Here is a 57,671-nt window from a genome sequence, read left to right as displayed (position 1 = left end):
TGCCGTCCCGGATCAGCGCCGGGCGCTGCCGGAGGTCGTTCACGACGGTGCGGACCGGGACCGCGACCGGGCGGCTGCCGACGGTGGTCGTCGACGCGCACACCACGGCGCGGTCACCGTGCTCGCCGATGACGTGGCCGTGCACCAGCTCCGGGGAGACCTGGGCGTACCGGGCGAGCAGGACCCGGTAGCGGACCGAGTCGAGGTTCGAGCCGATCCCGAAGACCCGGGAGCAGCCCGACACGTCGGCGAACCGGCGGGCCATCAGGTCGACCGGGTTCGTCACGACGAGGACGGTTCCGCCGTACCCGCGCAGCTCCCGCGCCAGCGCGCCGAGCGCGGGAGCGTTCGCCGCCGCCCCGCCGCGCCGGATGTCCCGCTGGGCCGTGTTCGTGAAGGCGGTTCGCAGGGCGATCACCACGGCGTCGCAGCCGTGGAGGTCGGCGACCTCACCGGCCTCGATCAGGGACCGCGACCGGGCGGTGTGCGCGAGGTCCTGGAGGTCGGCGCACAGGCCCTGCACCTGGCTGGGCCGCCGGGACACGACGATGAGCCGTTCGGACAGGCCGGCGGCCACCAGGCTCGTGGCGACGGTCTGTCCGACAGCACCCGCACCCACGATCCCCACCACCGGGCCGCTCATCGCGCGTTCCCCGCGGTGTGCTCCACCTCGGAGAACACCGCGTCCAGGAGCCGCGGGCCGGCCATCGACCCGACGAGGAGGGCGCTCACCCGGTCGACGACACCCGCGACCGTGCGGGCCTGGGCGACGAGGGCCTGCTGATGGGACGCCAGGGGGAGCCCCTGGGGCGCGCTGAGGCAGGTACTCAGGATGCTCACGGTGTCCATGAGCCACAGGACCAGGACTTCCCGGAGCCGGGCCGCCCGTTCCCGCTCGGGCAGCGCCGCGACGTGCCGGGCGAGCGTGGACGCGACGCCTTGCACGATCTGCCGTCCGGCCTGCGGCTGCGGGTGCCCGACCGCGAGGAGAAGCGCCCGGCCGGTGAGCTTCGCGACGTCTGGCTGAGGGCCGGCGGCCCACTGCACGGCCGGGTCGATGAAGTTGAGGCGCCGGCCGTCGAGGAAGACGTGCTCGGGCTTGAGGTCCCCGAAGACGACGGTGTCCCGGCGGGGCGAGATCGCACTCGCCATCCGCAGCAGCCGCCACACCGCGTTCTGTACCAGCTCGATGGTCTCGCGGCGCTCGCGCTCCGGGAGCCCGCTGTCCCGGCCGAGCGCCCGCAGATAGGCGGTGGTGCTCAGGCCGTCGAACTTGCGGCGGAAGACACCGGCTACGGACCGTTCGCCGATCGGTGCCGCTGTGCGCAGGCGCTCCGCGCCGGCCGGGCCGTGCAGGTCGCCGAGCGCGTCGAGCACGGCTTCGAGGAGCGCGCCCGTCTCCCACGGGCGGGCGGCCAACTCGTCGGCGAGCGGTCTACCCGCGGCGACGTGCGTGAGCAGCACCCCGCCGTGCAGACCGGCGGTCCCGCACACCCGGGGACGGCCGAGCCTGCGCAAAACCTCCAGGTTCTGCGCCTCTCGCGCGGTCAGCAGGTCGGTGCCGGCGGCGTAGGCGCGCTGCGCTTCCTGTACCTCGTCCCACGTCCCTCCAGCGCCCCGGAGGATCGACACCAAGGACATGCCGAGCCAGCTGTATTTGGCGATCACCTCCTCGCCGTCCACCGTGACCCGGCAGACGTATGACGTGACGCTCGGGCACTGCGGGCCGAGGACGACGTCCTTGTCCGGCCACAGCTCTGCAACCGCGCCGGTGATGATCTGCCGGCTGGTGGTGTGCAGCACCGCCGTGGACACCGTCGTGGTCTCGCTCGTGGTGAGGGTCACCGACCGCCTCCTTGTGGAATCGCGCGTCCTGCCGGTCGCGCGTTACGGGTGAGTCATAGGGCAGGGGCTGGACGAGAGCCGCCTTGGTCCGCCGTACGGTGCGCGCCGGGGTGGCCGGCGAAGGCGCTGCACGGGGCGAGGGCAGTAGGTGTGTGCGGTCTCACGAGCCGGAGGCGCTGGCCCCTCCCTCCGGCTAACAGGCAGCAGCACGAGGGGCGAAGCGGGCGGGCGGCCCGGTCCAGCGTCACGCCGTGCAGTTCGACGACCACCTGGGCGGCTACCACCCAACGGGCGCTCAGCGACTCGTACGCGACCTTCTTCTCGTCGCCGCCCATCGGCTGGAGGGTCGCCGGGTCGTGCACGATGCCGGTCACGCCCCAGGCCGACGCGCTGGCCACTGTGGCCGCCACATGGTGCCGCAGCAGGCGCGGGCAGAGCTGCACGGAGATCCCCGCGCACGGCACGCACACCGGCGGGCTCGCCGTCCGCTCCCCTTCCACGATCGGACTGTTCCCTCGCAGGAGAAACAGGAGCGGCGCGGCGGGGTCATCTGGGAGCAGCGCGCAGACCTGGCACAGCCCGTCCCGCATCGCCCGCCGCTGCCGGTACGGGTGCACCTCCCGTAGCCGCGGCTCTCCCCGACGGCTCTTCGGGAGCAGCGTCGGCCGTACCCACGACCACCAGAGTCCCGGTCGAGATGCGACTCATCCACGAACGCAACGCGGTCCGCGCGGGTCGTAAGCCGGGGAGTGACCAGCGTCTCCCTGCTCCACCCGGCGATGTACGGCACGATGCCCGGCAGTGCGGGCGGTAACACGAGGCTGTGGACAGCCATGTCGAGGTCCCTCTGTACGAGTTGGTCCGCCCGCCCCTCGGTCAGTGAGGTGGCACCCGGGAGGCGGGCGGGGTCTGTGGCGGCGTCTACGCCGCGGTGATGCCGATGATGAGCGCGCCGAGCACGAGGGCCAGGGCCAGCACGTAGAGCGCCTGACCGGCCGGGCTGTCGGGCCGTACGCTCGTTCTCGGGTGGCGTCCGCGACCGGCGTCCGCCGCCCGGTCCCCGGCCGTCGGCTTCACGTCTCGTCTTCGCCCGGGGCCGTCGCTTCCCGGCCCAGGCGGACCAGTTCCGCGACCCGGCTCGCGTCGCAGAGGGCACCGGGGGCCTTCATGGGCACGCACCAGTAGCAGCGCCCGCCCGGATCCCGCCGCGGGATCGGGGGCAGGCCCAGGTAATAGCTCGCGTCCAAGCACTCCGTGGAGTGCCGTCCGCTCGACGCCGGCCACTCCGTGCCCGGGGGAACGAGGGCGTAGTACATGTGCGACCGCTGGTCCATCGCCACGGCGCCGCGGGGGAAGAAGCCGCGGAGGACCGGGTCCACGGCCTCAGGGTTCTCGGCGCCCACTGCGGCCCACACCAGAGCGGCGGGGATGCGTACGGCAGAGAAGAGCCGGCCGCAAGGGAGGAGCGCGGTGTCCGTCCGTCTCCAGTCCTCCACGACCTGGTGCTGGTCCCTCACGGTGGACAGCAGCCAGTGGGCCACGGCGAGGTCCCGTAACCCGCGCGCTTCATCATCGTCGTAGACGGACAGGGAGCCGAGGCCGTCAAAGACCTCGGGCAGGGCGGTGTCCGGTGTGGCACGCATCGGGAGTCCTCAGGCGTAGGCGTCGGTTCGATGCCCAGGACCGTATGACCGCCATGTGTCGTCCACCACAGAGAGAACGTGGTAGTCCGCTGCACAAAGCGAGCGGACTACCACGCTGCGTAGCACCTGCTCAGGCGTGCACGTTCAGATGCTTCGCCATGTCCCGCATCTCCGTCGTGAGGGTCCGCTTCCGTTTCGTCAGGATGTCCTCCATGACGTACCGCGCCATCGGCTGGTGCCGCATCCACGTCCCCGACGTACGCCGGATGTGAGTCAGCTCGTCCATGGCGTCCTGCGTCGAGCCGAGCAGGACGTGCGCCCGCGCCACATCCAGCCGGTGGCGGGACCAATTGATCCGGGACGGCCGGCCGATCGACTCCAGCGACCGGCGGGAGAGAAGCCCTTCATCCGCCCGCCGCAGCACCCCGCGCGCGTCCCCCGCCAGCGACCGGTCCTCCAGCGCCTTCAACTCCGTCGTGACGGGCCCGAACCGGTTCGCCCAGTGCGTGCGGTAGTCCGAGTGCTCCACGCCGACCGCGGCAGCAGCCGTAGCCGCCATCCGCCGCGCCTCCTTCGCCTCGTCGGGCCGGTTGTTCCGCACCGCCGCCGCCGCGATCCGCAGGCACAGCTCCCCCCACGTCGCCAACTGCCCGGGGGACGCCATCGAGAACTTCGGCTCCATGGCGTCCGCGGTCGTCGCCGCCAGGCTCTCCGCCTCCGTGAAACGGTCCTGCCGCAGCAGAAGCCAGCAGAGACCCGTGACGCCCACCGCGGCGGTCAGCGAGTCGTCCAGCTCCCGCGCCCGCCGGATACCGTCCACGAGCGCCTGATACGCCAGGTCGTATTGGCGTACCTGCGTCAGGTGTTTCCCGGCCAGCAGCAGCGCGTGAATGTGCACGAGGGCTGCCTCCCGACTGTCTTCCTCCTCGGCGGTGGCGGCCGCCGCCCGAGTCGTACTCAGCAGCCCGGGGAGCGCCCTGGCGACGGAGGCATACCGATCCGTGTTGTGCAGGACCAGCGTGTCCTCCACCTGCTGCCGCAGCTCCGGGAGCCCGGCCGCCGGCGGCGCCGGGTCGGGCACGGGCTCCGCCGCGATACCCACCGGCGGCATGAGCACGCGCCGCAGCTCGACGAGGACCTGGCGGTTGGTACTGTCCTCCGTCACCGGCGCCGGTGACCCCGGGACGAAAAACGTGCTCGTCTCCACGCCGAGAGTGCGCGCGAGCAGGTGCAGGGTGTCCACGCGGGCCTGCCCGCCTTGCTCGATCTTCCGGATGGTGGAGACCGACAGCCCCGCCGCCTCCGCGAGTTGAGCCTGGCTCAGGCCAGCCGTGCGGCGACGCGAGCGAACTGCCGCCCCCAGGGTGGGGTACTCAGGAGTAGGTGACATACTGGCGCCTCCGTTTCGGCCTGGACACTCGAAACGGTACTCGTGACAGCGCCCCGTGTGACTCCCTTGAGCACACGGGGCGTTGGGTTGCCCGCCTCTCGGAGCGGACTCACGTTCCACCGCCGTCGGGCCACGCCTTCGCCTTCGGGGAGCCGATGCACGGGCCCGGCTGCGGGTGCGTCTTCGGCGGGCGCCTCCAGGCCCGCACCACGCGCAAGCCCGGCTCCGTACGGGCGTGCCGCTTCGCGAGCGCTGTCAGTTCCCCCCCTCCCCCAGCACATGCCGGTCCCGTTCGCGACGCGGACCAGGGGGTGGTCCTGCGGACGCTCAAGCAGGCGATGAGGCGACCGCCTCGTCCGCCTCGTTGACGCCTTCACAGGATGCCTTGGCCGCCTCCGCTCCCTCGTCGTCCCCGGGAACCGCCCGGCCTGCCACTCGCCGTCCCGGACGCCGCCCAGGCGCCACTTCACTCGGTTGCTGGTGATCCTGCCGTCACGGTTTCTCACCGCCTGCACGCATGCCATAGCGGCAGAATATGGACGCGTGCGCCAGATGTGCGCCAACGCGGAAAAAAGGGAAACGCCCCCACAGCGGTGTTCCGGCAGGTCGCGCCGCCCGTGGAGGTGGTGCCCGGAGCCGGACTTGAACCGGCACGCCCGCGAAGGGGCAGCGAGGTTTAAGCTCGCCGTGTCTGCATTCCACCATCCGGGCAGGCCATGGGCTCCGCGTCTCGTGCCTTGACCCTATCGGGACACCCCCGCCGAACAGCGGGCGGGAGGACCGATGTTGTCTTATTTTATTGGCGCCTGAGGGAGCATCAGCTTCGTGGGTAGGCCATCCGCACTTGCCAACAGCCTGGCGTGCGGTGACCGGGTGCGCACGCGGAATGACGGAATTTCACCGTCTCGACAAGGGCGCGCGCCCCGTTCTCACGTCGCGCGCCCCCCAGGGTGCCGTCAGGGGTGCCCGTCCTCCCCAGGTATGACACGGGCCCACGCCGTCCGACCGGAGTCGCCCCCGGGAACCGGAGCAGCGGTTGACGCCCCGGCCTCCCGGCGCCGGGACGATGGAGAACGTCCCCTCCACCGACCCCCCGTACCGCCCCCCGTACCGCCCCCCGTACCGACAGGAGCGCCCTTCCGTGACCACCGCATCCCTCGCCGACCGGTCCACCACCGTGGCCGCGCGCGCCACGGAGCTGTCCAAGACCTACGGCCAGGGCGAGACCCGGGTGGTCGCCCTGGACCGGGTCTCCGTCGACTTCCGGCAGGCCGAGTTCACCGCGATCATGGGGCCGTCCGGCTCCGGCAAGTCCACGCTGATGCACTGTGTCGCGGGGCTGGACACCTTCTCCTCCGGCTCCGTGCGCATCGGCGACACCGAGCTGGGCTCCCTGAAGGACAAGCAGCTCACCAGGTTGCGCCGGGACAAGATCGGTTTCATCTTCCAGGCGTTCAACCTGCTGCCGACGCTGACGGCGCTGGAGAACATCACCCTGCCGATGGACATCGCGGGCCGCAGGCCGGACCGGGAGTGGCTGGACTCGGTGATCGGCATGGTCGGGCTGGCCGACCGGCTCGGCCACCGCCCCTCCCAGCTCTCCGGCGGACAGCAGCAGCGCGTCGCCGTGGCCCGCGCGCTCGCCTCCCGGCCGGAGATCATCTTCGGGGACGAGCCGACCGGAAACCTGGACTCCCGTTCCGGCGCCGAGGTGCTGGGCTTCCTGCGCAACTCCGTGCGGCAGATGGGCCAGACGGTCGTCATGGTGACCCACGACCCGGTCGCCGCCGCCTACGCGGACCGGGTGGTCTTCCTCGCGGACGGACGGATCGTCGACGAGGTGCACGCGCCGACGGCCGACTCGGTGCTGGACCGCATGAAGCGGTTCGACGCCAAGGGCCGCACGAGCTGACGCCCCTCCGGGGACCCGCGCGCCGCCACCCGCGCCCGCCCCGCGCGCGGACCGGCGCCGGCGCCCCGCCCCCGGCGCGCGCTCGCGCCCGCTCCCCCTCCCGCACGTACCTCCGGACAGAGAAGACCCATGTTCCGTACCGCCTTGCGCAACGTGTTCGCGCACAAGGCCAGGCTGTTGATGACCGTGCTCGCCGTGATGCTCGGCGTGGCGTTCGTGTCGGGCAGCCTGGTCTTCACCAACACCCTCTCCGACGCCCTCCAGAACAGCTCGGCCAAGGGCTTCGCCCACGTCGACGTGGCCGTCCGCGCCTCCTACCAGGACGCCGAGGGCGACAAGGTCGGCAGGGTTTCCGAGCTGACGCAGGCCGTGCTCGACGACAGCGCCCGGGTGCCCGGCGCCGAGTCCGCCCTCGGGGTGGTCGGCGGCTTCACCGCCATCGCCGACCGGGACGGCAAGCTGATCGGCGACGGCTTCAGCACCCTCGGCGGCAACTACTGGGGCACCGAGGACCCCCGGTACCCGCTGGTCTCCGGCGAGGCCCCGCGCGGCGAGGGCGAGATCCTCATCGACTCCCGCACCGCCGAGCGCTCCGGGTACGCCGTCGGCGACACCGTGCGCCTCTCGGTCAACGGCCCCGTCCTCACCCCGAAGATCACCGGCATCTTCACCACCGACGACGGCACGGTCGCCGCCGGCGGCAGCCTCGCCCTGTTCGACACGCCGACCGCGCAGAAGCTGTTCGGCACGCCGGGCACCTTCGAGGAGATCGACGTCAAGGCCCGGCCCGGCGTCAGCGAGGCCACCCTCAAGAAGCAGCTCGACGAGGCGCTGCCCAAGGGCCTGGTGGAGACCACCACGGGCGGGCAACTCGCCGACGAGCAGGCCGAGCTGATCGCCGAGTCGATGAGCGGGATGAAGCAGGGCCTGCTGGTCTTCGCGGGCATCGCGCTGTTCGTCGGCACCTTCATCATCGCCAACACCTTCACCATGCTCGTCGCCCAGCGCACCAAGGAACTGGCCCTCATGCGGGCGGTGGGCGCCTCCCGACGGCAGGTCACCCGGTCGGTGCTGATCGAGGCGTTCGCGGTCGGCACGGTCGCCGCGGTGACCGGTCTGGCGGCCGGCGTCGGCATCGGCGCGCTGCTGCGCTCCCTGATGGACACGATGGGCGCCACCGTGCCCGCCGGCCCGCTGGTCGTCACCTGGCAGACGGTCGCCGCCGCCCTCGCCGTCGGCATCCTCATCACGATGCTGGCCGCGTGGCTGCCGGGCCGCCGCGCCGCGAAGATCCCGCCGGTCGCCGCGATGAGCAGCGTGCACGCAGCCGCCACGACCAAGTCGCTGGTGGTGCGCAACGTCCTGGGCGCCCTGTTCACCGGCGGCGGTGTCGCCGTGGTCCTCGCCGCGACCACCATGGGCGGTTCGGACGGGCAGGCCCCGATGGGCCTCGGCGCCGGGCTGCTGATCATCGGCGTCTTCATCCTGACGCCGCTGCTGTCCCGGCCGCTGATCGCCGCCGCCGGTCCGGTGCTGCGCGTCTTCGGCGTGGCCGGCAAGCTGGCCCGGCAGAACGCGGTACGCAACCCGCGCCGCACCGCCGCCACCGCCTCGGCGCTGATGATCGGCCTGACCCTGATCACCGGCATGACGGTGATGGCGAGCAGTCTGGCGACCTCCATCGACAAGATGGCGTCGGCGGCGATCAAGGCGGACTACGTGGTCTCCATGGCCAACGGCAACGCACTCTCCCCGGACGTCGGCGAGAAGCTGCGCGCCGCGGAGGGCGTCACCGCCGCCAGCCCCATGCGCGGCGGGATCTCCCGCGTCGACGAGCGCACCGAGTACCTCACCGGCGTCGACGGCCCGGCCTTCGGCGAGCTGACCGACCTCCGGGTGCGGGACGGCGCCTTCCGGATCGGCGGCACGGACGTGGTCGTCGACGGCGACACCGCCGGGAAGCACGACTGGCGGGCCGGCTCGTCCTTCACCGTCTCCTACGGCGACGGCGAGAAGCAGCGGCTGACGGTCGCCGGGGTGTACGAGGGCAACGACATGCTGCGCGGCATCCTCCTCGACAACGCCACCCTCTCCCCGCACCTGTCCGAGCCCTCCGACATGCTGGTGATGGTCAAGACCGCGGACGGCGCCTCGGACGCGGCCGAGGACGTGCTGCGCGAGGCCCTCGGCACCAACCCGGCGATCAAGATCCAGACCAAGCAGGATCTCTCCGAGGAGATCGCGTCGATGTTCACGCTGCTGCTGAACATGCTCTACGGACTGCTCGCCATGGCCGTGATCGTGGCGGTCCTCGGCGTCATCAACACCCTGGCCATGTCGGTCTTCGAGCGCTCGCAGGAGATCGGCATGCTGCGGGCGGTCGGCCTGGACCGGCGGGGCGTCAAGCGGATGGTGCGCCTGGAGTCCCTGGTGATCTCCCTGTTCGGCGGGGTGCTCGGCATCGGGCTCGGCGTCTTCTTCGGCTGGGCCGCGGGCGAACTGGTGGGCACCAGCATGCCGACGTACGAACTGGTCCTGCCGTGGGGCCGGATGGCCGTCTTCCTGCTGCTGGCCGCCGTGGTGGGCATCCTGGCGGCGCTGTGGCCGGCCCGGCGGGCCGCGCGGCTGAACATGCTGGAGGCGATCAAGGCGGAGTAGCCGGTGCGCCGGCCGCCGCGCGAGGCGGTGTGCGAGGGCCCCGCGGCCGTACCGACGGCGGCGGGGCCCTCGCGCGGGCGCGGTGCCGTTCAGTTCCAGGTGCGGGCGCGCAGCGGCAGGCCGGAGCGGCCCGACTCGGGGGTCTTCACGGCGAGGACCTGGTTGACGCCGATGCGGTTGCGTTCGAAGGCGAGCGCGGAGGCGGCCATGTAGAGGCGCCAGACGCGGGCCCGGCCGGGGCTGACCAGGCGGGTGGCCGCCGCCCACTCGGACTCCAGGTTGGCGACCCAGCGGCGCAGGGTCAGCGCGTAGTGCTCGCGGATCGACTCGACGTCGCGGACCTCGAATCCGGCCCGCTCCAACTGGGTGACGGTCGTGCCGACCGGGGCCAGTTCCCCGTCGGGGAAGACGTACGCGTCGATGAAGGCGTCGACGGTGTACGCGGACTCGTCGTTCTGGGGGCGCCGGGCGATCTGGTGGTTCAGCAGCCGCCCTCCCGGCCTGAGCAGCCGGAACAGGTCCCCGGCGTAGCGCAGGTACGGTTCGGCGCCGACGTGCTCGGCCATGCCGATGGAGGAGATGGCGTCGTAGGGGCCGTCGGCGACGTCCCGGTAGTCCTGGACGCGGATCTCCACCCGGTCGGTGAGCCCCTCCTCGGCGACGCGTTTGCGCGCGTACGCGGCCTGCTCCTGGGAGAGGGTGACGCCGACGACCCGCACGTCGTGCTCGCGGGCGGCGTGGATGGCCAGGGAGCCCCAGCCGCAGCCGACGTCCAGCAGCCGCCGGCCGGGGCTCAGGTCCAGCTTGCGGCAGACGAGTTCGAGCTTGTCGCGCTGGGCGTCCTCCAGGGTGCCGCCCTCGGTCTCGGGGGCGTTCCAGTAGGCGCAGGAGTAGACCATGGACGGGCCGAGGACCAGCTCGTAGAAGGCGTTGCCGACGTCGTAGTGGTGGCTGATGGCACGGCGGTCGGTGCGGCGGGTGTGCAGGTGGCCGCGGACCCGGCGGATCTCCTCCGGCGGCGGGGCGGGCGGCAGCGGCGGCCCGGCGAGCCGCACCAGTCCGCGGGCGGCGGCCCGCGCCCCGGGGTCGCGCAGCGAGGCCAGCAGGCCGGGGGCGTCCTCGCCGCGCTCCCAGACGAGGCCGGCGAGCGATTCGAGGGCGGTGTAGAGGTCCCCGTCGATGTCGAGGTCGCCGGCCACCCAGGCGCGGGCGAGGCCGAGTTCGCCCGGCTTGAAGAGGAGCCGGCGCAGGGCCCGGCGGTTGCGGACGACGAGCGCGGGCGCTCCCGGCGGCCCGGCCTCGGAACCGTCCCAGGCACGGATGCGCACCGAGAGGGGGGTTCCCAGCAACTGTTCGAAGAGGTTCTGCAGCCGCAGCGCGGCGTCAGCCATGGCGTACCTCCGTGATGAACGATCCCGGAATGTCCAACACCACGTAAACACCCCGGGACCCGCGGGACAGTCCCGCCACGAAGTCACGGCTGGGCAAAATGGGTGCCCATGTCACCCTTCCGGTACGCCCCGCCCACCGCGGACGCCCGCTCGGGCGCGGGGGCCGGGAAGGCTCTGCGGGGCCCGCTCGTACCCCGGCGGGCCGAGGCGCGCGCGGGTCGCGTCCTCGGCGTCGACGGACACCGGCAGTCCCCGGTGGGCGGTCGGGCGCCGGGCGGCCTCGACCGGACGGCTGCGGTGCTCCGGTGCGTACGCCGGGTGGCGCGCCCGGTCCCGCCCGGAGAGCGCGCCCGCCCGAGCGCGGCGAACGGCACGGCCCGGCGGCGCCGTTCCTCGTCGTCGGTGAGCGGGGCCGTCACCGGCCGGCGGCACCCGGACGTCGCGGAGCCCCCGCACCACGGCCGACTCCCTGGCCCCGGGTCCGCGCCGCGTGTGCCGTACCGGAACGGACGAAGGGGCCGCCCGCACCACGGATGGCGGGTGGCCCCTTCCGGGACTGCCGGTGACCGGAGGTCAGGAGGCGGCGGCCTTCTCCGACTCCGCGGGCTTCGGCGCGGTCTCGGCCTTCGGCGCGGCGGCCGGGGCCGGCTTGGCGGCCTCGTAGAACTCCTCGCGCGGCGTCTCGATCGCCCCGAGGGAGACGACCTCGCGCTTGAGGAACATGGCCAGCGTCCAGTCCGCGAAGACGCGGATCTTCCGGTTCCAGGTCGGCATGGCCAGGCCGTGGTAGGTGCGGTGCATGTACCAGGCGAGACGGCCCTTGAGCTTGATCTTCATCTTGCCCATGACGATCATCGCGACGCCCTTGTGCAGGCCGAGGCCCGCCACCGCGCCCTTGTTGGCGTGGCTGTACTCCTTCTGCGGGAAGCCCCGCATGCCGGAGATGACGTTGTCGCCGAGGGTCTTGGCCTGGCGCAGCGCGTGCTGGGCGTTCGGCGGGCACCAGGCGTTCTCGTTGCCCGCCTTGCGGCCGACGAGGTCGGGCACCTGGGCGTTGTCGCCCGCGGCCCAGATGTAGTCGGTGCCCTTGACCTGGAGGGTCGGGTCGACGTCGACGTGGCCGCGGGGGCCGAGCGGCAGGCCGAAGCGGGACAGTGCCGGGTTGGGCTTGACGCCCGCCGTCCACACGATCGTGCCGGAGTCGACCTCCAGGCCGTTCTTCAGCACCACGTGGCCGTCGACGCAGGAGTCCATGGAGGTGGACAGGTAGATCTCGACGCCGCGGCTCTCCAGGTGCTCCTTGCCGTACTGGCCGAGCTTGGGGCCCACCTCGGGGAGGATCTTGTCGGCCGCGTCGACGAGGATGAAGCGCATGTCGTCACGGGAGACGTTCTTGTAGTACTTGGCGGCGTCGCGGGCCATGTCCTCGACCTCGCCGATGGTCTCCGCGCCGGCGAAGCCGCCGCCCACGAAGACGAAGGTAAGCGCCTTGCGCCGGATGTCCTCGTCCGTGGTGGAGTCGGCCTTGTCGAGCTGCTCCAGGACGTGGTTGCGCAGTCCGATGGACTCCTCGATGCCCTTCATGCCGATGCCCTGCTCGGCGAGGCCGGGGATCGGGAAGGTGCGGGAGACCGCGCCCATGGCGATGACCAGGTAGTCGAACGGCAGCTCGTACGCGTCGCCGACCAGCGGGGCGATCGTGGCGACCTTGCGGTCCTGGTCGATGGTGGTGACCCGGCCGGTGAGGACCTCCGCCTTGGGGAGCACGCGCCGCAGGGGGACGACGACGTGCCGCGGGGAGATGTTGCCGGCGGCGGCTTCGGGGAGGAAGGGCTGGTAGGTCATGTACGACCGCGGGTCGACGACGGTGACGGTCGCCTCGCCGTAACGCATCTTCTTCTGGATGCGTCGAGCTGCGTACAGGCCTACGTACCCACCGCCTACTACGAGGATCCTGGGACGCTCCGTGGTGCTCATGCCATCGAGTATCCACCTGCCCGTGGGGGGTGGTTAGTGCGCCCCTTCACAAGCTTGGTCGTACCCTGTGTTACCATCCCCGCCCCCCGTGACGAAGATCATGACGGAGGGGGGAACCGAGGGTGGTCTGTCCCCTTGTCAACACCGCGTGAGCTGCGTCTCCGCACCTTCCGGCGGTCCGCACGACACCTTGGAAGGGGCTTTCCGCAGACCTCCGCGACACCGACCTGAACACGTTCAAACGGCAGTTGACCCCCCAAAAGGGTCAGCCCTCGCGGTTTCGGCCCCCATCGGGGGCCATTTCCTTGTGAAGAACTTCACGAAGTTTCTTCCGCGGAGTGCCCCCAAGGGCCCTTTCCCGGGCCCCAGGAGGGCCGCTCGGATGCCAACCGCCCTGCTCAGCGGGAGGCTACCGGCCAGTAGGAATCGCGGACCGGACGCCCTCCGAAAGCCCCTCCGGAGGGGCCGGACGCCTCGGCCAGGGACCAGGCGATGCCGTCGAGGATCGCTCACGAACGCGACTCCCGGCATCTGCCCGCGTGTACACGAGCGCGCGTACACTGGGCTCATGACTGAGAACACCGTGACCGTACGGGAAGCCCGCGCCCACCTCGCCGACCACATCAACCGGGCCGAGGAAGGCGTCCCGACCGTCATCACGCGCAACGGCGCCCCGGTGGCGGCCGTGGTTCCGATCTCGGACTTCGAAGCGCTGGAGGAAGCGGCCGACGTGATGCTGGCGCGCGAGGCCGAAGCGGTGCTGGCCGAGGGCGGCACCACCGTGACCATGGCGGAACTGCTGGCGGACCTGTTCACCGAGCGGGAAGGCGAGGCGGCGTGAAGTACGCCTTCCGGTTCACCACGGCGGCGCAGCGGCAACTGCGGTCCCTCAGCCGACCCGACGCCATGCGCATCCTGACCGCGCTGACCTCACTCGGTGACGACCCCTACCGTCAGGACGCCGACGTCAAGAAGCTCACCGGCCCGTCCGGGCTCTACCGGCTCCGGGTCGGAAGCTACCGGATCGCTTATCAGATCAACGACGGCGAACTCGTCGTCCTGGTCGTCAAGGTGGGCGACCGGCGGGACGTCTACCGCAACCTGTGACGCCCCGCCCGGCACCCATGTCGCCGGGCACCGCCCCTCAACGCGCCTCGCTCGCCGCGTAATGAGCGATGCCGTCGAGGATGTCGTGTTCGCTGACGACGACCTCCCCGGCGCCCGCGCGCTCCATGATCGAGAGCAGGACGAGGGCGCCCGCGCCGATCACGTCGACGCGGCCCGGGTGGAGCGAGGGGATGGCCGCGCGCTCGGCGTGGGTGGAGCGCAGCAGCCGGCCGGTGATCTCACGGACCCGGTCCACGGGGACGCGGGAGTGGTGGATGGCCGCCGAGTCGTACGCGGGCAGGTCCTGCGCGATCGCGGAGACCGTCGTCACCGACCCCGCGAGCCCCACCAGGGTGCGTGCCTCACGCAGCGGCACCGCTTGCTCGGCCGTGTCGAGCGCCGCCTCGATGTCGGCCCGCATCGCGGCGATCCGCTCCTCGGCGGGCGGGTCGCTCACCGCCCCGTCGCGCACCAGGTGACGTTCCGTCATCCGCACGCAGCCGATGTCGACGGAGCGGGCGGCGCGCACGCGGTCGTCGCCGACGACGAACTCGGTGGAACCGCCGCCGATGTCCACGACGAGGTACGGTGCGCCGGCCCGGTCCCCGGACGCGGTGGGCCCGGCGAGTTCGCGGGTGGCGCCGGCGAAGGAGAGCGCGGCTTCCTCGTCGCCGGTGACGACCTCCGGCTCCACGCCGAGGATGTCCCGCACGCCGCGCACGAAGTCGTCGCGGTTCTCGGCGTCCCGGGAGGCGGAGGTCGCCACGAAGCGCAGCCGGCCGGCGCCGTGCTCCTCGATGGCCCGCGCGTACTCCCGGCAGGCGGCGAACGTGCGCTCCAGCGCCTCGGGCGCCAGCCTGCCCGTGCGGTCGACGCCCTGGCCGAGCCGCACGATGGTCATGCGCCGGTCCAGGTCGGTCAGGACGCCGGTGGCGGGGTCGGCGTCGGCGATCAGCAGGCGGATGGAGTTCGTCCCGCAGTCGATGGCGGCGACGCGCGTCACCGGCCCTCCCCCTCGGTCCCACCGGTCCGGCCGGCCCCACCGGTGCCGGTGCCGGCTCCGGTGCCTGTTCCGGTTTCGGCGCCTGTCCCGGTTTCGGTGCCGGTGACGCAGGGGCCCTTGCGCCACCACTCGGGCAACAGGGCGAGGGCCTCGTCGCCCAGCGGGTTGACGCCGGGGCCGGCCGCCAGCGAGTGCGCGACCAGCACGTGCAGGCACTTGACGCGGTCGGGCATGCCGCCGGCGCTCGGGAAGCCGGTCAGCTCCTCGATCTCGTCGCGCCGCCGGATGTAGTCCTCGTGCGCGGCCCGGTAGGCGGCGGCCAGGACGGGGTCGGTGGCCAGCCGCTCGGTCATCTCCTTCATCACGCCGTCGGCCTCCAGCGTGCCGATGGCGGAGGCGGCCTTCGGGCACGTCAGGTAGTACAGCGTGGGGAAGGGAGTGCCGTCGGGCAGCCGGGGTGCCGTCTCCACGACGTCCGGCTGCCCGCAGGGGCAGCGGTGCGCGATGGCCCGCAGGCCGCGCGGGGGGCGTCCGAGCTGCTGCCGGAACGCCCGGACGTCCGCGTCGGTGGGTTCGGTGCGCGGGGTGGGCGGCGGAGGGGTCTGCATGACTGTCTTCCGGATGTCTCTCTGTCGGTTCACTGGTCGCGGGCGTCGGACTTGTCGACGCCGTCCCAGAGGTTGCTGTACCAGGGGCGGTCGTCGGCGCCGTCGGCGCCCCGGGAGGGCTCGGAGGCGTCGGGGCCGACCACGACGAAGCCCTTCTCCCCCGGCAGCACGTAGTGCAGCCGCTGCCGGATCTGCTGCTCGGCGTAGGCGTCGTCCTGCCAGCGGGCCTTCAGATCGCGCAGTTCCTCGACCCGGCCCCGGGCGCGCTGCTGCTCCTGGCGCAGGTCGGCGATCTCGGCGCGCTGGGCGACGTACTGCCGTATCGGGTAGGCGAGGGCCACCACCAGGGAGCACAGGACCATGGCGAGCAGCGCCGCGCGGCCGGTGAGCCGGGAGCGGCGGGCCTGGCGCTTGGTCTGCGAACGGTAGACCCGGGCCGCGGTCTGCTCGCCGAGCAGCCTGATCCTGGTCGCGGTGGAGAACCGGTCCCGTTCCTTCACCGCCATGTCCCGCGCCTCCCGTTCGGCTGGTGCGTCGTCCTACGTGCGTACGTCCCCGCACACGGTACGGGACCGGGTACGGGGACGTACGGACGTCGCTGCCTAGGCCGCGGCTGTCGCGGTGCTCACTGGCCCGCGGGACGGAACCGCGGGAAGGCGCTGCGGCCGGCGTAGACCGCGGCGTCGTCGAGGATCTCCTCGATGCGCAGGAGCTGGTTGTACTTGGCGACGCGCTCGGAGCGGGCCGGGGCGCCGGTCTTGATCTGGCCGCAGTTGGTGGCGACGGCGAGGTCGGCGATGGTGACGTCCTCGGTCTCGCCGGAGCGGTGGGACATCATGCACTTGAAGCCGTTGCGCTGGGCCAGCTCGACCGCGTCCAGGGTCTCGGTGAGCGAGCCGATCTGGTTCACCTTGACCAGCAGGGCGTTGGCGGCGCCGTCCTCGATGCCGCGGGCCAGCCGCTCGGGGTTGGTGACGAACAGGTCGTCACCGACGAGCTGGACCTTGTCGCCCAGGCGCTCGGTGATGGTCTGCCAGCCCTCCCAGTCGTCCTCGAAGAGCGGGTCCTCGATGGAGACCAGCGGGTACGCCTCGACCAGCTCGGCGTAGTAGTCGGTCATCTCGGCGGCGGTGCGCTCCTTGCCCTCGAAGACGTAGGAGCCGTCCTTGTAGAACTCGGACGCGGCGACGTCGAGCGCCAGGGCGATCTGCTCGCCGGGCGTGTAGCCGGCCTCCTTGACCGCCTCCAGGATGAGGTCGAGCGCCTCGCGGTTGGAGCCGAGGTCGGGGGCGAAGCCGCCCTCGTCGCCGAGGCCGGTGGCCAGGCCCTTGCTCTTCAGCACCTTCTTGAGGGTGTGGTAGACCTCGGTGCCCCAGCGCAGCGCCTCGGAGAAGGACTCCGCGCCGATCGGGGCGATCATGAACTCCTGGATGTCCACGTTGGAGTCGGCGTGCGAGCCGCCGTTCAGGATGTTCATCATCGGCACCGGCAGCAGGTGCGCGTTGGGACCGCCCAGGTAGCGGAAGAGCGGCAGGTCGGACGCCTCGGAGGCGGCGTGGGCGACGGCCAGGGAGACGCCGAGGATGGCGTTGGCGCCGAGGGAGCCCTTGTTGTCGGTGGCGTCCAGGTCGAACATGGCCTGGTCGATCAGGCGCTGCTCGGTGGCGTCGTAGCCGACCAGCTCCGGGCCGATCTGCTCGATGACGGCGAGGACGGCCTTCTCGACACCCTTGCCCTGATAGCGGTTGGGGTCGCCGTCACGAAGCTCGACGGCCTCGAAGGCGCCCGTGGAGGCACCGGACGGAACGGCGGCACGACCCGTGCTGCCGTCGTCGAGGCCGACCTCGACCTCGACCGTGGGATTGCCTCGGGAGTCCAGGATTTCCCGGGCTACGACGACGTCGATGGACGGCACGAGCATCTCCATTCTCGGGATGTGACGCGTTGTGGCGGGCCGCGGTGGCTCCGCGGCCCACACCTGTGGCTCTGCGGGATGAGCCTAACCGGCTCCGGACGATCGGCCAGCCGGTCGCCCACCCGTCGGACAGAACCGAGAGTAAATTGTTTCCGTACGGAACAAAACAGGGAGGCGAGGACACCGCCCGCCGGGCCGCCGCTCCCGCCGGTAACCCCGCCCCGGCACCCGGGCGCGGAAAAGGCCCCGCCCCGGCGCGTACGGGGGAACACGCGCCGGGGCGGGGGGTCCGGAAGGGACGGGACGGATCGCCCGCGGCCCTTACTTCAGGTGGAGCTGCTGACCCGGGTAGATGAGGTCGGCGTGCTCGACGATGTCCTTGTTGAGCTGGAAGAGCTTGTTCCAGCCGCCCTTGACGCCGTGCTCGGCGGCGATCGCGCTGAGGGTGTCGCCCTTGACGACCTTGTACTCGCCGTCGCCCTTCTTGACCTTCTTGCCGGTCGGGGTGGTGACGGTCTTCTTGGCGGCCGGGCGCTCGGTGGAGCGCGAGGACTGCTGCTCGCCGCGGCTCTGCGAGGAGCCGGTGGACTGCGACTTCGGCTTGGCCGGGGCCTGCGGCTTCGACTGGGCGGAGCCGGAGGACTGCGAGGAGCCGGTGGACTGCGAGGTGCCGGACTGCGAGGAGCCGGTGGAGCCGCCGCCGGTGTACGCGGCGCTCGACAGACCGCGGCCGCAGACCGGCCAGGCGCCCTTGCCCTGGCCCGCGAGGACCTTCTCGGCGACGGCTATCTGCTGGGCCTTGCTGGCCTGGTTGGCGGTCGCGGCGTACTGGGTGCCGCCGTAGGCGGCCCAGGTGGAGGCGGAGAACTGCAGACCGCCGTAGTAGCCGTTGCCGGTGTTGATGGACCAGTTGCCGCCCGACTCGCACTGGGCGACGGCGTCCCACTCGGCGGCGGTGGCGGCGGAGGCGTTGCCGGCCGCCATCAGCGGGGCGGCGACGGCGGCACCGGTGACGCCGGCGACGGCGATCACACGGGTGGCCTTGGACGGACGACGGTGCTTGCCCTTGCCGGAAAACAGCATGGTGGAATCCCCTCACCGACGCCTGCGAGGTGAGCTGTCGGGTTCGGGCCGGTTGAGAGTTGCCCGGCCGCGTCCCTCGCGGGACGCGGCTTCACCCCAAGCCGCTCCGGCTCAACTGCCCGGTGCGGCACTTACCTTGGGTCCCCCGCTCCTGCCTGCGGCGCTTGACGCGACGACTGTTCCCGGACCGCCGCTGGCAGGATTCGGCGTTGCGGCGGTCGGGGCCCGCGGTGGCGAGCGGTCATGACCGTAGCCACGCCGTCGGGGGAAAGACAAAGACGATCAGGGCTTCTGAGACCTATCTCTCACGGAGTTTAAACCGGGCATTCGGCCTGAACCATGACGCTAACTACCCCTGGTTATCGCCCGATTCGCCCGGAATCTCAAGCGTCTGACCGGGCACGATGTGGTCAGGATCGATTCCGACGACACCCTTGTTGCCGGCGTAGAGCGCGGGCCATCCGCCGTCGACGTCAAGGGAGTCGGCGATGCCCCAGAGGTTGTCTCCGGCGCGGACCGTGTACGTGCCGTCCGTGAGGCCCCGGGCGCCGTCGCCGGCGCGCGCGGCGTGGCGGCCGGGGCGGTCGGCCCCGCGCCCCTCGGAGGCGCCCTCCTCGGCACTGTCGCCGCGGTGCCGGCCCGAGGTCTCCTCGCCGGTCTCGGCGAGGCCCGAAGAACCGGCCCGCTGGTCCGAGTCGCCCGATTCGCCACCCTTCGCACCTTCGGCGGAGGAGCCGCCCTGGTTCTGCCCCTGGCCGCCGCCTTCACCCCTCCCCTTCCCTTCGCTCCCGTGGGTGCCGGAATCGGAGGAGTGGCCACCGCCGGACGACGCGCCCGAGGAGGCGTCAGCGGACGGCGAGGGGGAGGCCGAGGGGGACGATCCGGGCGTCGGCGTGCCGAGGCCGGCCAAGCCGGACGAACCGGGCGCCTGGGGGGTCGCCGACGCGGTTCCGCCCGCGGTGCCGGCGTCCACCCCGATCGAGGACGAGCCGTTGCCGAGCCCGGCGAGCGGCCCACAGGTCGGCCAGGCGGCGACACCCTGCTCCGCGAGCAGGTCCTCGGCCACTCTTATCTGCTGCGAGCGGCTGGCCTGGTCGGGGCTGGGCGCGTAGTCGAGACCGCCGAAGCGCTCCCAGTCCGCCTGCGACAACTGCAGGCCGCCGTAGTAGCCGTTTCCGCTGTTCTGGCTCCACGCGCCACCGGTCTCGCACTCGGCGACCCGATCCCAGTTCGCCGCGTCCGCCGCGTGGGCGCCGGTGGCGCCGAGGAGCGGGATCGCGATGGCGGAGCCGGTCACTCCGGCGGCGACGACCAGGGCGGGAGCCTGGCGGGGGCGACGGTGACGACCGTTCCCGGAGAGCATGCGACAACCTTTCGCGAGGCAGCGATGAGCACGTGGCGGTTGATGCGGGGCACCACGTTGATCCGTGAACGTATAGGCAGACGATCACTTGTCACAAGTTCATGCCGCGCAGATCACATGACGGTCACGAAGGTGAGCGCCTGTCATCTTCGCTCTTGTCACGGACCGTCGACGGGCCCTGACGGAACCGGTGTGAAGGACACCGGCAGCGTCCGCAGTCCCCGCATGATGAGACCACCGCGCCAGCGTAGTTCGGCGGGTTCGGCCGCGAGGCGCAGATCCGGCAACCGGGTCAGCAGGGTGGCGAGCGCGGTCTGCCCCTCCAGCCGGGCCAGGGGGGCGCCGAGGCAGTAGTGGATGCCGTGGCCGTAGCCGAGGTGCTGGTTGTCGCGGCGGGCCAGGTCCAGCGTGTCCGGGCCGGGGAACCGCTCCGGGTCCCGGTCGGCGGCGGCCAGCACCACGAGGACCGGGTCCCCGGCCGCGATGTCCTGCCCGCCGAGGGTCAGCGGGCGGGTGGCGAAGCGCCAGGTGGCCAGCTCCACCGGGCCGTCGTAGCGCAGCAGCTCCTCGACGCCGGTCTCCAGCAGCCCGTGCTCGCCCGCGGCGAGGGAGTCCTGGAGGAGGGCGCGCTGCCCGGGGTGGGTGAGCAGGGCGTAGGTGCCGTTGCCGATGAGGTTGACGGTGGTCTCGAAACCGGCGAAGAGCAGGATGAACGCCATCGCCGCGGCCTCGTTCTCGGTGAGGTGCTCCCCGTGGTCCGAGGCGCGGATGAGACCGGAGATGAGGTCCTCGCCGGGGCCCGCTTCGGGCGGCAGCGCCGCCCGCTTGCGGTGGATCAGGTCGGCGAGGTAGCCGCGCATCTTCTTGACCGACCGCGCCACCCCGCCCCGCGGGCCGCCGCCGTGGCGGATCATCATGCCCGCCCAGTCGCGGAAGTCGTCCTGGTCCTCGCGGGGGACGCCGAGCAGGTCGCAGATGGCGTAGATGGGCAGCGGGAAGGCGAACTCGTGGATCAGGTCGGCGGAGCCGGTGCCGGCGAAGCGGTCGATCAGTCCGTCCGCCAGCTCCTGCACCCGCGGCGCGAACTCGGCGACCCGGCGGGGGGTGAACGCCTTGCTGACCAGCCGGCGCAGCCTGGTGTGGTCCGGCGGGTCGATGTTCAGCAGATGCGTCATCAGCTCGGCCTTGCGCTCCCCCGGGATGCCCGTCTTGCCCCGGGCGTGCGCCGGCTCGTCGTGGTGCGCCGGGTTCTTCGACAGCCGGGGGTCGGCGAGGGCCTGCCGGGCGTCGGCGTACCGGGTGACCAGCCATGCCTCCACCCCGCTCGGCAGGGTCGTGCGGTGCACGGGCGCGTGCGCGCGCAGCCAGGCGTAGGCGGGGTACGGATCGGCGGCGAACTCCCAGGTGAAGAGCTGGGGGGCGGGGCCGTCGGGCACGGGCTGGTCGGTCACCCCCCGACCGTATCGGTCACGGCCGGGGGCGACCGACACGGTCGGGACGCCCTCCGGCGGGGGCGGTCCGTGAGGCGCGGGGCCTCCGGCGCCGGGGCGGTGCGCCGGACCCGGGCCGGGGTGGCGCCCCCTATATAGAGGGGTTCTCCTCGCAGGCTCGCTCAGGGCGCCGTGCCGGCGCCACGGGGCGGGCGGGCCCGTGGCGCCGGTGCGTGCGCGGGCGGACGGAATCAGGAGGGGCAAGGAGCGGGGCGGACGGCCCCCTGCGGGGCGGGCGGGCGATGGGTCAGGCGCCGGTGCCGTCGGTGGCATCGGTGCCGTCGGCCGGTCCGGGGCCCGGGGGACGGCCGGCGTCCTCGGCCGCTCTGATGGCGTCCCGGTAGGCGCGGGCCGCCGCGCGCAGGGCCGTCTCCGGGTCGGTGCCGCCGGCCTCGGCGCGGGCGGCCAGGGCCAGCAGTTCGTACCCGACGCCCCCGCCCCGGGGCAGGGGCACGTCGAGACCGGCCGTACGAACCCGGGAGGCCAGCTTGGCGGCGAGGGCCAGACCCGGCTGCCCGAGCGGGATGCCCTCGGTGACCGACGTGCGCCGCTTCTCGACCGCCTTCGTCCGCAGCCACTGCGCCCGGACCTCCTCGGGGGTCTCCACGGTCGCGTCGCCGAACACGTGCGGGTGCCGGTGGACCAGCTTGGCGACGAGGGTGGCGGCCACGTCGTCCACCGAGAACGGCGCCTCGGGGTGGTCCTCGGCGATCCGGGCGTGGAAGACGACCTGGAGCAGGACGTCCCCCAGTTCCTCGCGCAGTTCCTCCCGGTCGCCGTCCTCGATCGCCTCGACCAGCTCGTACGCCTCCTCGATGCCGTACTTCACCAGGTCCTCGTGGGTCTGGCGGGAGGACCAGGGGCATGCGACGCGGATGCGGTCCATCACCTGGACCAGGTCCAGCAGGCGGGCGCCCGGCAGGTCGTAGGAGGCGGGCAGCAGCTCCAGCTCGGGCATGGCCACCCGGCCGGAACCGGCGAGGCGGGCCAGTTGGCCGGTGAGGGCCGGTTCGCCCTCGCCGGTCGCCACGACGACCACGGTGTGCCCGCCGGCGCACGCCCCGATCAGGTCCTCGGCGGCCGGGGACGCCTCGTCGACGCGTATCCCCGCCTCCCGGAGGTAGGGGAGCTGCGGATGCGTCCCGTCCGCGCACAGCACGCGGTCCGCGGCGCGCAGCGCCTGCCAGGCGGGCCAGGACAGCAGTCCGGGGGCGACGCGGTGGCTGGTGGTGAGCAGGACGATCCGGCCGGGGTCGGCGGAGTCGGGGCTGAGTGCGTTCACCCTCCGAACGTAACGCACGCCGCCGGCCGGCCCCGAGTCGTCCACAGGCGGGCGTCCGCGGGGCCGGCCGGAGGCGGGTCAGGTCTGCTCGGTGACGTCGCGGAGCCAGGGGGCGCCGGAGTCGACCCGGCTGCTCTTCTGGACGTCCCAGGAGCCGTAGCGCGGGTTGAGGTCGACGTCGAGCTTCTCGGACGCCGCGGAGAGGGCCTTCCAGAACTCCGGGCGGCTGGTGTCGGTGCCGAGGTGTTCGGCGAGCTTCTGCGCCTCCAGCTGGAGCCGCAGGTTCTCGTCGAGGCGGACCGGGGGCACGCCGTACTGCTGGAGCCAGACGGTCTCCAGCTCCTGCGCGCCGCCCGCCTGCCGCTCCAGGCCGGTGCGCATGTGCTGGACCTCCTTGCGGGACACGCTGACGCCCGCGTCCTCGGCGGCCCGGTGCAGCACCCGGTCCAGGACCATGCTGTGCAGGGTGTCGCGGGTGAGGGTGCCGGTCCTCGCCACGACCTGCTGGTACTGCTCGTCGTCCGGGACGGCGGCCCGCTGCGCCTCGCGCACCTCGCCGACCCGGCCCTCCAGCTGGGCGACGGTGATCCGCTGGTCGCCCACGACGGCCGCCGCACCGGGGTGCGCGTCGCTGCCGCAGGCGGAGAGCAAGGGGGCCGCGGCGACGAGGGCGGCGGTGAGGAGGAGCGCGGTACGACGACGGCGGTGCAAGGAGACCTCCCGTGATGAGCGCGGCAGACGGGTGCGGCCGTGGCGTCCCGGCCGGTGTGACGGTCGGGGTCCGGGCGGTCGCACGTGGTCCTTGTGAAGATCGATGGTAGGCAGTGGCCCAGCTCTGGCCAACCCATTCGACCAACGATTCACCGGCTCTTCGGGCACCGCCGCGCTCCCCGCGGCCCGGCCGGGCCGCGGAACGGTCAGCCGCGCACCTGGCCGAGCCACTGGAGCGTGCGCCGCACCTCCCCGGCGAGCGGGTGCCCGGGGCCGTGGACGCGCTCCACGTCGTGCAGGAGCCGGGCCAGCGTGTCGTGGGCGGCGGGCCGGTCGCCGAGGGCCAGCAGCAGGTGGCCGATGCGGCGGCGGACGTCGTGGGCGAGGTCGGGGTCCCCGGCCACGTACTGGTTCTCGTAGTACGGCAACAGCGCCCGGTACTCGGCGAGGGCCGCCGCCGGATCGCCCAGTTGCTCCAGGCACTGGGCGGCCTCGTAGCGGTGGCGCAGCGACTGCGGGTCGGCGCGGCCGGCCTCGGCGGCGCGTTCGTCGGCGAGCCGGCGCAGTTCGGGCAGCGCGCGCCGGTACTGGCCGTCGTCCAGCAGCGTGGCCGCGTACTGCCGGCGCAGGGTGCGCACCACCGGGGAGTTCTCGCCGTGCTCCTCGGCGGCGGTGGGCAGGATCGCGCCGAGGATGTCGACGGCCTGGGTGATGCGGCCCTCGCCGAGCAGCCGTTTGACCTCGTCGACGGCGTGGGCGACGTCCGGTCTCCGGGCCTCGGCGGGGGGCGTGACCGCAGCGGGCCGGGGCGCGGGGGTGCGTGCCCGGTCGGGCCACGGGGCGTGCGGGCGCACGAAGGGGCGGGTGGGGTCGAGCGGGCCGCCGGTCGGCACGCCCCGGGAGGGCAGGAGCAGCGCCAGGATCTCGTAGACCTCCTGGGCGGAGGCCGGGCGGTGCTGCGGGTCCTTGGCGAGCAGGCGCAGGACCAGGGCCTCCAGCGCCTCGGGCACCTCGGGGCGCAGGCGGCGCACCGGCAGCGGCGGTTCGTACAGGTGCCGGTGGAGCACGCCGAGGGCCGTCGAACCGGCGAACGGCACGTTGCCGCTGAGCAGTTCGTGCAGCAGTACGCCCAGCGCGTACAGGTCGGTGTACGGGCCGACGGCGCCGCCCATCGCCTGTTCCGGCGCCATGTAGGCGGGCGAGCCGATGGGCGTGCCGGTGTGGGTGAGGCGGGTGGTGTCCGCGTCCATCACGGAGGCGACCCCGAGGTCGAGCACGGTGACGGTGCCGTCCTGCTTGACCATCACGTTGCGCGGCTTGAGGTCGCGGTGGACGATCGGCACGGCGTGCACGGCGCTGAGCACGGCGCAGAGCTGGGCCGCGACCGCCACCGCCCACTGCCACGGGTACGGGTCGTGCTCGGCGAGGTGGTCGGAGAGGTCGGCGCCGTCGACGTACTGCATGACGAGGAAGAGTTCCTCGCCCTCGCTGCCCGCGTCGTGCACGGTGACCAGACCCGGGTGGTCGACCTGGGCGGTCACCCGGCACTCGCGCAGGAAGCGGCGGCGCAACTCCTCGGCCTCCTGGCCGGCCACCTTGTCGGGGCGGAGCAGCTTCACCGCCACGCGCCGGTCGAGCCGGCGGTCGTAGGCGGTCCACACCTGGCCCATGCCGCCCTGTCCGACGAGCGTGGACAGTTCGTAGCGGCCGGCGACGACACGTCCCGCCGTCACGGTCACCTTCCGCCCTCGTGGTCGCCGTCGTGGTTGCCGTCGTGCCGGCGCAGGTAGTCGCTCAGCTCGTCGAGTTCGGCGCGCACCTGGTCGATGCGGGCGGGGCCGGGCGGCACCGGTCCCGTCGGCGCGGCGGGGGCCTGGGGCACGACCGGGGGCGAGGGGTGCAGCGGCGCGAACGGCGGCTGCCGCACGTCGCCGTACGGTGCCTGCGGCGGCACCGGCCCGGCCGGCTGCCCCGGCGGGGGCGTGTGCGGCTGACCCTGCGGGTGCGTGTGCGGCTGACCCGGCGCCGGCCCGTACGGTCCGGGCTGCGGGCCGGGCGCCGGTCCCTGCGCCGGTCCGGGCGCGGGTCCGCCGGCCGGGCCCGGGTGGGCGCCCATCACGTGCGTCTGCCCGTAGTACGCGCCGGCGTCCGGCGCCCCCGGGGGCGCGTACCCGGCGTACTTCCACGGCTCGGCGTGCGCCCGTACGTCTCCCACCAGGAAGTACACGCTCGCCCCCGCACCGGACAGCAGCATGATCAAGAGGGCGACGTCGGTCGCCGGGTTCGTCTCCGGCAGCGAGCCGACCACGGCCAGGCACACGAAGGACACCGGAAGGGCGATCCAGGCCAGCGCCCAGTCGACCGGCCGGCCGCGCACGAACGCGATCCGGAACAGCGGCAGGCAGGCGAGCAGACCGCAGGAGAGGAAACCGGCCGCCGCGAACAACACGCGCAGGGTGATGACGGTGGCCCTCCCGGAGGAGGGCGGTCCCGCGCTGTTGCCGTACATGACTGCTCCTGGACCGGTGTCGCCGACGTGCCGAACAGACGGACGAGTCGTCCGCCGGATACGTCCGAGCGTATCGGCCGTCGTCGGGCCGCGGTCCCGGGATGTGCCGAACCGTTGCCGTACCGATCACGTCCCGGTCACCGGGCGCGTCCCGGCCGGGGCCTGACGGGGCGGTGGGCCGGCCGGGAACGGTGCTTCTCAGCCGCCCGGCGACACCGTCCCGTCCGTCAGCCCGTCGTACGTCCCGCGCACCAGCCGTTCCCCGAGCCGGCCCGCGAGCCGCAGCGTGCGCTCGAACTCGTCGAGCGCCCTGAAGCGCGCCCCGTAGGGCCGCTGCGCGTCGAGCGTGAGCCGGGGCAGGTGCAGGCGCCGCACGTCGAGGCGGGTGGCGGTGGAGGCGTAGCTGCTGGCCTGGCGGTTGTTGGCGGAGCCGCGCAGGAAGCCGGCGAGGAACCACGGGTCCAGGGCCGCCGGGTCGGGGCGCAGCAGGACGAGGTTGCGCCCGAGGGCGGCACCGGCGGTCGTGTCGTCGACGACGCGTGCGACGGAGCCGCCGCCGAGGACGGGCAGGACGACGTCCCCCGCCTCGGTCAGCACCGGTTCCTCGTCGCTCTCCGGAAGCGTGCCGGACGGCCGGTTTCCGGTCAGTACGTCGTGGTCGGTGAGGACTGGCACGCGCGCGGGGCCGCCGTTTCCGCCGGTGCGCATCACCAGGGCGCCGCCCCGGGCGAGTTCGCCGACGGTGGTCAGCGTCCAGCGGGGGGCGGACCGGGTGGGCTCGGCGGCGTCCGGGGCGAGGGCGACGGTCAGGCGCAGCGTCTCGCCGAGGCGGGCGCGGACGTCGCCGAGTTCGTCGGCTCCGCCGGCGGCGGTGGGCGGGGGCAGGTGGCGGGCGGGGGCCAGGTCGACGTCGTCGTCGAGGAGTTCGATGACGGGCAGCGAACGGGCGAGGCCGGGCCGTTCCTCCAGCCGCCCGTCCGCGTCGAAGACGCGCCAGGCGTCGAGCACCGCCTCGCGCACGGCCCGCCAGTCCGGGCCGCCGCGCCCCTCGCCGCCGAAGCGGCCCACGTCGGCGAGGAGCACCTCCGGCTGCGCGGGCGCCCGCTCGGGCCGGCGCAGCACCCACAGGTGCAGCGGGATGTTGTACGGCGGTGCCGCGCCGACCGGCAGCGCGACCACGGCCCGCAGCGCGCCCCGGCGCAGCAGGTCGGCGCGGACCCGGCGCCCGGAGCGGCGGGAGGCGGCGGCGGGCGGCATGAGCAGGACGGCCGTGCCGCCGTCGCGGAGCCGGGCGAGGGCGTGCTGCACCCAGGCCAGTTCGGATTCGGTGCGGGCCGGGAGGCCGTACTCCCAGCGGGGGTCGTAGGCGAGTTCCTCGTGTCCCCAGTTGCGCTCGTTGAACGGCGGGTGGCAGAGGACGGCGTCGGCGCGCAGGGTGGGGAAGGCGTCGGCGCGCAGGGTGTCGGCGGCGGCGCCGCGCACGGTGGCACGGGTGTGCAGGGCGAGGCGGAACCCGGTGAGCGCGGCGAGGTCGGCGGCGGTGTCCTGGAGGAACAGCTCCTGGCCGGGGTCCTCCGGGTGATCGGTGCCGCCGGGGCGACCCGGCCGCTCGGCACGCTCGGCACGGTCGGTGCGGTCGGTGCCGTCGGGGTGATCGGGGTGGTCGGGGTGACCGGCACGGCCGGTGTGTTCGGCGCGGTCGCCGCGGCGGACGGCGGCGCGGAGCAGGGCGCCGGTGCCGCAGGCGGGGTCGAGGACGGTGCGGGTGGGGCCGGCGAGCGCGGCCAGGTCGGCCATGAGGCCGGCGAGGTCGGTGGGGGTGAGCGTGTACTGGCGCGGGTTGGCGTCCAGGTGCCGGCCGAGCAGGAACTCGAAGGTCTCCCGGGCGCCCGTCTCGGCGGCCAGGTCGGCGACGCCGCGCAGGAGGGGGGCGGAGGCGAGGAGGGCGGGGGCGGTGGGGGTCCGGATAGCGGAGGGGACGGAAGGGGTGGAGGGGGTGGAGGGGGTGGAGGGAGCAGATGGGGTGGATGAGGCGGATGGGGTGGATGAGGCAGATGGGGTGAGGGAGGTGGCCGGGGTGTGTGGTGCGGCTCCGGTGGGGGGTGCGGCAGGCGGGGCCGGTGAGGCTGCCGGGGATTCCGGGATCTGCGAGGTGTGAACAGGTGAGGGCGTGTTCACAGACGTTGGCTCGGCGGAGGACGGCGGCGTGTGAACCGATGCGTCACTGTGAACTGCGGCTCCGCCGTGAAGCGGGGTCGCACTGTGAACAGCTCCGCCACTGTGAACCGAGGTGTCGCTGTGAACCGCGGTCGCGGTGTCATCTGGCGGCGTCACCGGCGGGCTGTGAACCGACCCCTTCGTGTGAACACCGGGAGCGGCGGGCTCGACGGAATCACTGTTCACACCGTCATCCGAGTTCACAGCAGCAGCGCGGTTCACAGCGGAACCGGAGTTCACACCCGCGCTCCCGCCCGTCCCGGCCTCGCCGTGAACAGCTCGGTCCGGCCGGCCCTCCCCGCCGCCCCGGCCCCCCCGGCCACCTCCGCCGCCCCCGCCACCCCGCGCCAGGCCGAAGCGCGGCGCCAATACCCCGTCCAGCGCCTCGGGCAGCATCGCGGCGAGCCGTTCGTCGGAACCGGCCGCCAGCTCCGGCCACACCGCGGGCCGGTCCTGGAGGAGCAGCAGGACGCAGCCGGCGTGCGTCAGCGCGGTGACCGGCCCCTCGGGGTGGCCGACGAGCTGCTGCCAGACCCGCTCGCGCAGCGGCACCTCGGCGAGCTTGCCGTGCCGGCGCAGCCAGCCCTCCACCTCGGCCAGGGCGAAGGAGGGGCTCGTCTCGGTGCCGCCGACGGGCTTGGGGAAGTCGCCGTGGCGGCGGCGCCAGTTGCTCACGGCGGCACGGCCCACACCGGCGAGCCGCGCGATCCCGGCGGCGGTCACCTCTGTCGCGTTGTCCTGCACCCGGCCGACTCCCCTCGTCCCATGTGTGACGCCGAGCATACCGATGGACGCGCGTTCGAAGGCTTCACGGCGTGAACTGCTCGAACCATGTGAACACGGTTGACTCGGTTCACAAGCTCTGATCTCATTGACCCCGCGAACGAGCAGCCGTCGACGGATGGCGGTTGCCACGCTGGGGAGGGGACACCGTCATGGGCACGAAGGGCAAGATCGCGCTGGGGGCCGTCGTGGGGATCGTCGTGATCGGCGCCATCTCGGCCAATGCCGGAGGCGACGACGACAAGAACACGAGCGGCAAGGACTCCTCGGCGTCCGCCGGCCCGCAGTCCGGCGGCGACGACAAGACCAAGGGCGCCGCGGACGAGTCGAAGCCGGCGAAGAAGAAGGCTGACATCAAGGGCAGCGGCGAATTCGAGGTCGGCTCGGACGTCAAGCCCGGCACCTACCGCAGCTCCGGCAACGACGGCATGTGCTACTGGGAGCGGGCCAAGGACGCCTCGGGCGAGTTGGACTCCATCCTCGCCAACGACAACGTCACCGGCACCTCCTACGTGACCGTCAAGGCCACCGACAAGATCTTCAAGTCCAACGGCTGCAAGGACTGGGAGGCCGTCGACCCCGAGGCGAAGGGTTCGCCCGCCTCGTCGATGGCCGGGAACGGCGGCATGTTCGCGGTGGGCTCCGACATCGCCCCCGGCACCTACAAGTCCTCGGGCAACAGCGACATGGGCTGCTACTGGGAGCGGTCCAAGGACGCCGGCCACTCGCTCGACTCGATCATCGCCAACAACAACGTCTCCGGCTCCGCCGTCGTGACGATCAGCGCCTCGGACGGCTACTTCAAGACCACCGGCTGTGAGGACTGGAAGAAGACCGGCTGACCCTCCGGCCCCCCGCCCGTCCCCGGCCCACGCACCACCCGCCGGGCCCGCGACACCCCGCCCCGCCCCGCGCCCCGGTTGCCACTGTCACCCCCGCGCACACCGGGCACCCCGGCACCACCCCCGGGGCCCACCGGGCACGCCACGGGGTCCGACACCAGGCACCAGGCACCGGCACCCGGCACCCGGCACCCACCTCAGGACGCCTCGCCGCGCCTCGCCCGGCACCGACACCGGCACCGGCACCGGCACCGGCACCCAAGGGCATCCGCCCCGCCCGGCGCCCCGCGCCGGCCTCGCCCCTCCCCGCCTCGCCCCACCGAACACACCCCACCAAGGAGCCCTCATGCGGCGCACCCCGCTCGTCGCCCTCTGCCTCGCGGCCACCGCCGCCCTCGCCGTCGCCGGCTGCCAGGCCGGCTCCGACGCCGGCTCCGACGCCGACGCCGCCTCCTCCGGCAAGCCCGCCCGGTCCGCGAAGCCCGGCACGTCCCCGGCGGACCCCTTCGCGGGGCTGTCGGCGGCGGAGATCGCCGACCGGGCCTTCAAGGCGACCAGGGAGGCGGGTTCGCTGCGAATGAAGGGCGACGTCCCCGACGAGGAGACCGGCGGCACGATCCGGATCGACATCGCGGTGGACCGGGACGGCCGCTGCGCGGGCACGATGAGCCTGGGCGGCGAGGGGAAGGCCGAGCTGATCCGGACCGGCGACACGCTGTACATGAAGTACGACGAGCGGTTCCTGCGGGCACAGAGCGAGGGCGAGCCCAAGGCGGACGTCGACGCGGCCGTGGCGCTCCTCGCCGGCCAGTGGACCAAGACGTCCGCCGCGGGCGAGGACGCCAAGGACATCGGGGGCCTGTGCGATCTGGAGGCGGTGCTGGGCGAGGCCGAGCCGGCCGGTTCCGACGTGACGCGGGGCGAGTCCACCAGCGTCGACGGCACGCCGGCGGTCGTCCTGCACGAGAAGGACGGCGCGGACCGCCACACGATGTACGTCGCCGCCGAGGGCAAGCCCTACGTGCTGCGCCTGGACGGCACGTCGGCGAAGGAGCCCGGCACGCTCACCTTCGGCGCGTACGACGAGCCGGTGCGGGCCGAGGCGCCCGCCGGCAAGGTCATCGACCTGGACGCGCTGGACGGCTGACCCCGTACGACGGCACCACGAGCGGAGCGGAGGGCGCGCACCCGGCACGATGACGGGGGCGCGCCCTCCGCCACGTCCTCCGCCGCGGCACGCCACGCCCTTCTCCTCGGCTCCGGCTCTCGCCGTGGCCGAGGAGAAGGCCGGGGAAGTGACGCTCAGCCGTCGTCGCCGTCGCCCCGGGGGCCGTGCCCGGCGGGAGTTCGGCGGGTCAGCCGCCGCACTGCCGCAGCATCTCGTCGCGGTCGGGAGCGGTCACGGCCATCTCGTACTTGACGGCGACCTGGGCGAAGCGGACCGCGTAGGCGCAGCGGACGCTCTTGTTGGGCGGCAGCCAGGTGGCGGGGCCGGAGTCGCCCTTGGCGGAGTTGGCGCGGCCCTCGACCGGTATGAGGTTGAGGACGTCGTTGGCGAGTTGCTTGCGCTTGCTGACGGGCCACTGCTTGGCGCCCATCTGCCAGCTGTAGGAGAGGGGGACGACGTGGTCGATCTGGACCTCGCTCGCCTTCTCCTTGCGCCAGTCGATGGTCGTCCCGGTGTACGGGTCGTCGAGGGTCATGGAGATGACCACGCAGTCGGAGCCGTCGCGGAAGCGCAGGTCCTCGCCGTCGCGCTGGAGCACGTCGTTGCGGGTGTCGCAGCCGTTGCGGGCCAGCGGGACGCCGTCGGCGGTGTCCATCCAGGCGTAGCCGAACTCGTCGCGGGCGTATCCGGTCTTGGGGCCGCGCCCCTTGGTCCTGACCTGTTCGATGATCTCGCGGGCCTTGGCCTGGTCCGCCTCGCCGGTGACCGGCGCGAGGCCGGGTTTCATCCCGTCCGGGTTGTCCAGGGGGCTGACGGACCGTCCGGCGGCCGCCTCCCCGCCACCCGCGGCGGACGGGGTCTCGTCCAGCCCCTCGCATCCGGTGACCAGGGCCAGCGCCAGGCACGCCGCCATCGCTCCGCCGACCCGGCGGAACGTTCCCGCCGCCTTGTTGTGACGCCTCGCGGGCGTCCCTCCCCTTTGTTGCATGGACACACCGTATCCAGGCAGAGGTCCAGACCATAGGGGGCCTCAACGGGCATACCGTGCATGTGGGGCGTATCGTCGGAGGCGAGTCACGTTCGGAAGGAGCTCCTGCATGGGCATCTTCGACAGGTTCAAGAGCAGCCAGGCGGCGAAGGACAAGGCCAAGCAGGCCTCCGACGCGGTCGAGAAGCAGGTCAACAAGAAGACCGGCGGCAAGTACGAGGACCAGGTCGACACCGCGCAGCAGAAGGCCGAAGAGCGGTTCGGCATGGGTCGCGAACGGGGTGGTGAAGGGTCGCGGGACGACCGGTAGTCACCGGCAGGCGGGCGCGTCCGTGACGGCGCGCACCGGCCGGGCGTCACCGGGCCGGCAGCCCCGACGGCGAAGCCGTCCGCGGAGTCGGCTCCGCGGACGGCTTCGCCGCGTGTGGGACGGTCTCGGGCCGGGTCACGAGCCCAGGATGGAGGTCAGGAACTCCCCGACCCAGCCGAGCAGTTCGCGCCCGACCAGGGGCTTGCCGCCGACCTTGGCGGTCTTGGGGCGCGGCACGAGGACCTGGTGGGCGGCGGTCTTGATGACGCTGCCCGGGTACAGCCGCTTGAGCCGCAGCTCCTGCGACTCCCGCAACTCCACGGGCGCGAAGCGGATGTTGGTGCCCTGCAGGACGATCTCCCCGACGCCGCAGGCCCGCGCGAGCATGCGCAGTCCCGCGACGAGCAGCAGGTTCTCCACCGGCTCGGGCAACGGGCCGTAGCGGTCGGCGAGTTCCTCGCGGACGGCCTTGACGTCCTCCTCGCTGTTGGCGGAGGCGATGGAGCGGTACGCCTGGAGGCGCAGCCGCTCGCCGGGGGCGTAGTCGTGCGGGACGTGGGCGTCGACGGGGAGTTCGATCTTCACCTCGAGCGGCGGCTCCTCCTCGGCACCGCCTTCCAGGGAGGCCCGGTAGTCGGCGACGGCCTCGCCGACCATCCGTACGTACAGGTCGAAGCCGACGCCGGCGATGTGGCCGGACTGCTCCCCGCCCAGCAGGTTGCCCGCGCCGCGGATCTCCAGGTCCTTCATGGCCACGTACATGCCCGCGCCCATCTCGGTGTGCTGGGCGATGGTGGCGAGCCGTTCGTGGGCGGTCTCGGTGAGCGGCTTCTCCGGCGGGTACAGGAAGTAGGCGTAGCCGCGTTCGCGTCCCCGGCCGACCCGGCCGCGCAACTGGTGGAGCTGGCTGAGGCCGAAGTTGTCGCCGCGTTCGACGATGAGGGTGTTGGCGTTGGAGATGTCGATGCCGGACTCGACGATGGTGGTCGAGACGAGGACGTCGTACTTCTTCTCCCAGAAGTCGACGACGACCTGTTCCAGGGTCTGTTCCGACATCTGGCCGTGGGCGGTGGCGATACGGGCCTCGGGGACGATCTCGCGGAGCCGGGCCGCCGCGCGGTCGATGGACTCGACACGGTTGTGGATGTAGAAGACCTGGCCCTCGCGCAGGAGTTCGCGGCGGACGGCGGCGCCGATCTGCTTCTGGTCGTAGGGGCCGACGAAGGTCAGCACCGGGTGCCGTTCCTCGGGCGGGGTGGTGATGGTGGACATCTCGCGGATGCCGGTGACCGCCATCTCCAGGGTGCGCGGGATGGGGGTCGCGGACATGGTGAGGACGTCGACGTTGGCGCGCAGCTTCTTGAGCTGTTCCTTGTGCTCGACGCCGAAGCGCTGCTCCTCGTCGACGATGACCAGGCCCAGGTCCTTGAACGTGGTCTCGGAGGAGAAGAGGCGGTGGGTGCCGATGACGACGTCCACGGAGCCCTCGCGGAGCCCTTCCAGGACGGCCTTGGCCTCGGTGTCGGTCTGGAAGCGGGAGAGCGCCCGGACCTTCACCGGGAACTGGGCGTACCGCTCGCTGAACGTCCCGAAGTGCTGCTGCACGAGCAGCGTGGTGGGGACGAGGACGGCGACCTGCTTGCCGTCCTGGACGGCCTTGAAGGCGGCCCGCACGGCGATCTCGGTCTTGCCGTAGCCGACGTCGCCGCAGATCAGGCGGTCCATGGGGACCGTCTTCTCCATGTCGTCCTTGACCTCGGCGATGGTGGTGAGCTGGTCCGGGGTCTCCGCGTAGGGGAAGGCGTCCTCCAGCTCGCGCTGCCAGGGGGTGTCCGCGCCGAAGGGGTGCCCGGGAGCGGCCATCCGGGCGCTGTAGAGCTTGATCAGGTCGGCGGCGATCTCCTTGACCGCCTTCTTGGCGCGGGCCTTGGTCTTGGTCCAGTCGGCGCCGCCGAGGCGGTGCAGGGTGGGGGCCTCGCCGCCGACGTACTTGGTGATCTGCTCCAGTTGGTCGGTGGGGATGTAGAGGCGGTCGCCGGGCTGTCCGCGCTTGGCGGGGGCGTACTCGACGACGAGGTACTCGCGGGTGGCGCCCTGGACGGTGCGCTGCACCATCTCGATGTAGCGGCCGACGCCGTGCTGCTCGTGGACGATGTAGTCGCCGGACTCCAGGGTCAGCGGGTCGATCGTCTTGCGGCGCCGGGCGGGCATCCGGGCGCCGTCGCGGCCGGCGCTGCGCTGCCCGGACAGGTCGGTCTCGGTGAGCACGGCGAGCCGGAGTCCGGCGTCGACGAAGCCGTGCTCGATCGAGCCGCAGGAGACGTGCACGACGGAGGGGCCCAGCGTGGTGAGGTCGGCGTCCAGCCGCGCGGCGATGCCCTCGCCGCCGAGCACCTCGACGGTGCGGGAGGCCGGCCCGTGGCCCTCGGTGACGTAGACCGCGCGCCAGCCGTCGGCGAGCCAGCCCTTGGTGTCGGCGAGGGCCTTGGCGGTGTCGCCGCGGTAGGTGTCGGGGGCGTGCATGCCGAGTTGGAGGGTGTCGGCCTCCTCCAGCGCGTCGTCGGCGGCGAAGGGGGACGACGACCACCACATCATGTCCAGCTCGCGGGCCCGGTCGCGGACGTCGGCGAGGGACCACAGGGAGGCCGCGCCGACGTCGACGGGGGCCTCGCCGCCGCCCGCGGTGGCGGCCCAGGACGCCTGCAGGAACTCCTGCGAGGTCGCCACCAGGTCGGCGGCGCGGGTGCGGACCCGCTCCGGGTCGCAGACGACGGCCATGGAGCCCTCGGGCAACACGTCGAGCAGCAGTTCCATGTCGTCGACGAGGACCGGGGCGAGGGATTCCATGCCCTCGACGGCGATGCCCTCGGCGATCTTGCCGAGGAGTTCGCCCAGTTCGGGGTGGCGTTCGGCGAGGACGCGGGCGCGTTCGCGGACCTGGTCGGTGAGCAGCAGTTCGCGGCAGGGCGGGGCCCACAGCCCGTGGTCGGCGACCTCCAGGGAGCGCTGGTCGGCGACCTCCAGGGAGCGCTGGTCGGCGACCTTGAAGTAGCGGATCTCCTCGACGTCGTCGCCCCAGAACTCGATGCGCAGGGGGTGTTCCTCGGTGGGCGGGAACACGTCGAGGATGCCGCCGCGCACGGCGAACTCGCCGCGCTTCTCCACCAGCTCCACCCGGGAGTACGCGGCGGCGGCGAGGGCGTCGACGATCTCTTCGAGGTCGGCGGCGGCCCCGGCCGTGAGCGTCACCGGCTCCAGGTCGCCGAGGCCCTTGACCTGCGGCTGGAGTACGGAGCGGACGGGGGCGACGACGACGGAGACGGGGCCGGTCTCGGGGTCGTCGGTCCGGGGGTGGGCGAGGCGGCGCAGGACGGCGAGGCGGCGGCCGACGGTGTCGCTGCGGGGGCTGAGGCGCTCGTGCGGGAGGGTCTCCCAGGAGGGGTACTCCACGACGCCCTCGGGCGGCAGCAGGGAGCGCAGGGCGGCGGCGAGGTCCTCCGCCTCCCGGCCGGTCGCCGTCACGGCGAGCACGGTACGGCCCGACTCGCGGGCCAGCGCGGCGACCGAGAAGGCGCGGGCCGCGGGGGGCCCGACCAGGTCGACGTGCATGCGGTTGCCGTCCGAGGCGGCCGTGATCGCTTCCGCGAGGGCGGGGTCCTTGACGACGGCGTCGAGCAGACCGTGCAGGCTCATGAAGGGGGCGCTTCCGTGGGTGGACAACACGACGGGCCCGACACGCGGGGCGGGCCGGGGGTGTCCAGCGTACGACCCCGGCGGACGGTTCACCCGGGAGAACGGCCCGGGGCGGCCCCGCGCCCGCCCCGGGCGGCCGGGCGCGGCAAGGGCTGCGGGGGTCCGCGGTGAGCCCGGTCACGGGGCTCCGCCCGCCCAGCGGGCACCGGGCGGGCGAAGCGTACGCGGGCGGACGCGGGCGGACGTGTACGAGGCGCGCCGGTCACTCGCGGCCCGCGCGCCCCGGCCCGTACCGCACACCCCGCGCACCCGGAATCGGTACGCGTGCCCCGCGCCCGCACACCCGGCGCGCGGTCCCCCGCCCCGTACCGCACGCGCCGGCACCGCCGCGCCCGTACGCGGCGCCCCGCACCGCGGAACGGGGCCGGGCCCCGCGGACGTCCCCTCGTCCGCGGGGCCCGGCCCCACTCCCGTGCCCCTGGGCTAGTCGGTGGCGATGGCGTTCAGGACGTTCATCCGGCCCGCCCGGAAGGCCGGGACCAGGGCGGCGAACAGGCCGACGAAGGCCGAGCCGACGAACACGCCGAGGATGGTCGGCCACGGGATGTCGAGGGTCTTGAGGCCCTCCAGGGCGAGCAGTCGCTGCGCGGTGACGCCCCAGCCCATGCCCAGGCCGAGGCCCAGCAGGGCGCCGAAGAGGGCGATGACGACGGACTCCATGCGGATCATGCGGCGGAGCTGGCGGCGGGAGAGGCCGATCGCCCGCATCAGGCCGATCTCGCGGGTCCGCTCGACCACGGAGAGGGCCAGGGTGTTCACCACGCCGAGCACGGCCACGATGATCGCCAGGGCGAGGAGCCCGTAGACCATGTTGAGGAGCTGGCCGACCTGGTCGCGCAGTTCCCGCTTGAAGTCGGTCTGGTCGAGGACCTGGTACTGCGGGTACGCGTCCAGGGACTTCTTGAGCGCGGTGTACGCCTCGGTCTGCCGGCCGTCCTCGGCCTTGGCGAACATGATCACGTTGGGCGGGATCCTGTCGGCCGGGACGTACTTGAGCATGGTGTCGATGCTCAGGTAGCGGGCGCCCTGGTCGATGGCGGTGTCGTCGTCGGTGACGGCGGCGACCTTGAGCCGGGCGGTCTCGCCGCCCTCGAAGGCGACGGTGAGGGTGTCGCCGACGCGTACGCCGTGTTCCTCGGCGTACTTCGAGCCGACCGACATGGCGTCGGGGGCGTAGGCGTCCGGCAGGCTGCCCTGGGTGGTCGGGCGGCGCAGGTCCTCGGCGTAGGTGGGGTCGGCGGCGGTGACGCCGGTGTCGTCGGTCTTGCCGTCGGGCGAGGTGAGCGTGGCGTCGAGGACCTTGTAGCGGGTGACGTGGGCCAGGCCGGGGGTGTCCTGCATGGCCTTCTCGGCCTGCGGGACGATCGGCTGGGTGCCCTGGACGATGAAGTCCGCGCCGACCGACTTGTCCAGTTCGCCGGTGGCCGAGGCGACCATCGAGGAGCCGGCCACCGAGAGGCAGGCGACCAGGGCGAGGCCGATCATCAGGGCGGCGCCGGTGGCGCCGGTGCGGCGCGGGTTGCGCAGCGCGTTGCGCTCGGCGAGGCGGCCGACGGGGCCGAAGGCGCGCAGCAGCAGGGCGCTGATCACCCGGACCACGCCGCCGGCGAGCAGCGGGCCGACCGCGACGAAGCCGACGAGGGTGAGGACCACGCCGAGACCGAGGAGCGAGGCCCCGTCGCCCGCCTTGTCGGCAGCGGCGGCGGCGAGCAGGGCGGCGGCCCCCGCTCCGGTGAGGAGCAGGCCGACCAGTGCGCGCACCCGGCCGGCCTTGCCGTCGGCCGGGGTCCCGGCGTCGCGCAGGGCGGCCATCGGGGAGATCTTCCCGGCCCGGCGGGCGGGCAGGTAGGCGGCGAGGACGGTGACGACGATGCCGAGGACCAGGCCGACGACCGGGGTGGTGGCCTTCACGGTCAGGTCGTCGGTGGAGAGGTTCATGCCCGCGGCGGACATCAGCTTCATCAGGCCGACGGCGATGCCGACGCCGGCCCCGACGCCGAGCACCGAGCCGACGACGCCGAGCAGCAGCGCCTCGGTCAGCACCGAGCGGTTGACCTGCCGGCGGGAGGAGCCGATGGCCCGCATGAGGCCGATCTCGCGGGTGCGCTGGGCGACCAGCATCGAGAAGGTGTTGACGATCAGGAAGATGCCGACCAGGAAGGCGATCCCGGCGAAGCCGAGCATGGCGTACTTGATGACGTTCATGAACTCGGCGACGTCCTGCCGGTTCTCGTCGGCGTTCTCCTGGGACGTCTGGATCTTGTAGTCGGCGCCGAGGGTGCGGGCGACGTTCTCCTTCAGCCGTTCGTCGGAGACGCCGTCGGCGGCGGTGACGTGGAGCTGGCTGAACGCCTCGGTGCTGCCGAGCAGGGTGCGCTGGGCGGTGGCGGTGTCGAAGTAGACGACGGACGCGCCGGGGTTGGTGGTCTTGAAGGTGGCGATGCCGGCGATCCGGGCGGTGACGTCGCCGGTCTGGGCGATGGTGCGCAGGGTGTCGCCCAGTTCGAGGCCGTGCTTGCGGGCGGTGTCGGCGTCGACCATCACCTCGGTGGCGCCCCGGGGGGCGTGGCCGGAGGTGATCTCCATGGACTTGAGGTCGGTCTTCGTCCAGTTGCCGGCCATGGTGGGGGCGCCGCCCGAGGCGCCGACGTTCTTGTTGCGGCCGTCGACGACGGTGACGTTCATGGAGAAGACGGAGCCCTCGGCCGCGGCGACGCCCTCGGCCGAGCGGACCCGGTCCAGGGTGGCGGCGGGCAGGGTCCGGGGCAGCCCGTTCGGGCCGGTCTCCTCGGCCTTGGCGTCCTTGGGCAGGACGGTCACGTCCGCCGAGGTGGCGCCGAAGAGCTTGTCGAAGGTCGTGTTCATGGTGTCGGTGAACACGAGGGTGCCGCAGACGAAGGCCACCGACAGCAGCACGGCCACCCCGGAGAGGGCCATCCGCCCCTTGTGCGCGAGGAAGTTGCGCAGCGAGGTCTTGAGGACGGTCATGACGTGCGCCCCCGGGCGTCGAAGTCCTTCATGCGGTCCAGGACGGCGTCGGCGGTGGGGTGGAGCATCTCGTCCACGATGCGGCCGTCGGCCAGGTAGAGGACGCGGTCGGCGTAGCTGGCGGCGACCGGGTCGTGGGTGACCATGACGATGGTCTGGCCCAGTTCGTCGACGGAGCGGCGCAGGAAGCCCAGCACCTCGGCGCCGGCGCGGGAGTCGAGGTTGCCGGTGGGCTCGTCGCCGAAGATGATCTCGGGCCGGGCGGCGAGGGCGCGGGCCACGGCGACGCGCTGCTGCTGTCCGCCGGAGAGCTGGTTCGGCCGGTGCCTGAGCCGCCCGGCGAGCCCGACGGTCTCCACCACCCGGTCCAGCCAGGCCCGGTCGGGCTTGCGGCCGGCGATGTCCATGGGCAGCGTGATGTTCTCCAGGGCGTTCAGGGTGGGCAGCAGGTTGAACGCCTGGAAGATGAAGCCGACCCGGTCCCGCCGCAGTTGGGTGAGCTTCTTGTCCTTGAGGCCGGTGATCTCGGTCTCGTCCAGGTGGATGGTGCCGCTGGTGACGGTGTCGAGGCCGGCCAGGCAGTGCATCAGCGTGGACTTGCCGGAGCCCGAGGGACCCATGATCGCGGTGAACCGGCCGCGGGCGATGTCCACGTCCACGTGGTCCAGGGCCAGCACCCGGGTCTCCCCGGCCCCGTACGCCTTGACGACCTGACGCGCCCGCGCGGCGACGGCCGTACGCCCTTCGGTGCTCCCGTGTCGGGGGATGGTCACGGCCGATGTCATCTCTTGTCTCCTATGTCGGTCATGCGGCGGGCCGCCGGGTGCCGGCGGCGGGTACTGCGCGGTCGTGGACGTCGTGCGGGCGGCGGACGCGGGCCGGTGGGCCCGCGCCGGGTGCGCGCCACGGCGGGGGGAACGCCCCGCACCGAAGAGTCTCCCGGGCACGGGGCCCGTCGGCGATGGTGCTCGGCGCACTCTTCGAGGGGGGAAAACCCCACCCCCCACGCTCCGGCACACCGCCCCCCAGCGGCGTGAGGCCAGCCTAGGGACAGCGACGCCTCCGGCTCGTCCTCCGCCGGTACGACCCCGCCCCGGGCCCTTGTACGGAGGTACCCCTAGGGGCTCTCCGCCTCGGGAGGGAGGCCGTCTCGGGGTCGTCCCCCACCTCGACGCGGACCGGACACGGGCCCGGGCACGGGCCCGGGCACGGCCGCGGACCCGTCCGTGTCCCCGGTGTGCCCAGCCTCCGCCCTCCCGCCGCGTGAGGGTCAAGTGGCAAGCTGGCCTCCGCGGTTGGTTGCACCGTGAAACGAAGTGGCGGACGGCGGACGGCGGACGAGGGGGCGGCGAGGATGGACGGCACCAGACCGGTGGTGCGGAAGGCGTCCGGGGACCCCGGTACGCGGCGGCGCGGGGCGGTGGTGGCGGCCCTGATGCTGGCGATGGCGCTGGCGGCCCTGGACTCGACCATCGTCTCCACGGCCGTCCCGCAGATCGTCGGCGACCTGGGCGGCTTCTCCCTCTTCTCCTGGCTGTTCTCCGGCTATCTGCTGGCCGCCACGGTGACGCTGCCGGTGTACGGCAGGCTCTCGGACACCTTCGGCCGCAAGCCGGTGCTGGTGGCGGGCGCGGTGGTGTTCCTCGCCGGGTCGCTGCTGTGCGCGCTGGCCTGGAACATGGCCGCGCTGATCGCCTTCCGGGTGGTGCAGGGGCTGGGCGGCGGCGCCTTGCAGGGCACGGTGCAGACGCTGGCGGCGGACCTGTACCCGCTGGAGGAGCGGCCCCGCATCCAGGCCCGGCTCTCCACGGTGTGGGCGGTGTCGGCGGTGGCGGGCCCCGGCCTGGGCGGGGTGCTGGCCGCGTACGCCGACTGGCGCTGGATCTTCCTGGTGAACCTCCCGGTCGGCGCCGTGGCCCTGTGGCTGATCGTCCGGTACCTGCACGAACCCCCGCGGGAGCCGGCCGGGCGGCGGGCCCGCGTCGACTGGGCGGGTGCCGTCGGCGTCTTCGCCTGCGGCGGGGTGCTGCTGACGGCGCTGGTGCAGGGCGGGGTGGCCTGGCCGTGGCTGTCGGCGCCCTCGCTGGCCCTCGGTGGCACGGGGCTCGCGCTGCTGGTGGCCGTGGTGGCGGTCGAACGCCGCGCGGAGGACCCGGTCATCCCGGGCTGGGTGTGGCGCCGGCGGGTGATCGCCGCCGTGAACCTCGCCCTGGGCGCGCTGGGCGTGCTGATGGTGGCGCCGACGGTGTTCCTGCCCACGTACGCCCAGTCGGTGCTGGGGCTCGCCCCGGTGGCCGCCGGTTTCGTGCTGTCGGTGTGGACGCTGACCTGGCCCCTGTCGGCGGCGCTGAGCCAGCACGTGTACCGCAGGATCGGCTTCCGCGACACCGCCCTGCTGGGCATCGGCACGGCCGCCCTGATCCTGGCGGTGTTCCCGCTGCTGCCCTACCCGGGCCGGGCCTGGCAGCCGACCCTGCTGATGCTGCTGCTCGGGGCGGCGCTCGGCCTCTTCCAGTTGCCGCTGATCGTGGGGGTGCAGTCGACGGTGGGCTGGGCGGAGCGGGGCACGGCGACCGCGTCGGTGCTCTTCTGCCGCCAGACCGGGCAGACCCTCGGCGCCGCCGTGTTCGGCGCGGTCGCCAACGGGGTGCTGGCCGACCGGCTCGGCGGGGCGGGCGACCTCGACGCGGTGGCCCGCGCGCCGGCGACGGGCCCGGCGGCGGAGGCGCTGCGCCGGGCGGTCGCCGACGCGGTGCACGCGGTGTACCTGGGGGCGGCGGGCGCGGCGGCGCTGGCCTTCCTGGTGCTCCTGCTGCTGGCGCCCCGCCGCTTCCCGGTCCTTCGGGAGTGAGGCCGGGCGGGGCGGGCCGCGCGGGTGGCGGGTGCCTCCCTCACTCCGAGCCCTGGGCGGTGAGGGTGCGCAGGGTCTCGCGGACGGTCGCGGTCTGGTGCTGGACGTCGTCCCAGGCATCGCCGTGCTCGCACAGCACGCGTTCCGTCTCGCGGGCGATCCGTTCGGCCCGTGCCCCGGCCCCGGCGAGCAGCGCGGCGGCGCGTTCCTGCGCCTCCTCCTGGGTGCTCCGGGCCGCCTCCCGGGCGTCGGCGAGGGCGCGTTCGGCCTCGGCGAGCCGGCGTTCGGCGCGGCCGGCCCGTTCGGCGTGCCGGGCGTCGAGGGCCGCGGCGCGCCGGTCCGCCGCGCGTTCGGCGCGGGCCGCGCGGGCGGTGTGCCGCTCGTCCTGCCCGGTACGGAGGGCGGCGGCCTTCCGGCGCGTCGCGCGCAGCGCGGTCAGCAACTCCCGGCGCCCGGCGCGCACCTCCCTCCGGGCGGCGATCCGTACCGCGTCGGCCTCCGCGCGGGCCGCCGACAGCCGTCGCCGCGCCGTCTCGTCCGCCTCGGCGCGTACGGCGACCGCCCACGCCCGCGCCTCCTCCGCGACGCCCTGCGCGGCGGCGCGCGCCTCCTCCCGTGCGCCGTCGGCCGCGCGCCGCGCCCGCTCCCGTACGGCGTCGGCCTCCCGGTGGGCGAGCCGGAACAGGGCGTGGGCGTCCTCGCCCAGTTCCTCGTAGGTCTGCGGGGCGAGGTTCGCCACCGTCTCCCGCAGCCGGTCCAGTTCGGTGCCCATCTCGCGGGCGAGCACGGTGAGCCGGGCGGCGCGTTCCCAGGCGGCGTCGCGGTCCGCGGAGAGGGCCGCGGTCAGGGCGTCGGCCCGGTCGGGGCGGTAACCGCGCCCGCGTACGGTCACGAAGCCGTGCGGGGACGCCGGTGTGTTCCTCATGCCGGTCCTCCAGTTCGCGCGATTCCCCCCGATTCCATGACAATCCGCGCACATCTTGAAGGATCGGACGGGGGCGTTCCTCACGCGACACTCCGGCGGGAGGGCACGTGGGGGGCGCACGGAGGGGCGCACGGCCGGATACGGGCCGGGCACGGGCCGGACACGCGGAAGGGGCCAGGCACGGGCCGGACACGCGGAAGGGGCCGGGCCCGGTGGCTGCCCCGTGTACGGGGGTGTCCGGGCCCGGCCCCTTCCGGGCGGGCTCGCGCGGCGGCTGCCAGGGGCCGGGGCCCTACAGCAACCCGTCCCACATCTGTTCCAGCAGCACCGACCACCAGCTCTCCGGCGAGCCGAGGGCTGCCGGGTCGAGGGCGGCGAGCTGGGCCTGGAAGTCGACCGTCCAGCGGCCGGCCTGCTCCTGGTTGAGGCCGAACCTCAGCCGCCACATCCGGCCGAGCAGCGCCAGGCACCGCGCGAACTCCGGCAGCCCCGTGTTCACGAACTGCGGTGGCACGGGGGCACCGCCGGGGCCGCCCTCCACCGGTACGGCCACGATGTTCGCGGTGCCGTACTGCACGCAGATCGCCCGGCCGAAGTCGCTGCCGACGACGAGGTACGAGCCCGCGTCGGAGGACGGCTGCACGGACCGTTCGGCCGCCAGCTCCGCCAGCGTCGGCACGGGGCGGCCCGGCTGGGCCTGCGCCCAGAAGAACGGGCCCATGTCCAGCGGGAGTCCGGCCGCGACCAGGGTGTGCGCGACGACCGGCGGCACCCCCTGGCGGGAGACCGCGGCGTGCTCGAACCGGAAGACGCCCGGCCCGAAGGCGCCCGCCAGTTCCTGTCCGACGGCCTCCGGCGGGACCGGCGGCGCGGGCGGCACCGGCGGCAGCGGTGCCCGCACCGGCGCGGGGCGGGCCGGACCGTCGGCGACCTGGTGCAACTCTCCTTGATGTGCGAGGAGTTGCTGCATGCCTTGCTGCCGGCTCGCGTGGTCGGTGCCGTACGGGGCGATGGAGGTGATACGTGCCTGCGGCCACTGCTCGCGGATCATCCGCGCGCAGTAGGCGCCCGGCAGTTCGCAGGACTCCAGCTCGGTGTGGAGCTCCAGCACCTGGTCCGGGGGCACGTTCATGGCCCGCAGCTCGTGGAAGATCTGCCACTCGGGGTGCGGCGTGCCGGGCGCCGAACGCCGGATGAGCTGCTGCTCGGAGCCGTCCTGCGCGCGGTAGCGCAGCACGGCCTGGTAGCCGGGGCCGACGGTCGGCAGTCCGGCGGGCGGCTGCGGATAGCCGTACGCCCGCGGCTGCCCCGGCGGCGTCGCGCCGGGCGGCGGCGGGGGCACGGCCCCCGGGGCGCCGTACCCGCCGGGGGCACCGGGCGGGCCGGGGGGCTGCGGCGGGCCGGAGACCGAGGGCGCGGCCAGCACCGTCTGCGCGTGGTGCACGGCGCCGTGCGCGCCGCCCGCCGAGCCGTGCGCGCCGGGCGCCGACGGGGGCGGCGGGGTGCCGGGACCGCCGGGGGCCGCGCCGGGCGCGCCGGGCGGCGCCGGGGGCGGGGGCGTCCCGCCGCCGGTGCGGCCGGGGTCGGCCAGCATCGTGGCGGCGTGGTGCACCCCGCCGGGGGGCGTCGTGCCCCCGGGGGGCCCGGCCGGGGGCGGGGTGCCGTCCGGGGCGGCGGGAGGGCTCGGCGGCGGGGGCGTCGAGGGGCCCGCGGCACCGCCGACGCCGCCGGGGCCGCCGATCGACGACACCAGTTGCGTCGGCACGTAGCCGCCGGCGGACCCGCCCTGCGACCCGCCGGGGGCGCCCGGCGGAGGCGGCGGGGGCGGGGTCGCGGGGCCGTCGCCCCGCCGCGGCGGGGGCGTCGCCTTGCTGGTCGCCGCGTCCGCGATGTCTCCCGCGTCCGGCGCGGGCGGCGGCGGCGTGGCCGTCCCGGAGGGCGGGGTGACGGGGGCGGGCGGGCCGTCCGGGGTCGGGAGCGCGGGCGCGACGGCGGTGGCCGGCAGGCCGCTGCCGCCGGACATCAGGGCCGTCTTGGCGTCCGGGGTCACGGACGGCTCGCTCCCCGCGTCCGGGTTGCTCAGCGGCGGCGCGACCACCGTCTCGGGCAGCGGTACGGAACGGTCCTCACCGGCGTCCGCGGTGGTGTCCGTCCCCGCCCAGGGCGTCGTCCCGGAGGCCGACCCGGTCGGCTCGGACGGGACCGGCGCGGCCGGGGCGAACGGGGCCTCCGGGGCGCCCCCGGCGGGGACACCCGGGGCCACCGGAGCACCCGGCACGACGGTGGACCCGGGCGTGCCCGGTGCGCCCGGCGCTGCCGCGCCCTCCTCACCGCCCGCCGCCGGCCACCCCGTACCGGAGTCGCGCGGGGCGCCGGCCGGGTCCGCGCCGGAGCCCGGGGCCGCGGGCGGGCCCGCGAGGGTCTGGGCGGGGGCACCGGCCCCGCCCGTGCCCGCCGCCGCGGGCCACCGGGCTCCGCCGTCCGGACCGGTACCGGCGTCCGGGGCCGGGCCGGTGCCCGGACCGGACGTGGTGGCACTCGTCGTCGGCCCGCTCGCAGCCGTGAACCCGCCCGCGGGCGTGGCCCCCGCCTCGTCCCGCCGCTCCTGGTCCCCGCCCCGGCGGTCCGGGATGCCCAGCTTGTCCGCCGCCTCCTGGAGCCACTCCGGCGGACTCAGCAGGAACGACGTCTGGTTGAGGTCCACCCGCGCCGCCGGGGCCGGCGCCGGCTCCTGACCGGCCCCCTCGGGACGGCCGTACTCCTCCTCGTAGCGGCGGATCACCTCGCCGACCGGCAGGCCGGGCCAGAGGGTGGCCTCGCCGCTGTCCCGGGCGATCACCAGCCGCTGGGCGCCGCCGTCCGAGCGCGGACCGTCGGCGCGGTCCTCGGCCCACACCACGAACCCGAGGTCGAACTCGCGCACCCGCACCTCGCGGTGCTGGTACGCCGGCAGTTCCCCGTTGATCCACTCCTCGGCGCGCTCCTGCGCCTGCGCGAACGTCACCATCGTCAGCTCACTCCCCTACCGACGCCACGGGCACCGCTCGCGCGAAACCGCCGTCCACCATCAGGTTCGCCACCGTCTCCAGCTCCGGCGGGGAGCCCGCCAGCCGGCCCAGGAACGCGTCGAAGTCGTCCCCGCAGGGCAGCAGCAGCCGCTCCACCCGCTCGGCCGGGGACCAGGCCGGGTCCACGTCCCGCGCGTCGTCGTAGGCGCAGAACCAGACCGAGCCGATCCGCTCGCCCTTCACCTTCACGGCCAGCAGCCCGCCCTGGACGAAGGCGACGCCCAGGTAGTCCTTGGTCAGGTGGTCCCGCAGGCACTTGTTGACGTAGACGAGGTCGTTGACCGCCGCCTCGTCCCGCACCGTGAAGAACGGCTGGTCCAGCAGGAGTCCGAGTTCCGCGTCGAGCGCGGTGCCGACCGGGGCGCAGCCGCCCGCCGCCTTCAGGAAGGAGCGGTAGGCGCCGGGCAGCCGGTAGCCGAGGTCCTCCTCGACGCCCTGCACCTGCTGCTCGGTCACCGCCACGCCCGGCTTGGGCAGTCCGAAGTGGGCCGGCCGCGTCTCCTGCAGCGGGCGCGTCCCGCGCTTGTCCTGGTCCACGGGGGCGAGCGCGATGCCGCCGTGGTGCCGCAGCAGCGCCTTCACCTCGACCGGGACCAGTTCCAGGCGCCGGGTGCCGGCCACGTGGTGCCAGGTCCAGCCGTGCGGCGTCGCCACGGCGGGCACGGTGTCCCACAGGTCGTGTCCGGAGGCGGACAGCGCGGCGTTGGCCGACACGTAGTCCGTGAGCCGCAGTTCGTCGACGCCGAAACCCTCGGGCGGTTCGGCGATCTCGGCGATGGCGCGGGCGTAGGGCGTGAAGACGGGGTAGCCGCCCTCGTCGACCCGTACCCCTCTCGGGTGACGGGCCGCCCGGACGGGATCCGGGAAGTGCACGACCTGCCCGGCGTACGCCGCGTTCGGCGGCGCGCTGCCTGCCCCGGCCTGGCGGCCGGGAGGTACTCCCAGCCCGAGCCCACCTGTCGTCATGGCTCTTGCCCCCTGCGGCGTCTGTCCGTCGTCTGTCAGCACTCTCCGGCGTCACCGCCCGAATGCGCGGTGCCGACAGCCTATGCGGTACGCGGACCACCGGTCATCGGCGGCGGACGCCCGCCCGCCCGGATCCGTGACCTGCCGTCACCCCGCCGTGACGGACCGCCCCCGGCCTGGCGTGTCGGCCCGCCCCAGCTACCGCACCAGCCCCGCGATTTGGCAGTCTGTGGCTTCCGGGGGGATGCTCAGGAGGGGAAGATGATCATGAGTGCGACGCAGACGGGGCCTCACGCGGACCGGTCGGACGACCCCCGTACCGGTGACCCCCGTATCGGCTGGAGCGCCAGTGAGACGGCCCACACACCCGTCCTGCTGCACCGCCGGGACGGCATCCTGCCCACCGTCGCCGCCGCCCTGTCCGTCCGCGGCACGACCCTCACGGGCACCGCGGCCCGCGCCGACACGCCGCCCGCGCTGCACCCGCTCGTCCAGGACTTCCTCGACGCCCTCACCAGCGGCCAGCGCGACCGTTTCACCGGCCGCTGCGCCGAGGCGATCCTCATCTCGCGCCACCTGACCGCCGCCGACGCCGCCCGCAGCAAACGCGCCTCGCGCAAGCCCATGACCAACGGGGAGGCACGCAAAGCCCTCAAACACGCCAAACTGACCACCCGCCGCATCCGCGAGGACGGCGACCCCCTGCACGGCGGCTTCGCCGCCCCCTGCCGGGCCTGCGCCGCGCTCAGCGCCCACTTCGGCGTGCGCGTCGTGGACCCCACGCGGGGCGACGGCTGACGGCCGCTCCCCACGGGGCCGCACCGACCGGACGCACGAGACGAACCAAAGGCAGATGCACGCCGACCGCACCTCCACCACCCGCTTCCCCGCACCCGTCGACGCCGCGCTGCGCGACGCCGGCTGGCAGCCGGGCCGCTGGGACATCAAGCAGGCCGAGATCTGGGCCGACACCCTGCGCGAGCACACCTCGCCCGCAGGCCACCGGCACGCCGTCTTCCCCGCCGCCGTCGAGGCGTGGGCCGAGTTCGGCGGCCTGCGGATCGCCCCCGCGGGGCCCGGCCGGCAGATCGCCCCGGCCGCGCTCGACCTCGACCCGCTGCACGGACTGCACATGGCGCGCACCCTCGGCGACCTCGGCCGCGCCCTCGGCACCGAGACCTGCCCGATCGGCGCCGAGACCGACACGCGGGCGCTGCTCGCCATCGACGCCGAGGGCCGCGTCTACGCCCTCGACCACACCGGCGACTGGTACCTCGGCGCCGACATCGACCAGGCGCTCACCGCCCTCGTCGCCGGCACCCGCCCGGACCGCCTCACCCTGGGCTGAGCACCGCTCCCCGCCCCGGCACGTCCGACAGGCACCGCCGCCCGCCCGGCGCCCCCGTCGGAGCCCTCCGCCGCCGAGGCACCGCCCGGCACCCGCGGCCCGGCCCGCACGACCCGGCCCCGGCGCTCGCACGGCCCGCCCGGCTCCGCCCGGTCTACGCCGCCGGGATCACCGCCGACACCCGGAAGCCCCCCGCGTCGGTCGGCCCCGACACGAACGCGCCGCCCAGCGCGGAGACCCGCTCCCTCATCCCGACCAGCCCGTTGCCGCCCGAGGGCAGCCGCGCCGAGGACGCCGAGGCGGCCTCCGGCGGGGGCTCGTTCTCGACCTGCATGGCGATCTCGGAGACCCGGTGCGCGAGCCGTACGTGCGTCTTCGCCCCCGCCGCGTGCTTGTGGACGTTGGTCAGCGCCTCCTGCACCACCCGGAACGCCGTCTGCTCCACCTCGGGCGCGTACGCCCGCTGCTCCCCCTCGACGGAGAGGGCGACGACCATGCCGGCCGCCGCCGACTGGCCGATCAGCACGTCCAGCTCCGACAGCCAGGGCCCCTCGGCCGCGCGGACCTCGTCCTCGGCCGCCCGCGAGGCCGCCGCCGCGGCCGCCGCGCCCACCGCCGCCAGCGGCACCGGCGTCCGCTCGCGCGGGACGTCGCTCCCGCTGCGCAGCACGCCGAGCATCTCGCGCAGTTCGGTCAGCGCCTGCCGGCCCATGTCCCCCACCAGCGCCGCGTTGCGCACCGCCTTCTCGGGGTCCTTGCGGGCGACGGCCTGGAGGGCGGCGGCGTGCACCACCATGAGGCTCACCCGGTGCGCGACGACGTCGTGCATCTCGCGGGCGATCCGGGTCCGCTCCTCGTTGCGGGCCCACTCGGCCCGCTCCTCGGCCCGCTCGGCGAGCAGTTGCAGCTCCCGCTCCAGGCTGTCCGCGCGTTCGCGCAGGCTCTCCATCAGCCGCCGCCGGGCGCCGACGTACATGCCGAGCAGCACCGGCGGAGCCGTCATGCCGAGCGAGGTGGTGATCGAGGCGAACGGCACGAACCACTCGCCGATCCCCAGGTCCTCGCGCGCCATGTCCTGCCGCACCTGTACATAGGTGACGATCAGCGTGCCCAGCAGGGACATTCCCGCCAGCGAGGCGATGATCCGGCGCGGCAGCTCCGAGGCGGCCAGGGTGTAGAGGCCGACGACGCCCATGAGGACGCCCATCTGGGCCGGTGTGACGGCGATCGTCACCAGGACGACCGCGATGGGCCATTTGCGCCGCACCACCAGCACCGAGCCGGCCAGCAGCCCGAACAGGACACCGGCCGTCGCCGGGATGCCCGCGTCCCGCGCGAACGGGACCCCCTCCACCGCGCATTCCAGGGCGGACGCGACGGCGAGGCCCGCATCGAGCACCGCGCCGCGCCGCCGGTCCCACCACCAGGGCCCGCCCCGGGCCGGTGCGTGGTCTTCCCCCGTCGTGGTCATGCCTCCCAGACTACGGGCGCGCGCGGGCGTCCCCGGGGTGACATTCCCGGACCGGAGCGCGTGCCGGGGCCGGTGGCCGGGGCCCGGCCGTCGCTGCTGTCCCCGGGACGCGACTCCGGTAAGGTCTGACGCGCCGTCCCCCGTGGTGTAACTGGCAGCACACTGGTTTTTGGTACCAGCAGGACAAGGTTCGAATCCTTGCGGGGGAGCCAGCGCGCGACAGCCGTACCAGGGGCCCCGACAGCACCGTCGGGGCCCACTCGCATGTCGGCCCGGAAGCGCCCCGGTATCCTGCGGGTGTCGTCCCACCCCCTCAAAGCCGAAGGGCATTCCGTGAGCGCCAACCGCCCGGCAGCCGTCGTCGTCCTCGCAGCGGGTGAGGGCACCCGTATGAAATCGGCCACTCCCAAGGTCCTGCACGAGCTGTGCGGCCGGTCCCTGGTCGGTCACGTCCTGGCCGCCGCCGGCGCGCTGCGCCCGGAGCACCTCGTCGTGGTCGTGGGACACGCCCGCGAGCAGGTCGCCGGGCACCTCGCGGCGATCGCGCCCGAGGCGCGGACGGCCGTGCAGGAGGAGCAGAACGGCACCGGACACGCCGTGCGCCGGGGGCTGGAGGAGCTGGGCGGCACGGTCGACGGCACCGTGGTCGTGGTCTGCGGCGACACCCCGCTGCTGACCGCCGAGACCCTCGCGGCCCTGTCCGCCACGCACGGCGCCGACGGCAACGCGGTGACCGTGCTCACCGCCGAGGTGCCGGACGCGACCGGGTACGGCCGCATCGTGCGGGACGGCGCCTCGGGCGCGGTCACCGCGATCGTGGAGCACAAGGACGCCTCGGAGTCGCAGCGGGCCATCCGCGAGATCAACTCCGGGGTGTTCGCGTTCGACGGGCGGCTGCTCGCGGAGGCGCTCGGCAAGGTGCGCACCGACAACAGCCAGGGCGAGGAGTACCTCACCGACGTCCTCGGCATCCTGCGCGAGGCCGGGCACCGGGTGGGCGCCTCGGTCGCCGCCGACCACCGGGAGATCGCGGGCATCAACAACCGGGTGCAGCTCTCCGAGGCCCGGCGCGTCCTCAACGACCGGCTGCTGACCGCCGCGATGCTGGCCGGCGTGACCGTGGTGGACCCGGCGACGACCTGGGTCGACGTGAGCGTCACCTTCGAGCGGGACGCGGTCGTCCACCCGGGCACGCAACTGCACGGCACGACGCACCTGGCCGAGGGCGCGGAGGTCGGCCCGAACTCCCGGCTGACCGACACCCGCGTCGGCGCGGGCGCCCGGGTGGACAACACGGTCGCGGTCGGCGCCGAGGTGGGCGAGGGGGCGACGGTGGGCCCGTACGCGTACCTGCGGCCGGGGACCCGGCTCGGGCCCGCGGCGAAGGTCGGCACCTACGTGGAGACGAAGAACGCCTGCATCGGCGAGGGCACCAAGATCCCGCACCTGTCCTACGTGGGCGACGCGACCATCGGCGACCACACGAACATCGGCGCCGCCAGCGTGTTCGTGAACTACGACGGGGAGCACAAGCACCACACCACCGTCGGCTCGCACTGCAAGACGGGCTCGGACAACATGTTTGTGGCGCCTGTCACCATCGGGGACGGCGCCTACACCGCCGCGGGCTCCGTGATCACGAAGGACGTACCGGCCGGTTCCCTGGCCGTGGCCCGTGGTCAGCAGCGGAATATCGAGGGGTGGGTGGCCCGCAAGCGCCCCGGAAGCGCGGCGGCGAAGGCCGCCGAGACGGCGTCCCGCCGGCCGGACGGCGAAGACTGACCGGAAACCGGTGCGTCGAACTGGGCGTACCGTGATAAGTGCACATCCGCACCCACCAGCTGATCCGCCTCCCGGGCCCAGCCGGGAGACCGTTGTGACGCTCAGCTGCGAACCTCTGAGGAGAAAGTGCTGTGACCGGGATCAAGACGACCGGCGAGAAGAAGATGATGTTCTTCTCCGGCCGCGCCCACCCCGAGCTTGCCGAGGAGGTCGCCCAGCAGTTGGGGGTCGGCGTCGTCCCGACGAAGGCGTTCGACTTCGCCAACGGCGAGATCTACGTGCGCTACCAGGAGTCGGCGCGGGGCGCGGACTGCTTCCTGATGCAGAGCCACACGGCTCCGATCAATAAGTGGATCATGGAGCAGCTCATCATGATCGACGCGCTCAAGCGCGCGTCGGCCCGCTCCATCACCGTCATCGTGCCCTTCTACGGCTACGCGCGGCAGGACAAGAAGCACCGCGGACGCGAGCCGATCTCGGCCCGTCTGATCGCCGATCTGATGAAGACGGCCGGCGCGGACCGCATCCTCACCGTCGACCTGCACACGGACCAGATCCAGGGCTTCTTCGACGGCCCGGTGGACCACCTGTTCGCGCTGCCGCTGCTGGCGGACTACGTGGGCGCCAAGGTCGACCGCTCCAAGCTGACGGTGGTCTCCCCGGACGCCGGCCGCGTGCGCGTGGCCGACCGCTGGTGCGACCGGCTCGGCGCCCCGCTGGCGATCGTGCACAAGCGGCGCGACAAGGACGTGGCGAACCAGGTGACCGTGCACGAGGTCGTCGGCCACGTGGACGGCCGGATCTGCGTGCTGGTGGACGACATGATCGACACCGGCGGCACCATCTGCGCCGCGGCGGACGCCCTGTTCGCGCACGGCGCGGAGGACGTCATCGTGACGGCCACGCACGGCGTGCTCTCCGGCCCGGCCGCGGACCGGCTGAAGAACTCCAAGGTGAGCGAGTTCGTCCTCACCGACACCCTGCCGACGCCGAACGAGCTGGAGCTGGACAAGATCACCGTGCTCCACATCGCCCCGACCATCGCGCGCGCGGTGCGCGAGGTGTTCGAGGACGGCTCGGTGACCAGCCTCTTCGACGAGCAGTAGGCACCACTCGTCGATCGTTTTGGGTACGGCCTCCCGCTCCGAGTAGACTGCCCGAGTTGCTCGGCGAGGGAGGCCGTACTCGTGTCCACGAGTCCGGCGGTCCGTAATCGACGCGCTCTTCGTAGCAGGCCGTTCGTGGCCGGGTGACCACGTCCGTTCCCGATTTCCTACGAGGAGTGATCATGGCTGACGTCACGCTGAGCGCCGAGCCCCGCACCGAGTTCGGCAAGGGCGCCGCCCGCCGCATCCGCCGCGAGAACAAGGTCCCCGGTGTCCTGTACGGGCACGGCACCGACCCGCTGCACCTGGCCCTGCCGGGCCACGACCTGCTGCTGGCGCTGCGCACCTCCAACGTCCTGATCGAGCTGGACATCGAGGGCCGCCCGAACCAGCTCGCCATCCCGAAGTCCGTGCAGCGCGACCCGATCAAGGGCTTCCTGGAGCACATCGACCTCCTGCTGGTCAAGCGCGGCGAGCAGGTCCAGGTCGAGATCCCGGTCGTCGCCGAGGGCGAACTCGCCCCGGGCGGCAACCTCCTGGAGTACGTCCTGTCGGCACTGCCGGTCGCGGCCGAGGCCACGGCCATCCCCGACCAGGTGACCGTCTCCATCGCGGGCCTCGCGGCCGGTGCCGCGGTCCTCGCCAAGGACATCCCCCTGCCGGAGGGCGTCACCCTCTCCGTCGAGGAGGACACCGTGGTGCTCCAGGTCCTGGCCGCCCAGGCCGAGGAGGCCGCGGAGGGCGAGGACGAGGGCGCCGAGGCCTGAGCCCGGACGCCATCGTTTCGTCGGCCGCTGCTCCCGTGCGGGGGCGGCGGCCGACGCCTATCCAAGGAGACACGCACGTGACGACCGACGCGGACGCCGTCTGGCTGGTGGCCGGACTCGGCAACCCGGGACCGGACTACGCCTCGAACCGGCACAACGTCGGTTTCATGGTGGCGGACCTGCTGGCGGAACGGATGGGGGCGAAGTTCAAGCGGCACGGCAAGGCCCAGGCCCAGGTGGTGGAGGGCCGCGTCGGCCCGCCCGGACCGGCCGGCCGCCGGGTGGTGCTGGCGAAGCCCATGTCGTACATGAACCTGTCGGGCGGGCCGGTGACGGCGCTGCGCGACTTCTACAAGGTGCCCGCCGGCCGCCTGATCGCCGTCCACGACGAACTGGACATCGACTACGGCGTGCTGCGGCTCAAGCTCGGCGGCGGCGACAACGGGCACAACGGGCTGAAGTCGCTCACCAAGTCCCTGGGGCCGGAGTACTTCCGGGTCCGGTTCGGCATCGGCCGTCCGCCGGGGCGCATGCCCGTGGCGGACTTCGTCCTGCGGGACTTCTCCGCGGCGGAGCGCAAGGAACTGGACTACTTCGTGGACCGCGCGGCGGACGCCGTGGAGTGCCTGGTGACCGAGGGACTGGAACGCGCGCAGAGCGCCTACAACTCCTGATCCCCGCCCGCCCCGTCCGCCGACGCCCAGCGGACGGGTTGACCGGCCGCGCAGGTATGGCCAATGATCCCGGCCATGCCTGCCTCCGCCGCGCGCTCCCGCCGGGCCCCCCGGCCCCCGCACCCGCTGCTGCACCACGGACGGATCGCGGCGATGGGCACCGTCACGGCGCTGCTCCTGATCGCGGGTGTGTGGGCGTCCTGGGGCTCCGCGCAGCACGTGATGCTGCCCCAGGGCCGCGAGCGCGGCACCGTCACCGTCACCGGCTGCGCCGACGGCGTCTGCGGCGGCCCCTACACCCCGCTGTCCCAGGGCTCGCGGCCCCGTGAGCGCGTCGTGGTCGAGGACTCCGGCGCCGTGGCCGAGGGCCGTACGTACACCGTGGTGGTGAAGCCGAGCAGCGACGAGGCGGTGCGCTCGGGTCCGGGCGGGCTGCTGCTGGCGTGGGTGCCGCTGGGCGGCGCCCTGCTGCTGGCCTCGGTGGTGGTCGCGGGCGGTCTGCGCCGCACGCGGCCCGCCTGGCTGATGGCGGGGGCGGGCGTCGCCCTGCTGACGGCGGCGTTCCTCGCGGCCTGAGCCGCCCGGCGCGGACGGGCCCTCCCGCGGCGGGCGCAGGGGCGACCGCCCCCGGGCGCGGGGCGCCGGGGGCGGCCGACGGCGGCCGGGTCAGCCGGTGTTGCGCAGTCCGGCGGCGACCCCGTTGACGGTGAGCAGCAGGGCCCGCGCGAGCAGCGGGTCCGGCTCCTGGCCCGCCGCGGCGGCCTCCCGCTGGCGGCCGAGCAGCGCCACCTGGAGGTAGGAGATCGGGTCCAGGTAGGCGTCACGGATGGCGAAGGTCTGCTTCAGCACCGGGTCGGCGTCGAGCAGTTCCTCCTCACCGGTCACCCGCAGGATCTCGACGACGGTCAGCTCGTGCTCGGCCCGGATGGTGTCGAAGACGTGCCGGAGGTCGTCCGGGACGAGCGTGTCGACGTAGTGGCCGGCGATGCGCAGATCGGTCTTGGCGAGGGTCATCTCCACGTTGGAGACGAAGTTCCGGAAGAAGTGCCACTGCTGGTACATCTCCTCCAGGACCGTGTCCAGCCCGGCCTCGCGCAGCGCCTTCAGCCCCGAGCCGACGCCGTACCAGCCGGGCACGATCTGCCGGGACTGGGTCCAGCCGAACACCCACGGGATGGCGCGCAGCCCGTCGAGTCCGGCGCCCGAGTCGGGGCGGCGCGAGGGCCGGGAGCCCAGGTGCAGGTCGGCGAGCTGGTCGACGGGGGTGGAGGCGAAGAAGTACGCCGGCAGGTCCGGGTCCTCCACCAGGCGGCGGTAGGCCGTGTGGGCCGCCTCGGAGACGGCGTCCATGGCGGCGTCCCAGCGGGCCAGGGCCTCCACGGACTGGCGGGGGGCGGTGTGCAGCGCGGACGCCTGGAGGGTCGCGGCGACCGTCAGCTCCAGGTTCTCCCGGGCGAGCGCCGGGATCAGGTACTTGTCGGAGATGACCTCGCCCTGCTCGGTGACCTTGATCTCGCCCTCCAGGGTGCCCCAGGGCTGGGCGAGGATCGCGTCGTGGGTGGGGCCGCCGCCGCGGCCGACGGTGCCGCCGCGGCCGTGGAAGAGGCGCAGGCGCACGCCGTAGCGGTGGGCGACGTCGCGCAGCCGGCGCTGGGCGCGGTGGATCTCCCACTGGCTGGTGGTGATGCCGCCGAACTTGGAGGAGTCGGAGTAGCCGAGCATGACCTCCTGGACGTCGCCGCGCAGGGCGACCAGACGCCGGTAGGAGGGGTCGGCGAGCAGGTCCTCCAGGATGGTGTCGGCGGCCTTCAGCTCGTCGGTGGTCTCCAGCAGCGGCACGATGCCGATCTTCGCCCAGCCGGCGTGCAGGTCGATCAGGCCGGCCTCGCGGGCGAGGACGGCGGCGGCGAAGACGTCGTCGGCGCCCTGGCACATGGAGATGACGTACGACTCGACGACCTCGGGTCCGAAGACCTCCAGGGCGCGGCGGACGGTCTGGAAGACGCCGAGGGTCTTCTCTCCGGCCTCGTCCACCGGCGCCGGGGTCGGGGCCAGCGGGCGGCGCGAGCGCAGTTCCTTGGCGAGCAGCTTGGTCCGGTAGTCGCGGGGCATGTCGGCGTAGCGCCACGACTCCTCGCCGAGCCGGTCGAAGAGCTGGCCGAGCGCGTGGTGGTGGGCGTCGGCGTGCTCGCGGACGTCCATCGTGGCGAGCTGGAGGCCGAAGGCGGCCAGGGTGCGGATGGTGCGGGCCAGGCGGCCATCGGCGAACAGACCCCCGCGGTGTTCGCGCAGCGACGTCTGGATGATGCGCAGGTCGTGCAGGAGCTGGGCGGTGCCGAGGTAGTCGTGGCCCTCCTCGTGCGGGGTGCCCGTGGCCAGGCGCCGCTTGGTGTTCTCCAGCTTCTGCCGGATGCAGGTGGCCTTGAGCCGGTAGGGCTCCTCGGCGTTGAGGCGCTTGTAGCGGGGGCTGATCTCGGGCAGCCGCTCCAGGTCGTCCTGGAGGGAGGTGAGCAGTTCCTCGGTGGCGCCGGTGTAGCGGATCGAGTTGGAGAGGAAGCCGCGCAGCTCGTCGATCATCTCCAGGGCGTCGTTGATGCCGTGCTCGTGCTGGAGGATCAGGACGTCCCAGGTGACCTGGGGGGTGACGTTCGGGTTGCCGTCGCGGTCGCCGCCGATCCAGGTGCCGAAGGTGAGCGGGCGGGTGTCGTCGGGGAGGGTGACGCCGGCGCGTTCGAGTTCGGCGGTCAGGTCCTCCAGGACGTCGCCGACGGCGCCGGCGTGGAGTTCGTCCAGGTAGTAGATGGCGTTGCGGGCCTCGTCGGCCGGTTCGGGGCGGACCACGCGGAGTTCGTCGGTCTGCCAGACCAGGTCGATGTTCTCGGCCAGCCGGATGTCCAGGCGGCGCCGGTCGGACGGGATGACCGGGGTGTCCAGGAGGGCGGCGACGCGGCGGAGCTTGTTGAGGACGGAGCGGCGGGCGGCCTCGGTGGGGTGGGCGGTGAAGACGGGCCGCACGTTGAGGTGGCGGACGGTCTCGCGCAGGTGCTCGGGGTCGGCGTCCTTCAGCCGGTCCGCGGTGCGGGCGAGCAGTCCGCCCTCGGCGGCGCGCCGGGCGCGCAGTTCACGGCCGCGGTGCACCTGCTCGGTGACGTTGGCGAGGTGGAAGTAGGTGGAGAAGGCGCGGACCAGCTTGGCCGCGGTCTCCAGCTCGGTCCCGCGCAGCAGCTCCGCGGCGGCTTCGCCGTCCTCCCGGGTGAGTCGGCGGACCTTCTCGACGAGGTCGAGCAGCTCGGGGCCCTCCTGGCGGACCAGGGTCTCCCCGAGGAGGTCGCCCAGCCTGCGGATGTCGGCCCGCAGGGCGCTGCCGGTCGTCGTGGTCTGGTCGTCGGCACTGCTCACAGGTGCGGCTCCTTGCAGTGATCGAAGGTGCGTCGCCCGGGTGGCTCGCCGTGGGGAGCGGTTCCGGGCGACGGGTGGGATCGTCTGGGAGGGACCCGGACGGCGTCACGCGCGGCGGGCGCCGCTTACGGGGCGGACGTCCGGGAAGACATCAGAACGGACCGCGCTGTCCGACCGGGTTCCAGGATAGGTGCCGGGGGGACGCGCGGGTTCTCGGGCTCTTGCCGCGGGGCGACGCGCTGCCATACTTACGTCGCCGTAGGTTACGGAACCGTAGGGATGCGGCGCAGCGGTCCCGAGCCCGGCATCGGCCACCCATCCTCGACCCCACAGGGGACCTGCATGACCACGCGCTCCGATGTGATCCCAGAGCCTTCG

Annotated in this window: 45 protein-coding genes, 2 tRNA genes and 1 riboswitch (2 of these 48 running past the window's edge); of the genes, 17 read left to right on the top strand and 30 right to left on the bottom strand. The window is 73.6% G+C overall.

What is annotated here, in order from left to right:
• The 7 genes from VM636_RS18405 to VM636_RS18375 form a co-directional block, all read right to left on the bottom strand.
• A protein-coding gene (locus VM636_RS18405; RefSeq protein ID WP_338485177.1) for an NAD(P)-binding domain-containing protein crosses the window boundary here: on the bottom strand, positions 1–643 show its 5' portion. 263 nt of this gene lie to the left of the window's left edge; only the first 643 of its 906 coding nucleotides appear in the window; it begins with the start codon at positions 641–643; the stop codon falls past the left edge of the window.
• Positions 640–1,845, bottom strand: a complete 1,206-nt coding sequence (locus VM636_RS18400; RefSeq protein ID WP_338485176.1) for a hypothetical protein — start codon at positions 1,843–1,845, stop codon at positions 640–642. The genes VM636_RS18405 and VM636_RS18400 overlap by 4 nt, the downstream gene beginning before the upstream one ends.
• Before the next feature lie 53 nt (positions 1,846–1,898).
• Positions 1,899–2,345 (bottom strand): hypothetical protein, encoded by a 447-nt coding sequence (locus tag VM636_RS18395; protein ID WP_338485175.1) that lies wholly within the window; start codon positions 2,343–2,345, stop codon positions 1,899–1,901.
• 421 nt (positions 2,346–2,766) lie between these two features.
• Positions 2,767–2,922 (bottom strand): hypothetical protein, encoded by a 156-nt coding sequence (locus VM636_RS18390; RefSeq protein WP_338485174.1) that lies wholly within the window; start codon positions 2,920–2,922, stop codon positions 2,767–2,769.
• Entirely contained in the window at positions 2,919–3,488 is a 570-nt protein-coding gene (locus VM636_RS18385; protein ID WP_338485173.1) for a hypothetical protein, read from the bottom strand. Before VM636_RS18385 ends, VM636_RS18390 begins: the two co-directional genes overlap by 4 nt.
• 130 nt (positions 3,489–3,618) lie before the next feature.
• Positions 3,619–4,878 (bottom strand): helix-turn-helix transcriptional regulator, encoded by a 1,260-nt coding sequence (locus tag VM636_RS18380; protein ID WP_338485172.1) that lies wholly within the window; start codon positions 4,876–4,878, stop codon positions 3,619–3,621.
• Positions 4,879–5,502: 624 nt separating this feature from the next.
• Positions 5,503–5,589 (bottom strand) — tRNA-Leu (locus tag VM636_RS18375).
• Between the two features lie 430 nt (positions 5,590–6,019).
• Between VM636_RS18375 and VM636_RS18370 the strand changes: the two genes are divergently transcribed.
• Positions 6,020–6,790, top strand: coding sequence for an ABC transporter ATP-binding protein (locus VM636_RS18370; RefSeq protein WP_053914164.1), 771 nt, complete (start codon positions 6,020–6,022; stop codon positions 6,788–6,790).
• A 129-nt stretch (positions 6,791–6,919) separates the two neighbouring features.
• Positions 6,920–9,448: an ABC transporter permease gene (locus VM636_RS18365; RefSeq protein ID WP_053914163.1), complete on the top strand. Its 2,529-nt coding sequence runs from the start codon at positions 6,920–6,922 to the stop codon at positions 9,446–9,448.
• Positions 9,449–9,537: 89 nt separating this feature from the next.
• Here VM636_RS18365 and VM636_RS18360 read toward each other — a convergent pair whose 3' ends face one another.
• Together VM636_RS18360 and VM636_RS18355 are read right to left on the bottom strand one after the other, a co-directional pair.
• A complete protein-coding gene (locus VM636_RS18360; RefSeq protein ID WP_030422165.1) occupies positions 9,538–10,839 on the bottom strand; it encodes a class I SAM-dependent methyltransferase in 1,302 nt (433 codons plus the stop codon).
• A 573-nt stretch (positions 10,840–11,412) separates the two neighbouring features.
• Positions 11,413–12,816, bottom strand: a complete 1,404-nt coding sequence (locus VM636_RS18355; protein ID WP_078856152.1) for an NAD(P)/FAD-dependent oxidoreductase — start codon at positions 12,814–12,816, stop codon at positions 11,413–11,415.
• A gap of 568 nt (positions 12,817–13,384) precedes the next feature.
• On the opposite strand from VM636_RS18355, the gene VM636_RS18350 reads away from it, so the two are divergent.
• Positions 13,385–13,657 (top strand): type II toxin-antitoxin system Phd/YefM family antitoxin, encoded by a 273-nt coding sequence (locus tag VM636_RS18350; RefSeq protein ID WP_338485170.1) that lies wholly within the window; start codon positions 13,385–13,387, stop codon positions 13,655–13,657.
• A complete protein-coding gene (locus VM636_RS18345; RefSeq protein ID WP_030422168.1) occupies positions 13,654–13,923 on the top strand; it encodes a type II toxin-antitoxin system RelE/ParE family toxin in 270 nt (89 codons plus the stop codon). The genes VM636_RS18350 and VM636_RS18345 overlap by 4 nt, the downstream gene beginning before the upstream one ends.
• A gap of 37 nt (positions 13,924–13,960) precedes the next feature.
• Here the strand turns inward: VM636_RS18345 and VM636_RS18340 are convergent, their stop codons facing one another.
• The 12 genes from VM636_RS18340 to VM636_RS18285 all read right to left on the bottom strand — a co-directional run bounded on the left by VM636_RS18340 (position 13,961) and on the right by VM636_RS18285 (position 28,848).
• Positions 13,961–14,926, bottom strand: a complete 966-nt coding sequence (locus VM636_RS18340; RefSeq protein WP_030422169.1) for a Ppx/GppA phosphatase family protein — start codon at positions 14,924–14,926, stop codon at positions 13,961–13,963.
• A complete protein-coding gene (locus VM636_RS18335) occupies positions 14,923–15,534 on the bottom strand; it encodes a DUF501 domain-containing protein (RefSeq protein ID WP_030422170.1) in 612 nt (203 codons plus the stop codon). The genes VM636_RS18340 and VM636_RS18335 overlap by 4 nt, the downstream gene beginning before the upstream one ends.
• A 29-nt stretch (positions 15,535–15,563) precedes the next feature.
• On the bottom strand, positions 15,564–16,040 hold the full coding sequence (locus VM636_RS18330) for a septum formation initiator family protein (protein WP_030422171.1): 477 nt from the start codon (positions 16,038–16,040) through the stop codon (positions 15,564–15,566).
• 119 nt (positions 16,041–16,159) lie between these two features.
• Positions 16,160–17,449 carry a phosphopyruvate hydratase gene (gene eno / locus VM636_RS18325; RefSeq protein WP_030422172.1) on the bottom strand — a complete coding sequence of 430 codons (1,290 nt, stop codon included), beginning with the start codon at positions 17,447–17,449 and terminating at the stop codon, positions 16,160–16,162.
• A 321-nt stretch (positions 17,450–17,770) separates the two neighbouring features.
• Positions 17,771–18,532, bottom strand: coding sequence for a transglycosylase family protein (locus VM636_RS18320; protein ID WP_030422173.1), 762 nt, complete (start codon positions 18,530–18,532; stop codon positions 17,771–17,773).
• 4 nt (positions 18,533–18,536) lie between these two features.
• A riboswitch (cyclic di-AMP (ydaO/yuaA leader) is annotated at positions 18,537–18,705 on the bottom strand.
• Positions 18,706–18,881: 176 nt separating this feature from the next.
• Entirely contained in the window at positions 18,882–19,829 is a 948-nt protein-coding gene (locus tag VM636_RS18315; protein ID WP_338485169.1) for a transglycosylase family protein, read from the bottom strand.
• 224 nt (positions 19,830–20,053) lie between these two features.
• Complete coding sequence (locus VM636_RS18310) at positions 20,054–21,346, bottom strand: cytochrome P450 (RefSeq protein ID WP_030422175.1); 1,293 nt, start codon at positions 21,344–21,346, stop codon at positions 20,054–20,056.
• Positions 21,347–21,632: 286 nt separating this feature from the next.
• Positions 21,633–22,667, bottom strand: coding sequence for a nucleoside triphosphate pyrophosphohydrolase (locus VM636_RS18305; protein ID WP_338485168.1), 1,035 nt, complete (start codon positions 22,665–22,667; stop codon positions 21,633–21,635).
• A 78-nt stretch (positions 22,668–22,745) separates the two neighbouring features.
• Positions 22,746–23,378 carry a SurA N-terminal domain-containing protein gene (locus VM636_RS18300; RefSeq protein ID WP_030422177.1) on the bottom strand — a complete coding sequence of 211 codons (633 nt, stop codon included), beginning with the start codon at positions 23,376–23,378 and terminating at the stop codon, positions 22,746–22,748.
• Between the two features lie 206 nt (positions 23,379–23,584).
• Complete coding sequence (locus tag VM636_RS18295) at positions 23,585–25,075, bottom strand: serine/threonine-protein kinase (protein ID WP_267882424.1); 1,491 nt, start codon at positions 25,073–25,075, stop codon at positions 23,585–23,587.
• Between the two features lie 38 nt (positions 25,076–25,113).
• Positions 25,114–25,887 (bottom strand): hypothetical protein, encoded by a 774-nt coding sequence (locus VM636_RS18290; RefSeq protein WP_338485167.1) that lies wholly within the window; start codon positions 25,885–25,887, stop codon positions 25,114–25,116.
• A 198-nt stretch (positions 25,888–26,085) separates the two neighbouring features.
• Complete coding sequence (locus VM636_RS18285; RefSeq protein WP_338485166.1) at positions 26,086–28,848, bottom strand: N-6 DNA methylase; 2,763 nt, start codon at positions 28,846–28,848, stop codon at positions 26,086–26,088.
• A 191-nt stretch (positions 28,849–29,039) separates the two neighbouring features.
• Between VM636_RS18285 and VM636_RS18280 the strand changes: the two genes are divergently transcribed.
• Positions 29,040–29,729, top strand: a complete 690-nt coding sequence (locus tag VM636_RS18280) for a hypothetical protein (protein WP_030419580.1) — start codon at positions 29,040–29,042, stop codon at positions 29,727–29,729.
• Positions 29,730–30,075: 346 nt separating this feature from the next.
• Positions 30,076–30,876: a hypothetical protein gene (locus tag VM636_RS18275; RefSeq protein ID WP_338485165.1), complete on the top strand. Its 801-nt coding sequence runs from the start codon at positions 30,076–30,078 to the stop codon at positions 30,874–30,876.
• A gap of 208 nt (positions 30,877–31,084) precedes the next feature.
• Here VM636_RS18275 and VM636_RS18270 read toward each other — a convergent pair whose 3' ends face one another.
• Positions 31,085–31,810 (bottom strand): HNH endonuclease family protein, encoded by a 726-nt coding sequence (locus VM636_RS18270; RefSeq protein ID WP_030419582.1) that lies wholly within the window; start codon positions 31,808–31,810, stop codon positions 31,085–31,087.
• Positions 31,811–31,994: 184 nt separating this feature from the next.
• Between VM636_RS18270 and VM636_RS18265 the strand changes: the two genes are divergently transcribed.
• Positions 31,995–32,195, top strand: a complete 201-nt coding sequence (locus VM636_RS18265) for an antitoxin (protein ID WP_030419583.1) — start codon at positions 31,995–31,997, stop codon at positions 32,193–32,195.
• A gap of 135 nt (positions 32,196–32,330) precedes the next feature.
• On the opposite strand, the gene mfd is transcribed toward VM636_RS18265, so the two are convergent.
• The 3 genes from mfd to VM636_RS18250 all read right to left on the bottom strand — a co-directional run bounded on the left by mfd (position 32,331) and on the right by VM636_RS18250 (position 39,721).
• Positions 32,331–35,888, bottom strand: coding sequence for a transcription-repair coupling factor (mfd, locus tag VM636_RS18260; protein WP_338485164.1), 3,558 nt, complete (start codon positions 35,886–35,888; stop codon positions 32,331–32,333).
• 483 nt (positions 35,889–36,371) lie between these two features.
• Positions 36,372–38,936, bottom strand: coding sequence for an FtsX-like permease family protein (locus VM636_RS18255; RefSeq protein WP_338485163.1), 2,565 nt, complete (start codon positions 38,934–38,936; stop codon positions 36,372–36,374).
• The gene (locus tag VM636_RS18250) at positions 38,933–39,721 is read right to left on the bottom strand and encodes an ABC transporter ATP-binding protein (RefSeq protein WP_030419586.1); all 789 of its coding nucleotides are present in this window, start codon (positions 39,719–39,721) and stop codon (positions 38,933–38,935) included. Before VM636_RS18250 ends, VM636_RS18255 begins: the two co-directional genes overlap by 4 nt.
• A gap of 569 nt (positions 39,722–40,290) precedes the next feature.
• On the opposite strand from VM636_RS18250, the gene VM636_RS18245 reads away from it, so the two are divergent.
• Positions 40,291–41,787, top strand: a complete 1,497-nt coding sequence (locus tag VM636_RS18245) for an MFS transporter (RefSeq protein ID WP_053914154.1) — start codon at positions 40,291–40,293, stop codon at positions 41,785–41,787.
• Positions 41,788–41,827: 40 nt separating this feature from the next.
• On the opposite strand, the gene VM636_RS18240 is transcribed toward VM636_RS18245, so the two are convergent.
• The 3 genes from VM636_RS18240 to VM636_RS18230 form a co-directional block, all read right to left on the bottom strand.
• Entirely contained in the window at positions 41,828–42,712 is an 885-nt protein-coding gene (locus tag VM636_RS18240; protein WP_030419588.1) for a hypothetical protein, read from the bottom strand.
• Positions 42,713–43,004: 292 nt separating this feature from the next.
• Positions 43,005–45,719, bottom strand: a complete 2,715-nt coding sequence (locus VM636_RS18235) for an SUKH-4 family immunity protein (protein WP_338485162.1) — start codon at positions 45,717–45,719, stop codon at positions 43,005–43,007.
• A gap of 7 nt (positions 45,720–45,726) precedes the next feature.
• A complete protein-coding gene (locus tag VM636_RS18230; RefSeq protein ID WP_030419590.1) occupies positions 45,727–46,746 on the bottom strand; it encodes an SMI1/KNR4 family protein in 1,020 nt (339 codons plus the stop codon).
• 267 nt (positions 46,747–47,013) lie between these two features.
• Between VM636_RS18230 and VM636_RS18225 the strand changes: the two genes are divergently transcribed.
• Positions 47,014–47,544 carry a YwqJ-related putative deaminase gene (locus VM636_RS18225; RefSeq protein ID WP_053914197.1) on the top strand — a complete coding sequence of 177 codons (531 nt, stop codon included), beginning with the start codon at positions 47,014–47,016 and terminating at the stop codon, positions 47,542–47,544.
• A 55-nt stretch (positions 47,545–47,599) separates the two neighbouring features.
• On the top strand, positions 47,600–48,094 hold the full coding sequence (locus VM636_RS18220; RefSeq protein ID WP_030419592.1) for an SUKH-3 domain-containing protein: 495 nt from the start codon (positions 47,600–47,602) through the stop codon (positions 48,092–48,094).
• Positions 48,095–48,248: 154 nt separating this feature from the next.
• Here the strand turns inward: VM636_RS18220 and VM636_RS18215 are convergent, their stop codons facing one another.
• Positions 48,249–49,565: a histidine kinase gene (locus tag VM636_RS18215; RefSeq protein WP_030419593.1), complete on the bottom strand. Its 1,317-nt coding sequence runs from the start codon at positions 49,563–49,565 to the stop codon at positions 48,249–48,251.
• 136 nt (positions 49,566–49,701) lie between these two features.
• On the opposite strand from VM636_RS18215, the gene VM636_RS18210 reads away from it, so the two are divergent.
• The 6 genes from VM636_RS18210 (at position 49,702) to VM636_RS18185 (ending at position 54,470) form a co-directional block, all read left to right on the top strand.
• Positions 49,702–49,777 (top strand) — tRNA-Gln (locus VM636_RS18210).
• 121 nt (positions 49,778–49,898) lie between these two features.
• On the top strand, positions 49,899–51,347 hold the full coding sequence (gene glmU / locus VM636_RS18205; RefSeq protein WP_078962735.1) for a bifunctional UDP-N-acetylglucosamine diphosphorylase/glucosamine-1-phosphate N-acetyltransferase GlmU: 1,449 nt from the start codon (positions 49,899–49,901) through the stop codon (positions 51,345–51,347).
• Positions 51,348–51,478: 131 nt separating this feature from the next.
• Positions 51,479–52,453 carry a ribose-phosphate diphosphokinase gene (locus VM636_RS18200; protein WP_030419595.1) on the top strand — a complete coding sequence of 325 codons (975 nt, stop codon included), beginning with the start codon at positions 51,479–51,481 and terminating at the stop codon, positions 52,451–52,453.
• 182 nt (positions 52,454–52,635) lie between these two features.
• Positions 52,636–53,220 carry a 50S ribosomal protein L25/general stress protein Ctc gene (locus tag VM636_RS18195; RefSeq protein ID WP_030419596.1) on the top strand — a complete coding sequence of 195 codons (585 nt, stop codon included), beginning with the start codon at positions 52,636–52,638 and terminating at the stop codon, positions 53,218–53,220.
• Positions 53,221–53,297: 77 nt separating this feature from the next.
• Positions 53,298–53,894, top strand: a complete 597-nt coding sequence (gene pth, locus VM636_RS18190) for an aminoacyl-tRNA hydrolase (protein WP_030419597.1) — start codon at positions 53,298–53,300, stop codon at positions 53,892–53,894.
• Positions 53,895–53,957: 63 nt separating this feature from the next.
• Positions 53,958–54,470: a hypothetical protein gene (locus VM636_RS18185; protein ID WP_030419598.1), complete on the top strand. Its 513-nt coding sequence runs from the start codon at positions 53,958–53,960 to the stop codon at positions 54,468–54,470.
• A 90-nt stretch (positions 54,471–54,560) separates the two neighbouring features.
• On the opposite strand, the gene ppc is transcribed toward VM636_RS18185, so the two are convergent.
• Positions 54,561–57,293, bottom strand: coding sequence for a phosphoenolpyruvate carboxylase (gene ppc / locus VM636_RS18180; RefSeq protein WP_053914150.1), 2,733 nt, complete (start codon positions 57,291–57,293; stop codon positions 54,561–54,563).
• A gap of 342 nt (positions 57,294–57,635) precedes the next feature.
• On the opposite strand from ppc, the gene VM636_RS18175 reads away from it, so the two are divergent.
• Positions 57,636–57,671, top strand: the beginning of a protein-coding gene (locus VM636_RS18175; RefSeq protein WP_030419600.1) for a fatty acid desaturase. It continues 975 nt past the right edge of the window; only the first 36 of its 1,011 coding nucleotides appear in the window; its start codon is at positions 57,636–57,638; its stop codon lies beyond the right edge, outside the window.

The sequence above is a fragment of the Streptomyces sp. SCSIO 75703 genome (genome assembly GCF_036607905.1).
In the GTDB taxonomy this organism is placed as follows: domain Bacteria; phylum Actinomycetota; class Actinomycetes; order Streptomycetales; family Streptomycetaceae; genus Streptomyces.
The sequence above is the reverse complement of the archived record's forward strand: the minus strand, read 5'-3'. Positions and strand labels throughout refer to the sequence as shown.

Excerpts from the sequence above, each read along its gene's own strand:
- VM636_RS18385 (WP_338485173.1), bottom strand. The coding sequence starts at position 3,488 with ATGCGTGCCACACCGGACACCGCCCTGCCCGAGGTCTTTGACGGCCTC.
- VM636_RS18380 (WP_338485172.1), bottom strand. The coding sequence starts at position 4,878 with ATGTCACCTACTCCTGAGTACCCCACCCTGGGGGCGGCAGTTCGCTCG.
- VM636_RS18365 (WP_053914163.1), top strand. The coding sequence starts at position 6,920 with ATGTTCCGTACCGCCTTGCGCAACGTGTTCGCGCACAAGGCCAGGCTG.
- VM636_RS18360 (WP_030422165.1), bottom strand. The coding sequence starts at position 10,839 with ATGGCTGACGCCGCGCTGCGGCTGCAGAACCTCTTCGAACAGTTGCTG.
- VM636_RS18355 (WP_078856152.1), bottom strand. The coding sequence starts at position 12,816 with ATGAGCACCACGGAGCGTCCCAGGATCCTCGTAGTAGGCGGTGGGTAC.
- VM636_RS18350 (WP_338485170.1), top strand. The coding sequence starts at position 13,385 with ATGACTGAGAACACCGTGACCGTACGGGAAGCCCGCGCCCACCTCGCC.
- VM636_RS18335 (WP_030422170.1), bottom strand. The coding sequence starts at position 15,534 with ATGCAGACCCCTCCGCCGCCCACCCCGCGCACCGAACCCACCGACGCG.
- VM636_RS18330 (WP_030422171.1), bottom strand. The coding sequence starts at position 16,040 with ATGGCGGTGAAGGAACGGGACCGGTTCTCCACCGCGACCAGGATCAGG.
- VM636_RS18320 (WP_030422173.1), bottom strand. The coding sequence starts at position 18,532 with ATGCTGTTTTCCGGCAAGGGCAAGCACCGTCGTCCGTCCAAGGCCACC.
- VM636_RS18290 (WP_338485167.1), bottom strand. The coding sequence starts at position 25,887 with ATGTACGGCAACAGCGCGGGACCGCCCTCCTCCGGGAGGGCCACCGTC.
- VM636_RS18280 (WP_030419580.1), top strand. The coding sequence starts at position 29,040 with ATGGGCACGAAGGGCAAGATCGCGCTGGGGGCCGTCGTGGGGATCGTC.
- VM636_RS18275 (WP_338485165.1), top strand. The coding sequence starts at position 30,076 with ATGCGGCGCACCCCGCTCGTCGCCCTCTGCCTCGCGGCCACCGCCGCC.
- VM636_RS18270 (WP_030419582.1), bottom strand. The coding sequence starts at position 31,810 with ATGGCGGCGTGCCTGGCGCTGGCCCTGGTCACCGGATGCGAGGGGCTG.
- VM636_RS18265 (WP_030419583.1), top strand. The coding sequence starts at position 31,995 with ATGGGCATCTTCGACAGGTTCAAGAGCAGCCAGGCGGCGAAGGACAAG.
- mfd (WP_338485164.1), bottom strand. The coding sequence starts at position 35,888 with ATGAGCCTGCACGGTCTGCTCGACGCCGTCGTCAAGGACCCCGCCCTC.
- VM636_RS18255 (WP_338485163.1), bottom strand. The coding sequence starts at position 38,936 with ATGACCGTCCTCAAGACCTCGCTGCGCAACTTCCTCGCGCACAAGGGG.
- VM636_RS18250 (WP_030419586.1), bottom strand. The coding sequence starts at position 39,721 with ATGACATCGGCCGTGACCATCCCCCGACACGGGAGCACCGAAGGGCGT.
- VM636_RS18245 (WP_053914154.1), top strand. The coding sequence starts at position 40,291 with ATGGACGGCACCAGACCGGTGGTGCGGAAGGCGTCCGGGGACCCCGGT.
- VM636_RS18240 (WP_030419588.1), bottom strand. The coding sequence starts at position 42,712 with ATGAGGAACACACCGGCGTCCCCGCACGGCTTCGTGACCGTACGCGGG.
- VM636_RS18235 (WP_338485162.1), bottom strand. The coding sequence starts at position 45,719 with ATGGTGACGTTCGCGCAGGCGCAGGAGCGCGCCGAGGAGTGGATCAAC.
- VM636_RS18230 (WP_030419590.1), bottom strand. The coding sequence starts at position 46,746 with ATGACGACAGGTGGGCTCGGGCTGGGAGTACCTCCCGGCCGCCAGGCC.
- VM636_RS18225 (WP_053914197.1), top strand. The coding sequence starts at position 47,014 with ATGAGTGCGACGCAGACGGGGCCTCACGCGGACCGGTCGGACGACCCC.
- VM636_RS18220 (WP_030419592.1), top strand. The coding sequence starts at position 47,600 with ATGCACGCCGACCGCACCTCCACCACCCGCTTCCCCGCACCCGTCGAC.
- VM636_RS18215 (WP_030419593.1), bottom strand. The coding sequence starts at position 49,565 with ATGACCACGACGGGGGAAGACCACGCACCGGCCCGGGGCGGGCCCTGG.
- VM636_RS18195 (WP_030419596.1), top strand. The coding sequence starts at position 52,636 with ATGGCTGACGTCACGCTGAGCGCCGAGCCCCGCACCGAGTTCGGCAAG.
- VM636_RS18185 (WP_030419598.1), top strand. The coding sequence starts at position 53,958 with ATGATCCCGGCCATGCCTGCCTCCGCCGCGCGCTCCCGCCGGGCCCCC.